Annotated in this window: 46 protein-coding genes; 24 read left to right on the forward strand and 22 right to left on the reverse strand. The window is 65.3% G+C overall.

The window, feature by feature from the left end; all coding sequences use genetic code 11:
- Positions 1-1,951: molybdopterin-dependent oxidoreductase (locus tag AC3AYF_RS00735; protein ID WP_487779296.1), on the reverse strand; the 1,951-nt coding region annotated here is incomplete at its 3' end.
- A gap of 651 nt (positions 1,952-2,602) precedes the next feature.
- Here AC3AYF_RS00735 and AC3AYF_RS00740 point away from each other — a divergent pair.
- From AC3AYF_RS00740 to AC3AYF_RS00750, 3 genes are read left to right on the forward strand one after another with little or no spacing between them, the layout of a single operon-like run.
- Complete coding sequence (locus AC3AYF_RS00740; RefSeq protein WP_295035572.1) at positions 2,603-3,922, forward strand: NAD(P)/FAD-dependent oxidoreductase; 1,320 nt, start codon at positions 2,603-2,605, stop codon at positions 3,920-3,922.
- The gene (gene nirB / locus AC3AYF_RS00745; RefSeq protein WP_295035570.1) at positions 3,919-6,537 is read left to right on the forward strand and encodes a nitrite reductase large subunit NirB; all 2,619 of its coding nucleotides are present in this window, start codon (positions 3,919-3,921) and stop codon (positions 6,535-6,537) included. The genes AC3AYF_RS00740 and nirB overlap by 4 nt, the downstream gene beginning before the upstream one ends.
- Positions 6,534-6,992 carry a nitrite reductase small subunit NirD gene (locus AC3AYF_RS00750; protein WP_295035568.1) on the forward strand — a complete coding sequence of 153 codons (459 nt, stop codon included), beginning with the start codon at positions 6,534-6,536 and terminating at the stop codon, positions 6,990-6,992. The genes nirB and AC3AYF_RS00750 overlap by 4 nt, the downstream gene beginning before the upstream one ends.
- 217 nt (positions 6,993-7,209) lie before the next feature.
- Here the strand turns inward: AC3AYF_RS00750 and AC3AYF_RS00755 are convergent, their stop codons facing one another.
- Together AC3AYF_RS00755 and AC3AYF_RS00760 are read right to left on the reverse strand one after the other, a co-directional pair.
- Positions 7,210-8,016, reverse strand: coding sequence for an ion transporter (locus AC3AYF_RS00755; protein ID WP_295035566.1), 807 nt, complete (start codon positions 8,014-8,016; stop codon positions 7,210-7,212).
- A 169-nt stretch (positions 8,017-8,185) separates the two neighbouring features.
- Positions 8,186-8,899, reverse strand: coding sequence for a DUF3581 family protein (locus AC3AYF_RS00760; protein WP_295035564.1), 714 nt, complete (start codon positions 8,897-8,899; stop codon positions 8,186-8,188).
- Positions 8,900-9,047: 148 nt separating this feature from the next.
- Here AC3AYF_RS00760 and AC3AYF_RS00765 point away from each other — a divergent pair, with 148 nt between their 5' ends.
- Both AC3AYF_RS00765 and AC3AYF_RS00770 read left to right on the forward strand, forming a co-directional pair.
- The gene (locus AC3AYF_RS00765) at positions 9,048-9,563 is read left to right on the forward strand and encodes a YchJ family protein (RefSeq protein WP_295035562.1); all 516 of its coding nucleotides are present in this window, start codon (positions 9,048-9,050) and stop codon (positions 9,561-9,563) included.
- A gap of 159 nt (positions 9,564-9,722) precedes the next feature.
- On the forward strand, positions 9,723-10,988 hold the full coding sequence (locus AC3AYF_RS00770; RefSeq protein ID WP_295035560.1) for a mechanosensitive ion channel family protein: 1,266 nt from the start codon (positions 9,723-9,725) through the stop codon (positions 10,986-10,988).
- Between the two features lie 26 nt (positions 10,989-11,014).
- Here the strand turns inward: AC3AYF_RS00770 and pdxR are convergent, their stop codons facing one another.
- A complete protein-coding gene (gene pdxR / locus AC3AYF_RS00775; RefSeq protein ID WP_295035575.1) occupies positions 11,015-12,466 on the reverse strand; it encodes a MocR-like pyridoxine biosynthesis transcription factor PdxR in 1,452 nt (483 codons plus the stop codon).
- Between the two features lie 94 nt (positions 12,467-12,560).
- Between pdxR and AC3AYF_RS00780 the strand changes: the two genes are divergently transcribed.
- From AC3AYF_RS00780 to trhO, 6 genes are all read left to right on the forward strand, one after another.
- Entirely contained in the window at positions 12,561-13,055 is a 495-nt protein-coding gene (locus AC3AYF_RS00780; RefSeq protein WP_295035558.1) for a GNAT family N-acetyltransferase, read from the forward strand.
- Between the two features lie 4 nt (positions 13,056-13,059).
- A complete protein-coding gene (locus AC3AYF_RS00785) occupies positions 13,060-13,806 on the forward strand; it encodes a GNAT family N-acetyltransferase (RefSeq protein WP_295035557.1) in 747 nt (248 codons plus the stop codon).
- Between the two features lies 1 nt (position 13,807).
- Entirely contained in the window at positions 13,808-14,443 is a 636-nt protein-coding gene (locus AC3AYF_RS00790) for an FMN-binding negative transcriptional regulator (RefSeq protein ID WP_295035556.1), read from the forward strand.
- A gap of 15 nt (positions 14,444-14,458) precedes the next feature.
- Positions 14,459-14,941 (forward strand): OsmC family protein, encoded by a 483-nt coding sequence (locus tag AC3AYF_RS00795; protein WP_295035554.1) that lies wholly within the window; start codon positions 14,459-14,461, stop codon positions 14,939-14,941.
- On the forward strand, positions 14,938-15,864 hold the full coding sequence (locus tag AC3AYF_RS00800) for an ornithine cyclodeaminase family protein (RefSeq protein WP_295035553.1): 927 nt from the start codon (positions 14,938-14,940) through the stop codon (positions 15,862-15,864). The genes AC3AYF_RS00795 and AC3AYF_RS00800 overlap by 4 nt, the downstream gene beginning before the upstream one ends.
- 181 nt (positions 15,865-16,045) lie before the next feature.
- Positions 16,046-16,993, forward strand: coding sequence for an oxygen-dependent tRNA uridine(34) hydroxylase TrhO (gene trhO, locus AC3AYF_RS00805; RefSeq protein ID WP_295035551.1), 948 nt, complete (start codon positions 16,046-16,048; stop codon positions 16,991-16,993).
- Between the two features lie 75 nt (positions 16,994-17,068).
- Here the strand turns inward: trhO and AC3AYF_RS00810 are convergent, their stop codons facing one another.
- Positions 17,069-17,686: a YrbL family protein gene (locus AC3AYF_RS00810; RefSeq protein WP_295035549.1), complete on the reverse strand. Its 618-nt coding sequence runs from the start codon at positions 17,684-17,686 to the stop codon at positions 17,069-17,071.
- Positions 17,687-17,754: 68 nt separating this feature from the next.
- The gene (glnE, locus tag AC3AYF_RS00815; RefSeq protein ID WP_487779297.1) at positions 17,755-20,715 is read right to left on the reverse strand and encodes a bifunctional [glutamate--ammonia ligase]-adenylyl-L-tyrosine phosphorylase/[glutamate--ammonia-ligase] adenylyltransferase; all 2,961 of its coding nucleotides are present in this window, start codon (positions 20,713-20,715) and stop codon (positions 17,755-17,757) included.
- A 299-nt stretch (positions 20,716-21,014) separates the two neighbouring features.
- Here glnE and AC3AYF_RS00820 point away from each other — a divergent pair, with 299 nt between their 5' ends.
- The 3 genes from AC3AYF_RS00820 (at position 21,015) to AC3AYF_RS00830 (ending at position 24,147) form a co-directional block, all read left to right on the forward strand.
- Positions 21,015-21,995, forward strand: coding sequence for a Bug family tripartite tricarboxylate transporter substrate binding protein (locus AC3AYF_RS00820; RefSeq protein ID WP_295035547.1), 981 nt, complete (start codon positions 21,015-21,017; stop codon positions 21,993-21,995).
- 80 nt (positions 21,996-22,075) lie between these two features.
- Positions 22,076-22,618 carry a tripartite tricarboxylate transporter TctB family protein gene (locus AC3AYF_RS00825; RefSeq protein ID WP_295035545.1) on the forward strand — a complete coding sequence of 181 codons (543 nt, stop codon included), beginning with the start codon at positions 22,076-22,078 and terminating at the stop codon, positions 22,616-22,618.
- A gap of 2 nt (positions 22,619-22,620) precedes the next feature.
- Complete coding sequence (locus tag AC3AYF_RS00830; RefSeq protein WP_295035543.1) at positions 22,621-24,147, forward strand: tripartite tricarboxylate transporter permease; 1,527 nt, start codon at positions 22,621-22,623, stop codon at positions 24,145-24,147.
- A gap of 141 nt (positions 24,148-24,288) precedes the next feature.
- On the opposite strand, the gene AC3AYF_RS00835 is transcribed toward AC3AYF_RS00830, so the two are convergent.
- On the reverse strand, positions 24,289-25,599 hold the full coding sequence (locus AC3AYF_RS00835) for a carbohydrate porin (RefSeq protein WP_487779298.1): 1,311 nt from the start codon (positions 25,597-25,599) through the stop codon (positions 24,289-24,291).
- A gap of 242 nt (positions 25,600-25,841) precedes the next feature.
- On the opposite strand from AC3AYF_RS00835, the gene AC3AYF_RS00840 reads away from it, so the two are divergent.
- Both AC3AYF_RS00840 and AC3AYF_RS00845 read left to right on the forward strand, forming a co-directional pair.
- Positions 25,842-26,852, forward strand: coding sequence for a GlxA family transcriptional regulator (locus AC3AYF_RS00840; protein WP_487779299.1), 1,011 nt, complete (start codon positions 25,842-25,844; stop codon positions 26,850-26,852).
- On the forward strand, positions 26,849-28,051 hold the full coding sequence (locus AC3AYF_RS00845; protein ID WP_295035538.1) for an MFS transporter: 1,203 nt from the start codon (positions 26,849-26,851) through the stop codon (positions 28,049-28,051). Before AC3AYF_RS00840 ends, AC3AYF_RS00845 begins: the two co-directional genes overlap by 4 nt.
- A gap of 18 nt (positions 28,052-28,069) precedes the next feature.
- On the opposite strand, the gene AC3AYF_RS00850 is transcribed toward AC3AYF_RS00845, so the two are convergent.
- Together AC3AYF_RS00850 and AC3AYF_RS00855 are read right to left on the reverse strand one after the other, a co-directional pair.
- On the reverse strand, positions 28,070-29,554 hold the full coding sequence (locus tag AC3AYF_RS00850; RefSeq protein WP_295035536.1) for a sodium:solute symporter family protein: 1,485 nt from the start codon (positions 29,552-29,554) through the stop codon (positions 28,070-28,072).
- Complete coding sequence (locus tag AC3AYF_RS00855) at positions 29,551-29,775, reverse strand: hypothetical protein (RefSeq protein ID WP_295035534.1); 225 nt, start codon at positions 29,773-29,775, stop codon at positions 29,551-29,553. The genes AC3AYF_RS00850 and AC3AYF_RS00855 overlap by 4 nt, the downstream gene beginning before the upstream one ends.
- 165 nt (positions 29,776-29,940) lie before the next feature.
- Between AC3AYF_RS00855 and nadC the strand changes: the two genes are divergently transcribed.
- The 4 genes from nadC (at position 29,941) to AC3AYF_RS00875 (ending at position 33,750) form a co-directional block, all read left to right on the forward strand.
- Entirely contained in the window at positions 29,941-30,870 is a 930-nt protein-coding gene (gene nadC / locus AC3AYF_RS00860; protein ID WP_295035532.1) for a carboxylating nicotinate-nucleotide diphosphorylase, read from the forward strand.
- A 4-nt stretch (positions 30,871-30,874) separates the two neighbouring features.
- Positions 30,875-32,029, forward strand: coding sequence for an SIR2 family protein (locus AC3AYF_RS00865; protein WP_295035531.1), 1,155 nt, complete (start codon positions 30,875-30,877; stop codon positions 32,027-32,029).
- Between the two features lie 148 nt (positions 32,030-32,177).
- The gene (locus AC3AYF_RS00870; RefSeq protein ID WP_487779300.1) at positions 32,178-33,149 is read left to right on the forward strand and encodes an XdhC family protein; all 972 of its coding nucleotides are present in this window, start codon (positions 32,178-32,180) and stop codon (positions 33,147-33,149) included.
- On the forward strand, positions 33,139-33,750 hold the full coding sequence (locus tag AC3AYF_RS00875) for a nucleotidyltransferase family protein (RefSeq protein ID WP_295035527.1): 612 nt from the start codon (positions 33,139-33,141) through the stop codon (positions 33,748-33,750). Before AC3AYF_RS00870 ends, AC3AYF_RS00875 begins: the two co-directional genes overlap by 11 nt.
- Positions 33,751-33,763: 13 nt before the next feature.
- On the opposite strand, the gene AC3AYF_RS00880 is transcribed toward AC3AYF_RS00875, so the two are convergent.
- Positions 33,764-34,135, reverse strand: a complete 372-nt coding sequence (locus tag AC3AYF_RS00880) for a diacylglycerol kinase (protein ID WP_295035526.1) — start codon at positions 34,133-34,135, stop codon at positions 33,764-33,766.
- A gap of 237 nt (positions 34,136-34,372) precedes the next feature.
- Between AC3AYF_RS00880 and pip the strand changes: the two genes are divergently transcribed.
- Positions 34,373-35,329: a prolyl aminopeptidase gene (pip, locus tag AC3AYF_RS00885; RefSeq protein WP_295035524.1), complete on the forward strand. Its 957-nt coding sequence runs from the start codon at positions 34,373-34,375 to the stop codon at positions 35,327-35,329.
- Positions 35,330-35,410: 81 nt separating this feature from the next.
- Here pip and AC3AYF_RS00890 read toward each other — a convergent pair whose 3' ends face one another.
- The 8 genes from AC3AYF_RS00890 to AC3AYF_RS00925 all read right to left on the reverse strand — a co-directional run bounded on the left by AC3AYF_RS00890 (position 35,411) and on the right by AC3AYF_RS00925 (position 44,246).
- Positions 35,411-35,863: a hypothetical protein gene (locus tag AC3AYF_RS00890; RefSeq protein WP_487779301.1), complete on the reverse strand. Its 453-nt coding sequence runs from the start codon at positions 35,861-35,863 to the stop codon at positions 35,411-35,413.
- Positions 35,864-36,098: 235 nt separating this feature from the next.
- Positions 36,099-37,292 carry a M20 family metallopeptidase gene (locus tag AC3AYF_RS00895; protein WP_295035520.1) on the reverse strand — a complete coding sequence of 398 codons (1,194 nt, stop codon included), beginning with the start codon at positions 37,290-37,292 and terminating at the stop codon, positions 36,099-36,101.
- The gene (locus AC3AYF_RS00900; protein ID WP_295035518.1) at positions 37,280-38,698 is read right to left on the reverse strand and encodes a M20 family metallopeptidase; all 1,419 of its coding nucleotides are present in this window, start codon (positions 38,696-38,698) and stop codon (positions 37,280-37,282) included. Before AC3AYF_RS00900 ends, AC3AYF_RS00895 begins: the two co-directional genes overlap by 13 nt.
- Positions 38,699-38,758: 60 nt before the next feature.
- The gene (locus AC3AYF_RS00905; RefSeq protein WP_295035516.1) at positions 38,759-39,790 is read right to left on the reverse strand and encodes an ABC transporter ATP-binding protein; all 1,032 of its coding nucleotides are present in this window, start codon (positions 39,788-39,790) and stop codon (positions 38,759-38,761) included.
- Positions 39,787-40,788, reverse strand: a complete 1,002-nt coding sequence (locus tag AC3AYF_RS00910; protein WP_295035514.1) for an ABC transporter ATP-binding protein — start codon at positions 40,786-40,788, stop codon at positions 39,787-39,789. Before AC3AYF_RS00910 ends, AC3AYF_RS00905 begins: the two co-directional genes overlap by 4 nt.
- Entirely contained in the window at positions 40,788-41,723 is a 936-nt protein-coding gene (locus tag AC3AYF_RS00915; RefSeq protein ID WP_487779302.1) for an ABC transporter permease, read from the reverse strand. Before AC3AYF_RS00915 ends, AC3AYF_RS00910 begins: the two co-directional genes overlap by 1 nt.
- A 10-nt stretch (positions 41,724-41,733) precedes the next feature.
- Positions 41,734-42,651, reverse strand: coding sequence for an ABC transporter permease (locus tag AC3AYF_RS00920; RefSeq protein ID WP_295035510.1), 918 nt, complete (start codon positions 42,649-42,651; stop codon positions 41,734-41,736).
- A gap of 74 nt (positions 42,652-42,725) precedes the next feature.
- Positions 42,726-44,246: an ABC transporter substrate-binding protein gene (locus AC3AYF_RS00925; protein WP_295035509.1), complete on the reverse strand. Its 1,521-nt coding sequence runs from the start codon at positions 44,244-44,246 to the stop codon at positions 42,726-42,728.
- Positions 44,247-44,528: 282 nt separating this feature from the next.
- Between AC3AYF_RS00925 and AC3AYF_RS00930 the strand changes: the two genes are divergently transcribed.
- Positions 44,529-45,449: a LysR family transcriptional regulator gene (locus tag AC3AYF_RS00930; RefSeq protein WP_295035507.1), complete on the forward strand. Its 921-nt coding sequence runs from the start codon at positions 44,529-44,531 to the stop codon at positions 45,447-45,449.
- 6 nt (positions 45,450-45,455) lie between these two features.
- Here the strand turns inward: AC3AYF_RS00930 and AC3AYF_RS00935 are convergent, their stop codons facing one another.
- The 4 genes from AC3AYF_RS00935 to AC3AYF_RS00950 all read right to left on the reverse strand — a co-directional run bounded on the left by AC3AYF_RS00935 (position 45,456) and on the right by AC3AYF_RS00950 (position 47,997).
- A complete protein-coding gene (locus AC3AYF_RS00935; protein WP_295035505.1) occupies positions 45,456-45,662 on the reverse strand; it encodes an SEC-C metal-binding domain-containing protein in 207 nt (68 codons plus the stop codon).
- An 89-nt stretch (positions 45,663-45,751) separates the two neighbouring features.
- Positions 45,752-46,042: a cupin domain-containing protein gene (locus tag AC3AYF_RS00940; protein WP_295035503.1), complete on the reverse strand. Its 291-nt coding sequence runs from the start codon at positions 46,040-46,042 to the stop codon at positions 45,752-45,754.
- 73 nt (positions 46,043-46,115) lie between these two features.
- Complete coding sequence (locus AC3AYF_RS00945; protein ID WP_295035502.1) at positions 46,116-47,267, reverse strand: glycerophosphodiester phosphodiesterase; 1,152 nt, start codon at positions 47,265-47,267, stop codon at positions 46,116-46,118.
- A gap of 52 nt (positions 47,268-47,319) precedes the next feature.
- A complete protein-coding gene (locus AC3AYF_RS00950; protein ID WP_295035500.1) occupies positions 47,320-47,997 on the reverse strand; it encodes a FadR/GntR family transcriptional regulator in 678 nt (225 codons plus the stop codon).
- A gap of 169 nt (positions 47,998-48,166) precedes the next feature.
- Between AC3AYF_RS00950 and AC3AYF_RS00955 the strand changes: the two genes are divergently transcribed.
- Both AC3AYF_RS00955 and AC3AYF_RS00960 read left to right on the forward strand, forming a co-directional pair.
- Positions 48,167-49,330, forward strand: a complete 1,164-nt coding sequence (locus AC3AYF_RS00955; protein WP_295035499.1) for a trans-sulfuration enzyme family protein — start codon at positions 48,167-48,169, stop codon at positions 49,328-49,330.
- Positions 49,331-49,358: 28 nt separating this feature from the next.
- The coding region (locus tag AC3AYF_RS00960; protein ID WP_295035497.1) for a Na+/H+ antiporter NhaC family protein at positions 49,359-49,942 on the forward strand (584 nt) is incomplete at its 3' end.

The following is a 49,942-nucleotide window of genomic DNA, read 5'->3' on the forward strand; positions in this document are numbered from 1 at the left end:
GCCCCGGGCGATGATTCATCCGCCGCGACGCGCGCCCGGTACGGGTCATGGTGTGCCATTGATCGCGGATTCGTCCGGTATTGAGCCGCAGCGGTCGCCGAGCGCTGACCTCCTGCTGCGGGGCTCGCGGACGCACCGGCAGCAGTTTCGCCAGGCCGTCCGGCGTGGCGAACTGGCCATCCTCGAACAGCCGGGCGGTGCCCCTGGGTGCGCGATCGTTGACTGGCCACTGGATCGGCGCCAGCGCCTCGTAACCGGCACGATCGAGCGCCGCGAGGCCGGATATGTCGAACAACCTGGCATCCTCGCCCGGTTTGTCGGAGGGGTTCTCGAAACCCGAAAGCCGCGCATTTTCGGCGAAAATATCGGCGGGATGCGTATAGGCAAACGCCTCGCCAAAACCCAGCCCGGCCGCGACCTGGCTCATGATCCACCAATCGTGGCGCGCTTCACCGGGCGGCCGAAGCAACCCTCGCTGGCGCGAGATCCGACGTTCGGAATTGGTCACGGTGCCATCCTTTTCCGCCCAGCTGCTGGCCGGCAGCACGATATCCGCCACTTCCAGCACTTCGGCGTTGGCCATGCAGTCGGAGACGATGACCAGCGGGCAGGCCGCCAGGATGCGCTTGATACGGTTAGCGTCGGGCATGCTGACCACCGGATTGGTCGCCATGATCCAGATGGCGCGAATCTCGCCGCGTTCGATGGCATCGAAAAGCTCGACGGCCTTGTGCCCCGGCTCGTTCGGCAACGTCGGCACGAGCGAGGCCGTCTGCCAGAAACGGGTGACCCGATCGATGGCGCCCGGGGTGTGATAGTCCATGTGCGCGGCCAGCTGGTTGGCCAGCCCGCCGACTTCACGACCGCCCATCGCATTGGGCTGTCCGGTGATCGAGAACGGCCCGGCCCCCGGCAGACCGATCTTGCCCCCGGCCAGGTGGCAGTTGATGATCGCCTGACACTTGTCGGTGCCGCTGCTCGACTGGTTGATACCCTGGGAGTAGAGCGTCACCACGTGCAGATGGGTCGCGAACCAGTAGAAGAAGGTTTCCAACCGTTCAGGATCGACATCGCAGTCGCGGGCGATGGCCGCGAGGCGGGTGTCTTCCTCGCGGGCGGCGTTCAGTGCCGCCTCGAATCCTTGGGTGTGGCGCTCCAGATAACGGTGATCGACCCGACCTTGCTCTTCCATCCACGCCAGCAGGCCATTGAACAGCCGCGCATCGCTGCCCGGCTCGAGCCCCAGGTAGAGATCGGCGATTTCGCAGCTGTCGGTTACGCGCGGATCGATCACCACCACGCGCATCAATGGATTACGCGCCTTGGCCGCCTTCAGGCGCTGATAGAGTACCGGATGGTTCCAGGCCAGATTGGAACCCGCCAGTACCACCAGTTCGGCGCACTCCAGATCCTCGTAGCAGCACGGCACGGCATCCGCTCCGAAGGCGCGCTTGTAGGCGGCCACCGCCGAGGCCATGCAGAGTCGGGAATTGGTATCCACATGCGGCGTACCCAGAAAGCCCTTGAACAGCTTGTTGGCGACGTAATAGTCCTCGGTCAGCAACTGGCCGGAGAGATACGCCGCTACCGCGCCCCGGCCGTGCTCGCGCTGCGTTGACGCCAACCGGGTGACCACGGCATTCAGCGCCGTCGTCCAATCCACCGACTTGCCGTCGACACGGGGGCGCAGCAAGCGCCCTTCGTCGCCCAGGGTCTCGTGAAGGGCGCTACCCTTGACGCAGAGCCGGCCGAAATTGGCCGGATGCGTCCGATCGCCCTCGACGCCGCTCACCCGTTCGCCGTCGTGCTCGACGACGACCCCACACCCGACGCCGCAATACGGACAGGTGGTGGTGTCCTTGAAAGGCGGACAGGTGGTGGTGTCCTTGAAAGGCGGACCGGTAGCGGTGTCTTCGGTAATCGAACGGCCCTTGGCCTGCCGATCTGACATTGCGAGCCTCCAAAAACGCAAAAGGCCTGACATCACTCAAGGTGACGTCAGGCCTCGTTGCCTGCTGGCGGCGAAACAGATGACTGCCCGTCCGCGCGTTATCGATAGTCTCATCGTCCTGGCTGGATCGATGCCGCCGTTGGCATCGATCGTGTCGACCGGGACGAGGACTCTCTGATCAACTTCGTTTGATGACCTGAAACAGGCAAGAACGGGTCCAACATCGCCAGAAAAGCCGAAGAACAAGGATTTGCCGCATTCGACCCATGGCGTCATCGGCTTCGCCCCACGCGTCGACGGGCGCTACGGCCCGCATTGGTGCAGCCATCGCCGCCTGCGCACCGATGTTGCGCAAATTCGATATCCCCGGCGCCCAAAGCATTTCCCATCTCGCTGAAATGACGATATCGGGATCGGGCTGGCACGCTTTTCGCTTCCTACGACGTGACGACGACCAACGGCGGTCGCGTCGACGCCAAACGATGCCCGCAATGCCGTCGGCATCCACCGCATGACAGCGAGACAGACACTGTTCGAATTTCAGGCAAAGGCGCCTGATGCCGCGAAGCCCCGCTTCGTGTCATCAGGCGCCTTTTTCGTTGCTGGCCAGCACCTGACGGGGCGGCCACGACGCCGGATGGGAGAGACCTCATGTCCCAGAACGATTCCCTCAACGGGTTTCTGAACGCTTCCCGGAACCCGCCCTCGGATACCTGCAGCGCCCCGGCGCATCTGGTGATCGTCGGTAACGGCATGGCCGGCCATCGCCTGCTGAGCGCGCTGCTGAAACGACCGGACCGCCCCGACCGCATCACGGTCATCGGCGAGGAAGCCTCGCCGGCCTACAACCGCATCCTGTTGTCGCCGTGGCTGGCCGGCGAGATCGAACGCAGCGCGCTCGACCTCCCCCTCGAGGACGTCGCAACGGTGGGCGTGACATGGCGGCTGGGCGAACGGGTGGTCGCCATCGACCGGCGACGACGCCGGATCCGGACCGACCGGGGCGAACCGGTGGCTTACGACCGCCTGGTACTGGCGACAGGCTCGCGCCCTGCCCTGCCGGACGTTCCCGGCATGCGGCTGGGCAATGTCGGCGGATTCCGCGATCTCGTCGATACCGCCTGGCTCACGTCGCGACCCATGGGTAGCCGTGCGGTCGTCATCGGCGGCGGGCTGCTGGGGCTGGAGGCGGCGGAAGGTCTGCGCAAGCGAGGGCTGGCCGTCAGCGTGCTGCAGCGCAGCGAGCGCTTGATGAACCGGCAACTGGATGAGACGGCGGCGAGCTGGCTGCGTACCGAACTGGAGAGCCGCGGGTTGACCATCGAGACCCACGCCCACCTGGCCGCCTGCGAAGGCGATACCGATGGCAACGTGTCCGCGGTGCAGTTGGAGGATGGCCGCCGACTGCCTGCCGACTGCGTGGTGGTCGCCGCCGGTATCAAGCCCAATACGGCACTGGCCCGACAGTCCGGACTGAGGACCGCCCGCGGTATCGTCGTCGACGCGACGCTGACGACCAGCGACCCCGCCATTCACGCCCTCGGCGAGTGCTGCGAGTTCGAGGGCAACACCTACGGTCTGGTCGACCCGATCTGGCGACAGGCGGATGTGCTCGCCGCTCGGCTCTGCGGCCAGCACAGCGCCCCCTACCGCGAGATCCCGTGTGCAACCCGTCTCAAGGTCGCGGATATCTCGATCTTTGCCTTCGGCCCGGTCGAGATTCCGCCAGGGCACGAGACGCTGACCTACGCCGATGCCGAGAACGGCGACTACCGTCGGTTGTTGCTGCACGACGATCGTCTCGTCGGCGCGGTGCTCTACGGCGACACCGCCGCCGGCCCCGGCTATTTCCACCACGCCCGTGAAGCCCACGATCTGAGCTCCTGCCGTGACGTACTGCTGTTCGGCGCCGATGACGCCACCCGACTTCTGGCCGACAACGCCACTGATAAACTGGAGGAAGCGGCATGACTCACGCTCCTGGTACGACACCTGCCCCTGTCACGACACACGCCCCGGTCACGACGACCGACAAGCCCAGCCTGCTGGTAATCGGCAACGGCATGGTCGGACACTACTGCCTGGAGCAACTGGTCGAGCGCGGAGCCCACCATCGCTACGCAATCACCGTCTTCGGCGAGGAGCGCCATCGCGCCTATGACCGCGTGCACCTGTCCGACTACTTTACCGGCAGCGACGCCGATGCACTGGCGCTGGGCGAGGCGGATTTCTGTGCGCGCCATGGTATCGACCTGCGCCTGGGCGAAGCGGTCATCGCGATCGACCGCCACGCCCGCAACGTCGCCACCGATCGCGGCCTGCACGACTTCGACCAGCTGATTCTGGCGACCGGCTCCTATCCCTTCGTGCCGCCGATACCGACGCCAGAGACCGACGATAGCGGCCATGCCCGCCTGGTCTACCGAACGCTGGACGATCTCGACCGCATCCGCGAGGCGGCGTTGTCGCTGGAAGATCGCGAAATCCTCCGCGGCGTGGTGGTCGGTGGCGGCCTGCTGGGCCTCGAGGCCGCCAACGCGCTCAAGTCGCTGGGGCTAGAGGCCCACGTGGTCGAGTTCGCCCCCCGCCTGATGCCGGTGCAGCTGGATGCCGAGGGCGGCGAGGCACTCAAGTGTCAGATCGAAGCGCTGGGCGTGCAGGTGCATCTCGCTCGTGCGACGAGCGAGATTGTCGCTGGCGACACCCACCGCTACCGCATGAACTTCGCCGACGGCGAGTGGCTGGAGACCGACATGATCGTGTTCTCGGCCGGTATTCGCCCCCAGGATCGGCTGGCCCGCGACTGTGGCCTGGAGATCGGGGAGCGAGGCGGCGTCGTGATCGACGACACCTGCCACACCTCCGATCCGGACATCTTCGCCATCGGCGAATGCGCGCTGTGGAACGGCCAGGTCTTCGGGCTGGTCGCCCCCGGCTACACCATGGCGCGCACGGTAGCCGGCTGTCTGGTCGATAGCGGCGAACCGTTCAGCGGCGCCGACATGTCGACCAAGCTCAAGCTGCTTGGCGTCGACGTAGGCTCCATCGGCGATGCGCATGCGGCGACCGAAGGCGCCGTGAGCTACCGCTTCATCGACGAAGCCGGCCAAGGCTACCGCCGGCTGGTGGTCTCCGGCGACGGCAAGCGCGCCCTGGGCGCCGTGCTGGTGGGCGACAACAGTTATTACGACACGCTGTTGCAGTACGTGCAGAACGGCATCGCGCTGCCCGCCGATCCGGCCAGCCTGATCCTGCCCCAGGGCGAGGGCGCGCCGCTGCTGGGCGCGGATGCCCTGCCGGAAAGTGCCACGATCTGCTCGTGTCACAACGTTTCCAAAGGGGCTGTCTGCCAGGCGGTCGACGCCGGCTGTACCGACCTCGGCGCGCTCAAGGGGGAAACCAAGGCCAGCACCGGTTGCGGCGGCTGCACGGCACTGCTCAAGCAGGTCTTCGAGCATGAGCTGGAAAGTCGCGGGGTCGAAGTCGACCGCAGCCTTTGCGAGCACTTCGCCTATACCCGCCAGGAGCTCTACGGCCTCATCCGGGTCGAGGGCATTCAAAGTTTCGAAGCGCTCCATGCCCGTCACGGCAAGGGAAGGCTGGGCTGCGATATCTGCAAGCCGGCCGTCGCCTCGATCCTGGCCTCGTGTTGGAACGCGCCGATCACCAATCCCTCGCTGGTACCACTGCAGGACACCAACGATACCTTCATGGCCAACATGCAGAAGAACGGTACCTATTCGGTGGTGCCGCGTATTCCCGGTGGGGAGATCACTCCGGACAAGCTGATCGCCATCGGCGCGGTGGCCAAGAAGTACGATCTCTACACCAAGATCACCGGCGGCCAGCGTATCGACCTGTTCGGCGCCCAGTTGCACGAACTTCCGGAGATCTGGGGCGAGCTGATCGCCGCCGGCTTCGAGACCGGCCACGCCTACGGCAAATCCACCCGCACCGTGAAATCCTGCGTGGGCAACACCTGGTGTCGCTACGGCGTGCAGGACAGCGTGGCCATGGCACTGAGAATCGAGAATCGCTACAAGGGGCTGCGCTCGCCGCACAAGCTGAAGTTCGCCGTCTCCGGCTGCACCCGGGAGTGCGCCGAAGCCCAGAGCAAGGACATCGGCGTGATCGCCACCGAGCACGGCTGGAATCTCTACGTGTGCGGCAATGGCGGCATGCGCCCACGCCATGGCGAGCTGTTCGCCACCGATCTCGACGATACCGAACTGCTGCGCATCATCGACCGGCTGCTGATGTTCTATATCCGCACCGCCGATCGCCTTCAGCGTACCTCGGTGTGGCGCGAGAACCTCGATGGCGGGCTCGATTATCTCAAGGCGGTCATCCTCGAGGACAGCCTGGGGCTGGGGCATGAGCTCGAGGCCCAGATGCAGCACGTGGTGGATCAGTACGAGTGTGAATGGGCCAACGCGCTCAAGGATCCGGACAAGCTCAAGCGCTTCCGCACCTTCGTCAACGACCAGCGCAGCGATCCGGACATCATCGCGGTCAGCGAGCGCGATCAACCGCGCCCGGCTAGAGAAGAAGAAATCGCCGCCCTGGCTACGGAGATTACCTCATGAGCACTGCCATTCTCGAAGTCTCTGAACTCGCCGTGGCGGGGAAAAAGCGTGTCCGCCTCTGCTCGCGGGAGGATCTGGTCGCTGGCTCTGGTGTCGTCGCCTGGCACGAGGGCCATCAGATCGCGATTTTCTATCTACCGGGTCGGCCGGAAGCGGCCGGTGAGCCGTCTAATCGACCCGAAGCCGTCGGTGAGCTGTCTACCCGACCCGAAGCCGTCGGTGAGCTTTACGCCGTGGACAACCACGATCCGTTTTCCGGCGCCAACGTGATCGGCCGCGGCATTATTGGCGACCTCGCAGGGGAGCTGGTGGTTGCCTCACCGATCTACAAGCACCATTTTCGGCTGAGAGATGGCCAGTGCCTGGAAGATCCCGGTCAGTGTCTGCGCCACTGGTCGGTCGCCTTCGACGGCGACGACGTGATGCTGCGGGAGCCACGAACGATCCGTGCCTGACAGGCTGCCCGACAAAGACTGATAGCCGCGGGCTTGCGACAACGCCGGGCCCTTGAAGCCGGCACAAAAAAAGCCCGCGCAAGAGGGGGGATGCGCGGGCGAGGCGGGGTGTTACTAGGAGACGCGACTCGAACGACTGCTGCGAAGGAATCTTGCATTCGATGGAAATATGTTAGCACCCTTATATTTCCCTGACAATGCAATATCGCAATCGCTCTCATCGCTCCGTGCTATCGCCGCCGCGCTCGCCCCCATGGCGCTCGGCCAACTCTTGGCGGTGGTCGCGCAGCTCCTGTCGCAACGACTCGATCTCCAGCTGAAGTTCGCTCACCTGCTCGATCATATGGCGCATCATCCGCCGGTTCGCCTTGTGCTGGCGCGATTCGGACTCGCCCTGGTCCTCGACGAACAGCGAGCTGACGTAAGCGGCGAAACTGCCGAACAGGCCGACACCGCAGACCATCAGCATCACGGCCACCACGCGTCCCATCGTGGTGACCGGATAGTAATCGCCGTAGCCCACCGTGGTGACGGTCACCACGGCCCACCACAGCGCCTCCTCGGCAGTATTGATCGGGCTGGCGGGATTCGGGGTCTCCACCATCAGCACCGTCATCGCGCCGAACACCACCAGCATCACGGTAGCGGTCGCGGCCGAGGCGAGCACGCCCTCGGCGCGATTGCGGAACAGCAGTTGCCAGATCAACTCCAGCGACCGTAACGCGCGCAGCACGCGAATGACCTGAACGACTCGCACCAGCCGCGCCGCCTGGAACCATCCCGCGGGTATGCAGGCCAGCAGGTCCAGCCACCCCCATCGCATGTAGCGCCATTTGCTGGGCGCCCGATAGAACCGCTGGCAGAAGTCGATGAAGAAGAACAAACAGACCAGGTAATCCAGATAGTCGAAGAGCCGGCTGATCTCGGGGGGCAAAGCGAAGAATATGTCGGCGAGCATGGCCCCCAGGACATAGAAAGAGAGCGCCAGGATAAAAAACTGAAACGGCGTAACGTGTTCTTTCACGACGAGTCCCATTCACGTGAACGACCCGCACCGGCGACCATTGGACCGCGGCAGGATCGGGGTGAATGACATTATCAGCGGTTTGGTCGGTAAAACGCGAATCGTCCGGTTCGATGCGGCGTCAAGCGCGGCCTGGAGGCGGCGTCGACGCGCTCACCGGATCCCGGTGTCAGGCCGAGCAGGGATTGGCGGCTTTCAACTGGGCGAAGTTGGTCACGAAGGTATCCATCTTCTCCGCGTCGTAGTCCTGCAGGCCGCTGATGACCAGTTTCTTGGAGCCGATACCCACGTCACGGCCATTGCAGCTCATGCGAAACTCCAGGTGCGCTTCCCCGCGCTTGCCCTTCACGTCCAGGTTGGCACCGGCAAAATCGAGATCCAGATCGCAGGGATCGTGATCCTCGAGCGAGAACCCCATGCTGTCGTAGATCACCAGCGGACGCCGGGGATTGAACATCACGCCTTTTTCCTCGAGCAGCGGCTTGAGGTAATGCGGGAAGTTGCGACCCGAAAAGGCGACGTAACGACGGGTGAAGGTCTCCACCGTGGCGGGGTCACGGATCGTCCAGCCGCTGCGCTTGACGCTCAGATAACGCTTGCCGTTTTCGTCCACGACACTGACGGTTCCCGCCTCCTCCTCGCAGAAGCTCAGCGCCACGCGATCGCCCACCATCCCGCAAAAATGGAAGGTCATGTGCTGTGACAATCCATAGCGAGACAGCACCAGTGCGAACAGCAGGTCGCCCGGGACACAGAAGCGGCGCGCGCAGGGATCGTGAATCGGGTTGTAATCGCCCGCGATCTGTCGCGCGAACCGACTGGCCTGCTCCGCCGTGATACAGATACGGTTCGCGTCGGTAGAATGGAACTCGTCGAGAAACATAGGTGGTCGACCCACATGTCGAGTGACTTGGCGTTGGTTCTGGCTTGACGATGGTTCTGACAATCGGCGCCGCTCTTGTACCACAACTTCGTTCAAAGCGCAGCGCACCATTAACATTTAGAGACAAATGATAGCGTAGTTTACCCAAATGAATGTTCCAACCACAGTCAACGAAGCGTCGGATCCCCGTTCATGTCCCTGCGGCAGTGGCTGGCACTACGATCGCTGCTGCGGGATCTACCATCGTCTGGAGCAAACCGCACCGACGCCGGAGGCGCTCATGCGCTCCCGCTATTCGGCCTTTGCGCTGGGCGGGCTGGGCAGCTACCTGGTCAGAACCTGGGATCCCGACGCGATCGAGCCGACCCTCACGAGCGCAGCGCTCGACCGGCGGGACAATCAATGGCTGGGCCTCGAGATCGTCGGCACCCGCACGACCGGTGCGAAGGCCACGGTCGAATTCAAGGCGCGCTTTCGTCCCTGGAACGCCGTCTCCGCCGAACCGGTCCAGACGCTTCACGAGCGCTCTCGTTTCCGGCGTCATCGCGGCGACTGGCTCTACATCGATGGCGTCATCGATCCACCTCCCGCCGGAAGCCCGTCGCGCAACGCTCCCTGTCCGTGTGGAAGCGGCAGCAAAGCCAAACGCTGCTGCCTGCGCTGACACCGCTTCTCCATGGCCGAGCCGCAGGCAAGTGGACCGTGCTGCGGCGCCCCGCTACGCTTTTCTCCTGTCGATGCACCATCCGCGACGCTCCGGTGTGCCCATCAATCCTTTCGAGGCGCCATGGCGCTTCGATGTGCGAACACGAAAAGCAGGTGAATGGAAATTTCCGATAGCGCCACCAACCTCCTCAGCCAAGCGCAGGAAGCCCTCGGCCAGTGGCTGCACATCCCCGGCTGGATAGTGCTCCCGGCGCTGATTCTCCTCGTCGCTTTCATCATCGATCTCGCGCTGTACTTCACCCTCAACCGGATGGAGCGCCGCCTGCGCGACTCGCCCCGCCGCTGGGACGACCCCATCCTCCACGGCCTGCGTCTGCCGTTGCGCTGGTGGGTCTGGATCACCGCCTTGATGGTCGACCTGGGCATCATCGGCGCGCACTTCGAGATCGAGCGCCTGACCACCGTGTTCTCGCGTCTCGGCGCCTTGATCACGCTGCTGCTCGTCGCCTGGGGCGGCATTCGCCTGTTCCGGCGGCTGGAGCAGCGGCTGGTATTCCCACCGGTCAACTGCCATGCCAAGCCCGTCGACCCGACCTCGGCATCGGCGCTGACCAAGATCGTCGGCGCCGTGCTGATCGTCACGCTGCTGCTGATCGGGCTGCAGATCCTGGGGGTGTCGATGTCGAGCATCCTGGCCATGGGCGGTTTCGGTGGCCTGGTCATCGGCTTTGCCGCGCGGGACGTCATCGCCAACTTCTTCGGCGGCATGGTGGTCCATCTGGACAAGCCCTTCGTGGTCGGCGACTGGATCCGCTCGCCCGAGCGCCAGATCGAGGGCATCGTCGAGGACATCGGCTGGCGCCTCACCACGGTGCGGACCTTTGCCGGGCCGCCGCTGTACGTGCCCAATGCCTGGTTCAGCCAGATTTCCGTCGAGACCCCGACGCGGATGGTCAGCCGCCGCCTGTGGGAGACCATCGGTATCCGCTATCAGGATATCGGCAAGATCGAGAACATCACCGGCGATATTCGCGACCTGCTGCAGCAACACGAGGAGATCAACCAGGACGAGCTGATCACGGTCAATTTCGTCACCTACGGTCAGTACTCGCTGGACATCATGATCTACGCCTTCACCCACGAGACGGACTGGCAGCGATTCCATGAGATCAAGCAGGCCATCCTGCTGAAGATCCGTGACATCATCGACCGGCACGGCGCCCGCCTGGCCCTTCCGGCATCTCGGCTCTATCTTCCCGAGGGCCTGGATCGCGAGGATGGCGAACGAGACGGGACCCAACTGGACCGTGAGCGGAAATCGGGTGACAGCGGCGACGACGCGCCCCGCTCTTCCCGCGGTAAACGCCAACCCTCCAGGGCCCCGGGCCCCGCCGACGATTCCCAGGAAGAGGGCGACGCCTGATCCCCGGTTGCGCGGCGATCTCGGGGCTAGGCCCCGCCACGATGACCCAGCGCGCACCAGGCATCGCTCAGCCAGCGGCCAGCCGCGGCGATCTCGGTGTCGGTGGCGCCGGCGTACCCCAGCACCAGGCCTGGCCGGGCGGGAGCGCGCAGGAAATAGCGCGATAGCGGCGACAGTAGCACCCCCGCCTGCTCTGCCCGAGAGACCAGTTCGGCCTCCAGCGCCGGGCTTTCCAATTCGGCAACCAGGTGCATGCCCGCCGTTCCCGCCGACAGCACGAGGCCATTCGCCACCGCCGGGGCCAGCGCATGGCGCAAGGCCGCCTGGCGTTGTCGATAGAGCTCCCGCATCCGCGAGACGTGGCGCGCGAAATGCCCTTCGGTAATGAACGTCGCCAGCGCGGCCTGTGCCACGTACTGCCCCTCGCGGTGGAGTCGCGCATTGGCCCGCCGAAATGGCTCGACCAGGGGATCCGGCAGTACCAGATAGCCCAAGCGCAAGCCGGGATACATCACCTTGCTGAAGGTGCCGACGTAGATGACCGGTGCGTCGTCGACGAGCCCCTGTAGCGAGGCGATCGGCGCGCTGGCATAGCGAAACTCACTATCGTAGTCGTCCTCCACGATCCAGGCGCCGTGACGCTGGGCCGCTTCGATCAGCGCCGTGCGTCGCTTGAGACTCATCGTCACGCCGCTGGGATACTGGTGCGAGGGTGTCACGTAGATCAGCCGGGGCGTCGCCACCGAGGACGGCAGGGTGGCGATTGCCATGCCCTCGTCATCCACCGGTACCGGCACGATGTCGAGCCCGGCGGCGAGGAAGCAGGCGTGCGCACCGCCGTAGCCCGGCTCCTCCATCCAGACCGTCTCCCCCGTATCGGCCAGCAACCGGGCGATCAGTTCGAAGCCCTGCTGGGCGCCCTGGGTCACCAGGATCTGATCGGGCCGGCAGCGTACCGATCGCGACAACCGCAGATAGTCGCAGAGCGCCTCGCGAAGTGCCGGCACGCCTCCCCGATGCTGATAGTCATGCCACTCCAGCGGCGCCTGCTGCTGGTGACGACGCAGCAACCGCTGCCAGCGCTCGCGCGGGAACCGGTCCAGCGCGGGCACGCCCGGCACGAAGGCGGCGTGGCGATCGCTCAACACGCCGCTGACATCGAGAATGCGCTGGCCGCGGCCGGAAAGTGCCGCCGATACGGCCACCCTCTCCGGCATCGGACGCCTTCCCGCCACCGCCGCCGCGCCCCACTCGGCGACGAACACCCCCGCGCCGGGCCGACTCTCGAGGAACCCCTCGGCGGTCAATCGATCGACCGCGCCCAGCACGGTGTTGCGACCCAGCCCGAGCTCGCGCGCCAGTTGCCGCGACGAGGGCAGCGCGCTGCCCGGCTTGAGCTTGCCCTGCTGGATCCAGTCTCGCAGCGACTGGTACAGGCGCTGGGTCAGGGTAAGCGACGACGGCGTGGCGAGGCGCATCGTCAACGCTTCGACGATCCACGGGCGATGCGCATTGGGCTGCTTCACTGGTTCCCTCGCTCCTGCGTTAACTGGCTCTTATCGAAGAACCAGCATGACGCCAGACTGCTGGCAAGTCACGCCGATCCTGCTGGAGCCCCGCATGCCCGACATCCGCATCGCCACCCCCGAAGACATCGACGACATCGCACCGCTGGTCGATGGCTACCGCCAGTTCTATCGACAGCCAAGCGATCCCGAGGGCGCCCGGGCCTTTCTGGGCGAACGCTACCGGCGCGGAGACGCTCACCTGTTGGTGGCCCATGACGCTGGCGGCACCGCCGTCGGCTTCGCCCAGCTGTTCCCGGTACCCTCGACCACCACCCTCGGTTCGCGCTGGATCCTCAACGATCTCTTCGTCGTCCCCGAGGGTCGTTGCCGCGGCATCGGCAGCGCCCTGCTGCAGGCCGCCAGGGAGCTGGCGTCCGACCACGGCGTTGCCCAACTGATGCTGCGCACCCAGGTCGACAACACCGCCGCCCAGTCCCGTTACCGCGCGCTCGGCTGGAAACGCGACGACGCCTTCCACACCTTTCTGTTGAGTGTCTGATGCCATGACGACAACCAACGAATACGGCCAGCCCGTGGGCGACGATATCCCGGACTGGCGCGAGCCACCTTTTCCGGACGCGAGCGTCCGGGAAGGTCGCTTCTGTCGTCTGGAGCCGCTCGATCCACGCCGGCATGCGCCATCGCTATGGCAAGCGTGGCAGATGCCGGATCCCGATATCGCCAACGATCGCGAGGCCAGGGCACGCTGGACCTACCTGGGCGGCCGTGCTTTCGACGATCAGGCGGGATGCGAGCACTGGCTGGAGGCGATGAGTGGCGACAGCGACCCGGTCTGCTACGCCATCATCGATCCGGCCGACGGCCAGGCCGTGGGCATGGCAACCTACCTGCGCATCGTCCCGGCCGACGCCACGCTGGAGATCGGTCATCTCAACTTCTCGGTACGCATGGCACGAACGCCGATCTCCAGCGAAGCGTTGATGTTGCTGATTCGATACGCCTTCGCGCTCGGCTACCGCCGCGTGGAGTGGAAATGCGATTCCCTCAATGTCCCGTCCCGACGCGCGGCCGAGCGGCTGGGCTTCCGTCCGGAGGGCGTCTTCCGCCAGCACCGGGTGGTCAATGGACGCAACCGCGACACGGCCTGGTTCTCGATCGTCGACGACGAGTGGCCGGCGATCCACGCCTGCCACGAGCAGTGGCTCGCAGCCGAGAACTTCGACGCCAACGGGCGCCAACGACGATCGCTGTCGAGCATGACCGAGCAACTGACGAGAAGTGAGCGCTAGCATGTACCAACCGAGCCATTTTCGACTCGACGATGCCGAAACCCTGCAGTTGACCATCGAGCAATCGCCCTTTGCCACGCTGGTCACCCACGGCGCCGAAAGCGGGCTAACCGCCGACCATCTGCCGCTTTTGTTCGAACCCGCCGAGGGCAACCTGTCGGGGGGTAGGCTTCGCGGGCATATCGCTCGGGCCAACCCGTTGGCATCGCGCGCGTTCGATCATCGGGCGCTGGCGATCTTTCACGGCCCCCAGGCGTATATCACGCCTAGTTGGTATCCGGCCAAGAAGGCGCACGGCAGGGTCGTCCCCACCTGGAACTACGAAGTGGTTCATGTCCATGGCAGACTGCATCTGATCGACGACCCCGCGTGGCTGTATGGCGTGGTAGGCGCGCTGACCGAGCGCTTCGAGCGCGAACGCGCCTTACCTTGGTCGATCGACGACGCGCCGGCGGATTTCATCACCAAGATGTGTCGGGCCATCGTCGGCGTCGAGTTGACCATCCAGCGCATCGAGGGCAAACGCAAGGCGAGCCAGAACAAGCCTATCGAGGAGCGCGAGGCCATTCTTGAGGGTCTTCAAAGCGAATACGGTCACCCTCCCGATAATGCCAAAACCCTAAGTGGAATCGAATGAGATCGGGAAAGCCCTATGTCCGAATACAACGCAATCGTGCGCTGGCAGCGTCAGCTAACGGAGACCTTCATCGATAGCCAATACAGTAGAGGCCATCACTGGCACTTCGATGGCGGCGTGACGGTCCCGGCCTCCTCTTCTCCCCATATCGTCCCGCTCCCCTACTCGGTCGATGCCAACGTCGATCCCGAGGAAGCCTTCGTCGCGGCGCTCTCCAGCTGCCATATGCTGGTGTTTCTCGGTATCGTTGCCAAACGACGCTTCGTCGTCGAGCACTACGAGGACAACGCCGTCGGCGTGCTGGAAAAGAACGACGCCGGCCGGTTGGCGATGACGCGGGTCACGCTGCGCCCGGCGGTGACGTTTTCCGGCGAGCGCCGACCGACGCCCGAACAGCTCGAGACGATGCACCACCAGGCCCACCGGGGCTGCTTCATCGCCAACTCGGTCAAGACCGCCGTCGTCACCGAGATCGTCGAACCCCGAGAGACCCCATGACCCGACTCATCACCTATACCGAAGCCCGCGACCGGCTCTCCTGGGCCGGCGCCGTGGAGGCCCTGCGCCAAGGCCATCTCGCGGCCCGACCGGAGATCGACGACACCTTCCTGGGGCCTGCCGACAGGACGCTGCTCAATCGCTCCTGTTTCATCCCCGGCATCGGCTATGGCGCCAAGGCGGTCACCGTCTTCGACGGCAATGCCGCCCGCGGCCTGGATACCGTTCAGGGCGCCATGCTCTATTTCGCCCCGGAGGATGGCCAGTTGAAGGCGATCATCGAGAGCCGACTGGTCACCGAGATCAAGACGGCCAGCGACTCCGTGCTGGGCGCGCTGCTGCTGGCCCGGCAGGAGAGTCGCCATCTGCTCATCTGTGGCGCCGGCAATGTCGCGGCCAGCCTGATCGACGCCTACACCGCCCTGTTCCCCGGCCTCGAGCGCATCAGCCTGTGGAACCGGACTCACGACAAGGCACGGGCTCTCGCCAGCGCCTGTGAAGCTCGCGGCCTGGACGTGGTGGCGGTGAGCGACCTGGAAACGGCGGCCGGATCGGCGGATATCATCGCCAGCGCCACCATGGCGCGAACCCCGTTCCTCCGGGGCGAGTGGATCCGCGCAGGCACCCATGTCGACCTGATCGGCGCGTTCAAGGCCGACATGCGTGAAGCGGACGATACGCTGCTGCAGAAGGCCCGGCTGTTCGTGGACAGCCGCGAGACCACGCTCGGCCATATCGGCGAGTTGAAGATTCCCCTCGCCGCCGGCGTCATCGCCGAGGCCGACGTCCTCGCCGATTTTCGCGACCTGCTCGCCGGCGCCCCGGGCCGCGAGGCGGAGAGCGATATCACCGTGTTCAAGAATGGTGGCGGTGCCCACCTCGACCTGATGATTGCCCGCTATATCGCCGCAACCGCGCGGTAGCCCGCACCGCCCGCTGCGACGGTCGGTCACTGGACGCCGCCGCTCAGCGGCGTAGAATGCGCGGCGTTCGGCTATCAAGGCGCCCGTGACCGCGCCAGAAAACTGTCCAAGGCGCCCGTGACCGCGCCCTTTTTATCAACCCGGTCCGCCCTTTGCGAGGGCGACTACCAGGAGTCTGAGCATGTCATCAAGCGATCCCGCGATCGTAGTCGCGGCGTTGTATCAGTTCGTCACTCTCGACGACTTCGAAGCCCTGCGCGAGCCGCTGCTCGCCCAGATGCAGCGCCTCGATATCAAGGGCACGCTGCTGCTCGCCAACGAGGGCATCAACGGTACCGTTTCCGGCACCCGCGAGAGCATCGACGCGCTGCTCGGCTGGCTCAAGCGCGATCCCCGCTTTGCCGAGCTGGGCCACAAGGAATCCTACTGCGACGCGCACCCGTTCTACCGCACCAAGGTCAAGCTCAAGCGCGAGATCGTCACCATGGGCGTACCCGACGTCGACCCGAACCGTCGGGTCGGCACCTATGTCGAGCCGGAGCAGTGGAACGCGCTGATCGAGGATCCCGAGGTGCTGGTCATCGATACCCGCAACGACTACGAAGTGGCCATCGGCAGCTTCGAGGGTGCGGTCGACCCCAGGACCAAGTCGTTCCGCGAGTTCCCCGAGTACGTCAGGCAACACTACGATCCCAGCCGCCACAAGAAGGTGGCGATGTTCTGCACCGGGGGCATCCGCTGCGAGAAGGCGTCGAGCTTCATGCTCAACGAGGGATTCGAGGAAGTCTTCCACCTCAAGGGGGGCATCCTGAGCTATCTGGAGCGGGTGCCGGAGGCACAGAGCCGCTGGCGCGGCGACTGTTTCGTGTTCGACAACCGGGTCACCGTTCGCCACGACCTGAGCGAGGGCGAGTTCGAGCAGTGCCATGCCTGTCGCATGCCGATCTCCAACGCGGACCAGTCGTCGGACAAGTACACGCCGGGGATCAGTTGCCCCCACTGCTGGGATTCGCTACCGGAAAAGACGCGGGCCAGTGCCCGCGAGCGGCAGAAGCAGATCGAGCTGGCCCGAGCCCGCAACCAGCCGCATCCGATCGGTCGCAACCCGCGCGAAACGTCGAACGCCTGACGCCGGATGCAAAACGGCCTCCCGATCGCTTCGGGAGGCCGTCGTTCGAACGCCGAGGGTGTCGCCGGGGCCGGCTCAGTGCGCGCTGCGCACCAGCTCCTTCCGGTCCGGTTCGGGCAGCAAGCCGTAGCCACTCAACTTGGCAAAGAAACGTCGCATCCGCCGATCGACTTTCTGACGCGCGAACCAGGGCCAGACGTTGGCCAGCGGCATGAAGTCCGGGTTGGAGACGCCGTCGATCAGCCATAGCCGCCGAGAGCCGTCGGCCAGGCGCTGGCAGACGATGTTGCGGTCGTTGATATCGGACGGCACGATCCAGTTGTCGCGAAGATAGTGATACAGCCCCTGAAGCTCGTCGGCGAACGCACGGGTGGCGAACCAGGCCGTCTCGCCCCGATCACGGTACTGTCGAATGGTGGAGGAGATCTGGCCATCGGCATCGGTCACCAGCCCAAACACCAGCCCCGGACCATGATCGGTCTCCATCGCTCCGAAATATTCCGGGACATGGCGCCAGTCGTCGAGGCCGCGCGCCTTCAGAACGTCGAAGTAGACCTGTTCCCGCTCGTTCTGGTGGCTGCCGCGCTCGGGAAAGCGGGGCACCTTGATGCAGCGCTCGGGCCGATCCGGATGCCGGTAGATCGCCCGATCGTTGCCGTGGGCAATTTCATTGAGATGGGAAAGTCGATACACGGTGGGCCACTCCGAACCGTAACGCAGGCGTCATGACCCGTTAATGTTATCTTAATCAAACGGTGTTTTCAGTGATCTTTCGTCTCATCGTCGGACGCCGGGCGCATCCAGCGATCCCACAGCCGGGAGACGGTGTCGCGATGATCGGCGAAGACCTCCCCCGACACCAGGCTGCGCCCCTTGGCCAGTGCCGCCCGGTGACTGGCGTCGCGATAGGCCAGATAGGCCGCCTGCAGATCGCGGGCATCCTGCTCGGGTAACCTGCCGCTCTGGGCCAGCGCATCCAGCAGCCGCATGTTGTCGGTAACCTCGAGCAGGGCCGGCGTCGTTGCCGACAGGGCCAGCACGGCGTACTGGTTCATGAACTCGATGTCCACCAGGCCACCGGCATCCTGCTTGAGGTGGAACTGCCCCGCCTCTCTTGCCTCGGCACCGCTACCCAGATGCTCGCGCATCTTGTGCCGCATCCCGACCACTTCCCGACGCAGCTCGTCGCAGTCGCGCTCTCGCCCCAGCACTTCCCGGCGGACGGCCTCGAAACGCTCGCCCAGGGCATCGTCGCCGGCCACCGCCCGTGCGCGCACCAGCGCCTGATGCTCCCAGATCCAGGCCTCCTTGCGCTGGTACTCGGCGAACGCGTCCAGCGAGGAGACCAGCAACCCGGCATTGCCCGAAGGGCGCAGGCGCATGTCGACCTCGTAGAGCGTGCCGCTTGGCGTGGTGGCGGTGAGCAGATGAATGATCCGCTGGCCCAGACGGGTGAAGAACACCAGGTTGTCGATCGACTTGGCACCGTCGGTGACGCCCTGCGGCGCGGCGTCGTATAGGAACACCAGGTCGAGATCGGAGCCGTATCCCAGCTCGATGCCACCCAGCTTGCCGTAGCCGACGATCAGGAAACCCGCCTGATCCGCCGAATCCCGGGCGCTGGGTTGGCCGTATCGTGCCGTCAGCGAGCGCCACGCCATCCGCAATACGCTATCCAGCACCACCTCGGCGATCGCGGTCAGGTAATCGCTGACCTTCATCAACACGCGCCCCCCGGCGATGTCGGAGGCGGCCACGCGCAGCACCTGGGTCTGCTTGAAGACCCGCATCGCCTCCAGCCACCCCTCCTCGTCGTCTTCGGGAATCCGCGCCAGGGTCTGGCGCAGTTCATCCGCCAGCCGCTGCTTGTCGGCCGGCGAGTAGAGCGTCGCGGGGGTCAGCAGCTCGTCGAGCAGGATGGGATGGCGGGCCAGCTGTTCGGCAATCCAGGGGCTGGCCGAGCAGAGCCGTACCAGCGACGGCAGCACCTGCGGATTCTCGCGCAGCAGCGACAGGTAGGCGGTACGCCGCAGCACCGCCTCGATCAGCGGCAGCACGCGCTCCAGGGCCACGCTCGGCGCTTCGCTCTCCGCCGCCGCTTCCAGCAGCAGCGGCATGACGGCATCGAGACGCTCGTAGCCGATCCGCTGCATCGACTTCACGCCGCGGGAGTCCCGGAAGGCGCCCAGTCGCCGCAGCGACTCGGGCAGCTCGAAGCCTGCCGCCGCCATCGTTCGCTCCGCCTCGGCGTCGTCCATCTCCCCCTGCCACAGCTGCCGCCAGGCGACGTCGTGCCGGCCGGTCTCGTCCTCCGGGGACGGCGATTCGTCATCGGGATCGGCGATCACCGCGTCGAAATGACGTCTCACCCGCTCACGACAGGCCGCGAGCGCCTCTCTCAACGCCCCCCAGTCCGGCATCCGCATGGCCATTGCCAACCTCGCCTGGTTCTCCGGGTCGCCCGGCAGCGTCTGCGTCTGGCGGTCCTGCTGCGCCTGCAGCGCATGTTCCAGATCCCGCAGGAAGACGTAGTCCTCGCGCAGCTCGTCGACCACCGCCTGCGGCAGCAGCTCCAGCGCGACCAGTTGCGACATCGCATCCCGCAGCGAGGTCACCTGAAGTTCGGTGTCCCGGCCGCCACGTATCAACTGAAACGCCTGGACCACGAACTCGACCTCCCGGATCCCCCCTCGCCCCAGCTTGATGTTGTCGTCCCGTCCCAGCCGCTTGACCTCGCGATGGATCATCGCCTTCATGTCGCGCAGCGACTCGATCGCACCGAAGTCGAGATACTTGCGGTAGATGAAAGGCTTGAGTTCACCGAGCAGCTGGTATCCGGCATCGATGTCGCCGGCGACGGGGCGCGCCTTGAGCATGGCATAGCGCTCCCACTCCCGCCCCTGGTCCTGGTAGTAGCTGGTGAAGGTGTTGAAGCTGCCGACCAGCGGCCCGCCATCGCCCAGCGGGCGCAGTCGCATGTCGACCCGGAACACGAAGCCGTCGGCGGAGATCGCGTCCAGTGCGGCGATCAGCTTCTGCCCCAGCTTGGTGAAATATTGCTGGTGCTCGTACTCTCGCGCTCCCCCCTGGGTGGTGCCCTTTTCGGGAAAGGCGAAGATCAGGTCGATGTCCGAGGAGAGGTTGAGTTCGCCGGCGCCGAGCTTGCCCATGCCCAGCACGATCAGGCGCTGGGCCGCGCCGTCGGCGCGTGGAGCCGGTGTCCCCCAGCGGGCCGCGAAATGCCCCTCGAGCCACCCCAGCGCCCCTTCGAGGCAGATTTCCGCCAGTTCGGAGACGGCGCGGGCGGTCCGCCACATGTCGCCACCGTTGAGGTCGCGCCAGACGATGCCGAGCATTCGCGCCTGGCGGAAACGACGCAAGACGCGGTGAAGCGTCTCCTCGCTGTCCGCCATCGCCAGCGCCTCGCGCAATATCTCCTCCAGCAGCGCCCGGTCCGGGGCCGCTTCAAGCTCGCCCATCTCCAGCGCGGCGGGCAGCAACGCCGGGCGCGTAGCCAGGGCATCCAGCGCGAAGTCCGACAGCAGCACCAGACGGGCGAGCTCGCCTCCCCGGGTCCCGTCCAGCGAATGCCACGCCTCGGCGACCGCCGGCTCCACGCCGGCGCCTACCGCCTCCTCCAGCCGCTGCCTGGCTTCGCGGCTGGCACTTTCCAGCTCCGCGGGGACATCCATCTCGGCAAACCAGCACTCGGGTAACGGCATCAGGGGCTCCAGACAGGCGATGGTCGGGTCAACGCGGATAGGCCCGACCAGCATAACGAAAGCCTCTAGCGAGACCCAAGCGACGAAGGTCGTTGCCTACGTGCCGATGCCTCGACCGACTGGTGCCGTCGCTCGGCCAGATGCACGGTGTCAAACCAAGGTTGTATTACATCGTACGAATAAACCGACTACAAAGGCACAAGCCAATCAGCCGGGGCCAGGTGCACTCCTCCAACCACAAGCGCTCCTCGATCTGCCGCCCCCACTCTCGAAGTCCACCCACTGCCAAGGATTACCCCATGACGTTCAAGAAAACCCTGCTGGGAATCGCCTGCCTGGCATCACTGACGGTAGGCACCGCCCAAGCCGACTTCCCGAATCGGGATATCCGCGTCATCGTGCCGGCAGCCGCCGGCGGCGGTACCGACGCCATCGTTCGCAAGGCCTCCAACATCGCCGAAGAGTCGCTGCCCGTCTCGATGTATGTCGAGAACGTGGAAGGCGGCATGACGGCAACCGGCCTGCTCCAGTTGATGAAAGCGCGCCCGGACGGACAGACCATCGCCGCGATCACCTATGACAGCATCATCACGATCCCGTGGAAGAACATGCTGCCCGGCTTCGACATGGACAAGATGCGCATGATTGCGCGCATCACCAGCGAAGCCGATGCGATCACCGTGCCGGAAAACTCTCCTTACAAGACGCTGGATGACCTGATTGCCGCGGCCAAGGAAAAGCCCGACAGTATCCGCGTCGGCATCCAGAACATGGGGGCCAGAACCCATCTGACACTGCTGCAGCTCCAGGAACAGACCGGCGCCAAGTTCAAGATCGTCTCCTACGACAACAGCGCAGCGTCGCAAAAGGAAGCCCTGCTCAACGGCGAAGCCGATGCCGTCGTCACCAGTCTCGGCGATCTGGCACCGCTGATCGAGTCCGGCCAGGCGCGCGGTCTGGTCGAATTTTCCGACACCCAGAATGAAGGCTTCCCCAATGTACCGCCGGTCACCGAGACCGATACCGGCCTCGACCTGCAGATGGGTAGCTTCATCATCATGGTGGCCCCGGCGCGTACGCCGGACGACGTGATCGAGAAGCTGGAAGCCACGTACCACAAGGCCTATGAGAGTGACGAATTCCAGCAGTGGCTGAAACAGATCGGCGTGACGCCCGCCTGGCTGGGAGCCGACGACGTGACCCAGTGGGCGAACGATACCCAGCAGCAGCTCTTCAGCACCATGGACGATCTGGTCGACCAGGGCGTGCTGGAGAAATAAGCCACCCGCGTTCGTTCCTATCCACACTGCGCCATGCCGTTCGCATGGCGCAGCGCTGCGACTTCAGGTGCCCTATGTCGTTGAAACCATCATCTCCGCACTCTTCCCGACGCGCTGGACTGGGTGGTGAATTCTTCGTGCCGGCGGCGCTCGCGCTCATCACCCTGATCTATCTGGTCTCGGCGATCCAGCTCGGGCCACCGATGAAGGCCGGCAACATGACCGCGTCCTTCTTCCCCATCGCGACCGCGATCATCATGCTGATTGCGCTCTCCTGCGCCATGGTTCATGCGCTGCGCGGCAGGGCCAGGGCATCCGCCGAATCGTCGCCAGTCGACGCGGAAAGCCACGATGAGATTCCCAGCGGCCGCCAGTACGCCGGGCTCTCACTCGGCGCGATCGGCGTCGTCGTGCTGACGGCGGGCTATCTGCTGGCGTTCGATCTGATCGGCTACTTCGTCGCGACGTTCGTCTACGTATTACTGCTTTGCTGTCTGTTCGGCGGCGGCTTCCGCGATAAATGGCCGACCAAGCTGATCGCCGCCATCGCCATCACCCTGGCGGGCTACCTGCTGTTCGAGGTCGTCTTCCAGGTCCGCCTGCCCACTCTCTGGAGTCAATGATCATGGACGCGATCTCCGGGCTGCTGGGTGGCTTCGCCGCCCTCGCCAATCCCGAAACCCTGCTCTACATGATCGGGGGATTCCTGATCGGCACCTTCTTCGGCGCGGTGCCGGGGCTGACCTCGGTACTGGCCATTGCCCTGCTGCTGCCGCTGACCTACAGCCTCGACGTGACCACGGCGCTGGTCGCCTGCGCCAGCATCTTCATGGCCGGGATGTGCAGCGGCAGCATCACCGCCACCACCATCAACATTCCCGGGGCGCCCTCGTCGATGATGACCGCCCTGGAGGGTTACCCGATGCAGCAGCGCGGCGAGGGTGCCAAGGCGCTCGGTCATGCCGCACTGGGTTCGATGATCGGCGGTTCGCTGGGCGCCCTGCTGCTGATGGTGATGGCACCGCTGGCGGCGGACGTGGCCCTGCTGATCCGCACGCCGGGCAAGTTCTCGCTGATCGCCTTTGCGCTGATCGTGATCATCATTTCCCAGCGCGGGTCGATCACCAAGGGCATGATCGCGACCCTGTTCGGCGTCATGGTCGCCACCATCGGCATCGACGTGGTCCAGCCGCTGGCCCGCTACACCTTCGGCACCGGTGTGCTGGTCCAGGGCATCGACATGATGCCGCTGATCATCGGCACCTTCGCCATCAGCGAGCTACTGGTCCAAGCCGACAGTCGCAGCACCCGCACCGTCGACCCGAGCATGATCAAGGCGGCCAGGGTGAGACGTCGCGATTTCATCCCGCCGCTCTCCGAAGTCCGCGAGATCGGCGCGCTGCGCTACCTGAAAAGCGCGGTCATCGGCTACGCGGTGGGCATTCTCCCCGGCGCCGGCGGCTCGATGGCGGCTTTCGTCTCCTACGCCGAATCGATGCGCTCCTCCAAGCATCCGGAGCGTTACGGCAAGGGCAACCCGGAAGGTATCGCGGCGGCAGAATGCGCCAACAACTCGATGTGCGGCGGCGCGTTCGTGCCGATGCTGACGTTCGGCATCCCCGGCGATCCGACCACCGCCATCGTGCTCGGCGTGCTGGTGATCAACGGCCTCCAGCCCGGCCCGCAGTTCATGACCCAGCAGCTCGACCTGATCGCGCCGATGTTCGCCTCGCTGTTCGTCAGCGCCCTGATCCTGATCCCGCTGACGCTCTACCTGCTCGGCCCCTACTTTCTCAAGATCGTGTCGATCCGCCGTGACGTGCTCTACTCGAGCATTGCCATCGTCGCACTGGTGGGCAGCTACGTGGCCACCTACTCCACGTTCCAGATGGCGCTGGCATTGGTGTTCGGCGTGCTGGCCTACTACCTGCGCAAGCAGAAGTATCCCACCGTCTGCCTGCTGCTGGGGTTCGTGCTCGGTCCGAGCCTGGAGGAGTACTGCCGTCGAGCGCTTTCCATCAACGACGGTAACCCGCTGATCTTCTTCACCAGCCCGGACAGCCTCTTCTTCATCGCGCTGACCGCGGTGTTCTTCTACTTCATGGTGATTCGCAAGCCCAAGGATAACGGGCTGGGAACACGGCCCGCATAGGAGGAGCCTGTCGCGGCCATGCGCGATTCGAAGCCAACGCTTGGCGCGGACGGTATCGAAGCACCATCACGGAAACGGCTGCCCAAGGGCAGCCGTTCTTGCGTGGAGCCGATCGCACATGAGGTTGCAAACCGGCCCTGATCAGAAACTCGCCGTGATCATGGTGCCCGCCACCCAGGCATTGTCGACCGAATCCACCGCCGACGGATTGGCCACGTACTGCAGGTTGGGCCGTAACGTCAGGTAGTTGGTCAGGTTGAAGCTGTAGTAGACCTCGGCGTCGTATTCGTGACCCTGACGCGGTAGGGGCGAGAGCGAACCGGCCGGCGTGGCATTGTAGTAGCCGACATAATCGTTGACGTCGTCGTTGACGTGAAGATACGCCAGGCCGATGCCGGCGTCATCCTGCGGACGCGCATCGAACGGCCCTGCGTAGGTCGCGCCGATCGAGACGTAGCGATCGATGCCCGCGGTGTCACCGTTGTTGGCGTTGCCCATGCTGAACAGCGTCAGGCCACGATCCGCGTTGCCGCCACGCTGGGTCACCTGCTGCTGGACCACGTAGTAGAGCCCGGTGTTGGTGTCACTGGTGCGGGTATCCGGACCATCGCCATAGGCGCGATTCTCCACGTTCTGGGTGTAGAAGCCGAGTTTGTAGGCGCCGGCCATGCCATCCAGCTTCGGCGTGTAGCCCACTTCCACGGGGAACAGGGTGCCCTCGGTGCCGCTGGTGCGCAGGTCGAAACCGTTGTCGTTATCCAGGTTGCTGTCGTTGATGTTGAAAGCACCGACCTGGGCATACCATTCTGGGGTGAAGTTGGCACGGATCACCGCCGCCCACTGGGCGATCGGCCAGTTGTAGATGTTGTTACCCCAGTTGCCGGGCTGGGCGCTACCAAAGGCAAGGTTCTGGAAATTGCTGTCGATGGTGGCGAAGTCGTCGCCGAACGGGATTCGCCCGAGCTTGACGGCGAGCGCGTCATTGAAGAACCGTTGGCGATACCAGAACTGGGTCAGTCGTGTGACCGGCCCGCGCCCCTGGACTTCCTGCACCGACGAGCCACCAACGGTGGCGCCGGGATCGCTCATCCGGGCATTGACGCTGTGACCGTTGCGATTGGTGACGGTGACCTGAAATTCAGCAGCGGGAATGCCAGCGAGCTTGTCGAGATCGAAATTGGCACCGACCGCGAACTGGTCCGAGTATTTCGCCACATGGCTGTCGTGATAGCCGCCATCGAGGATCGTGGCCGCCTCGCCCACGTAATCGAAGTCGAAGGAGATCCCGGCGCTCTCCAGTGCCGTGCGCTCGCCTCCCCAGTCCCCCAGCAGATAGGGCGAATCCGGAGAAAACGCCGAGTAGGCCTGCGCCGGGCCGATGATTCCGAGACCGCCCAACAGTAACGCCGATGCCCCACCGATTCTGATGACCCGCAACGTGACATCCATCATGACCTGAACTCCTGAAAAAATAATTAGCACGTTACTAATGCGCCAGGAATGATAGTCCCGGCGGCCCCGCTTCGATAGCCGGTCGAACCGCTTCAGGCGACAAAGACGACTAAAGGATGAAGCGCCGTGACCGGGGAGTACCGCGGCGACAGGGTCGAATGTCGTTTTCGGTGGTCATGGTGTCATTGCCGACATCCCTCCACCCGGCGCAGACTGCCTGTCGAACTCCACCGGACGATGCCATGACCCACACCGTCGACCTGTTCGTCTATCCGGACTGCCAGTTGCTGGACGCCAGCGGCCCCTGGCAGGTCTTCGCCAGCGCCAATACGCTGCTGGGCCGGCCGCATTACGAGCTCCGCCTCACTGCCATCGAACACGGCGAGGTCCGGACCAACGGCGGCATGACGCTGGTCGCCACCCATGCCTTGGGAACGCCGTCGCCGGCCACGACCATCCCGAGCGGCACGCTGCTGGTGGCCGGCGGCCATGGCGTGCATGAACTGGACGACACCGTCATCCGCAAGCTCGCCGAACGCGCCGCCTCGGCGTCCCGGGTCGGCTCGATCTGCAGCGGGGCCTTCGCGCTGGCCAGAACCGGACTGCTCGACGGCTGCTGCGTCACCACCCACTGGCGTCAGGCCGAACGCCTGGCGCGGGAGTTTCCCGGGATCGACGTCGCGGCCGATGCGCTCTACCGGCAATGCGGCAATCTCTACACCAGTGCCGGTGTCACCGCCGGCATGGATCTGGCGCTCGCCCTGGTCGCGGCGGATCACGATCATCGCCTGGCCAGCGAGGTCGCCCGCGAGCTGGTGATGTTCCTGCACCGGCCCGGCGACCAGGCGCAATTCAGCGAAGGCCTGCGCTGCCAGCTCGCCAGCCATGGCAGGCTGCGCGCGTTGGTCGATCGCGTGCTGAACGATCCGCTGGCCGACTGGAACAGCGACAGTCTGGCCGCGGCGATGGCGGTGACACCACGCCACTTTCAACGCCTGTTCCGCCAGCAACTCTCGATGACGCCGGTGGAGTTCCTGACCCGGCTGCGGCTGGAGTCGGCGCGACGGCTACTGGCCGAGAGCGATGCCCCGCTGGCACGGATTGCCGACCATTGCCGCATCGGTGGCGCCGAACAGCTGCGCCGCCAGTTCCAGCGCCGCTACGGACTCGCGCCCAGCGCCTACCGCGCCCGCTTCGGCCGCCCCCTGCCCAACCCGGCCCCGACCCATGCCAGCAACCGAGACGCCTCATGACGACCTCCGCACCTTCCCGCCTGCCGCTCACCGTCTGGGGTCTGGCGCTATGCCAGGCGCTGCTGGTCAGCGGCAATATCCTGCTCATCGCCGTCTCGCCGCTGGTGGGCAGCCAGCTCTCCGGCGATGCCGACTGGAGCACGCTGCCGGTCGCCGCCCAGTTGCTGGGATTGACCGCAGCGACACTCCCCTCCGGCTGGTTGACCGCGCGCCTGGGGCGCAAGCGCACTTTCCTGATCGGCAACGGCGCCGGACTCATCGGCATCGCCATCTGCCTGCTGGCGCTGAAGAGTGCCGCCTTCCCGCTGTTCAATCTCGGCACCTTCGCCATCGGCATGAGTATCGGCGCCGGCATGCTCTACCGCTTCGCCGCCATCGATGCGGCAAGCCCGTCGCAGCGCGATCGCGCCCTCAGCCTGGTGATGGCGGGCGGTGTCATCGCCGCCTTCGCCGGGCCCTGGCTGGCGCGCTACACGCAACACGCCTTCGCGACGCCGTTCCTGGGCTGTTTCGTCGGCCTGGCGGGACTCTACGTCCTGGCGCTGCTGCTGCTCTCGCGGCTCGAGCTGCCTTCGCCCCGGGGCGCGGTGGACGGTGAATCGCCCCGCCGCCCCGGCCAGCTACTGCGAGAGCCACGACTGCTGGCGGCGGTGGTCATCGCCACCTTGAGCTACGCCACCATGAACCTGGCCATGACCGCGACGCCGCTGGCCATGACCCATGCCGGCCACGGCTTCGGCGACGTCACCAACGTGATTCAGTGGCACATCCTGGCGATGTTCGCCCCCTCGTTCGTCACCGGCGACCTGACCCGGCGCTTCGGTCACCGGCCGATGATCGCCGTGGGTTCGGCGGCCCTGCTGGCCAGCCTGCTCTGCGCCCTGCTTCCGACCACGTTCTGGACCTTCGCGATCGGGCTTTTCCTGCTGGGCCTGGGCTGGAACTTCACCTTCCTGCCCGCCAGCGCCTGGCTCACCACGACCTATCGGCCCGGCGAGGCGCCTCGCGTCCAGGCCATCAACGACTGCGCGGTCTTCTCGCTGACCACCCTCTCCGCACTGCTGGCCGGCCCGCTCAACGCCTGGCTCGGCTGGCAGACGCTCAATGTCATGTTGATCCCGCTGGTGGCGGCGATGTGGGCCGTGCTGGTGCTGTCTCGAAACGGTGCAAGAAAAAGCCCAGCGCGAAGCTGGGCTTGATGGATGTGCGTCGACGGCTCAACGCGCCTCTCGCGGCCGAACGATTCTCGCGGCTTCCATGAACTCATCGGCCCGCTCGCGATTGGCCCGGGTCACCAGGCTGACCGCCGCGAACAGCACCAGCGCGACCGGCAGCGCCCAGATACCCGCCGGCAGCCCCAGTGGTTTGACGCCGCTCAGGTAGAGATAGATGACGACCGCGCCGCCGCCGACGATGCTCGCCAGCGCCCCCGTCGCCGTGCCGCGCTTCCAGTAGAAGGCACCGATGATCGCCGGCACGATCACCACCAGGCCCGTCGAGGCCGCCACGGAGAGCACTGCAATCAGGTTGAGTTGAAGCTCCGCGAACAGGAAGGCGAGAATCGCGATGACCGGCAGCACCCACTTGCCCACCCTGAGCTGCTTCGCCTCGCTGGCATCGGCGACGACATTGGCGTAGACGTCCCGCGACAGCATCGAGGAGAGCGTCAGCATGATCGAGTCGATGGTGGAGATCGCCGCGGCCAGAATACCCACCATGACGATCACGCCGAGCACCGGCGGCACGTGCTCGGAAGCCAGCAGCGTCGGTGTCGCCAGATCGGACTGGCGCAGATCGGGGAACGCCACCAGCGCCGAGAAGCCCCACAGCACCGAGACCACGGTGTAGATGAAACCGAAGATCAGAAAGCCGATCAGCATCTGGCGCATCGACCTGAGCGACGCCGGCATGAACAGCCGCTGGCTGACCTGGGGGTTGGAGAGGCTGAAGAAGAACCACGGGATCGTCAGCCCCAGAAACGTCGTGAAGCTGAACAGGCCCGGCCCGGGGACGCTGAGAGAGGCCGGGTGCTCTCTGGCCAGCGTGTCGAACAGTGCCAAGAAACCGCCGAGCGAATGGACCACCAGCAGCGCCACCAGCGTCGAAGCGACGATCATGAACAGCGCCTGCAGCGAATCGGTCCACATCACCGAACGAATCCCGGCGATATAGGAGAACAGGATCGCCAGCAGCGTCGACACGATCACCCCGGTGGTGAACGAGATCGCCCCGCCGCTCATGCCCGCCAGCAGGTAGCCGACGCCCGCCAGCTGCACCGCGGCATAAGGAATCAGGAACACGCAGCTGGCGACGGCGGTCGCCACCGCGACTTTCCCGTTGCCATAGCGATGGCCGAGCATTTCGCTCGGCGTGACGAAACCGAAACGCTTGCCCACCGCCCAGAACCTGGGCCCGAAGATCGCCACCAGAGACACCCCGGCGAAGTAGACGATCTCGAACCCGAACGCCCCGACGCCGCCGGCGTAGGTGAGCCCCGCCAGCCCCACCATCATGAACGCACTGTAGGTCGTGGCGCTGTAGCTCAGCGCCGAGACGAAGCCGTTCATCTGACGGTTGCCCAGGAAATAACCCGACATGTCGACGCCGGGGCCGTTGGTCACTCTGGCGCGAGAGAGAAAGGCGACCCCCAGCCCTACGATCAGGTAGATTCCGACCGCGCCCCAGATCAACTCGATCGTCATCGCGACACCTCGTCGTCGGCCGCTCGCTCGTCCGCACGCGACGCCGTGGAGGGGAAGGAGCGAGTGATCATGATATTGGCCACGATGACCAGCACGCCGACGACGCACCAGAACAGGAAGCTGCCGTACCAGGCCTGGACCTGACCGAGCAGGCCATACGGCACGACGTAACAAGAAAGGACCAGAATCCAGACGCCCCATATCCAACGCCGAGCACTCATTGGCGATTCCCCTGCTATGTTTTTAGACAGAATGTTGCTGGAAAGTGCTTTCCTGGGATGCTGCCGCGGATTCCCGACATTTCGCCATCGGCCCTGCGCGATCCGCTGCAGCGGTCATGATAACGCGATAGTCTCGGGAACGATGAAACCGCAATGGATTTTTCGATGACGACAACGCATGTTCCCGCCAGCGTGGCCCCCCTCTGGCAGATGGACCCCATGGCACTCGACGCGCGACTGCGTGACTTCCTGAGCGAGGATATCGGCCACGTGGACCTGACCGCGACGCTGATGATCGACGAAGACTCGACCGGCCGGTTCGAGATGCGGGCGCGTGAGCCGATGACCCTTGCCGGGCTCTCGGTGGCGGCCCGGGTGTTCTCGCTCTACGACCCGACCATCGACATCGAAATGTCGGCGACGGACGGCGAGACGGTGGCCGAGGGCACCACTCTGATGCGATTGCAGGGCCCTGCTCGCAGCCTGCTGACCGTGGAGCGGACGGCGCTGAACCTGATCCAGCACCTATCGGGTATCGCCACTCTCACTGCGCAGTATGCCGAGCGGATCGCCGACACCAGGGCGCAACTGGTGGATACCCGCAAGACCACCCCCGGCCTGAGAGCGCTTGAGAAACATGCCGTGGCCTGCGGCGGAGGTCGCAACCATCGGCTAGGCCTGGACAGTGGCGTGATGCTCAAGGATAACCACATCGCGGTCTGCGGGAGCATCACCGCCGCCGTGGCTCGAGCGAGATCGCGCGTGCCGGTGCTGACCCGCATCGAGGTCGAATGCGACCGGCTCGACCAGGTCGAAGAGGCGCTGGCGGCCGGTGCCGACATCATCATGCTCGACAACATGTCGACGACGACGATGAAAAGCGCCGTCGAGCTGGTGGCCGGCCGCGTGCCGCTGGAAGCCTCCGGCGGCGTGCGCCTGGAGACCATACGCGACATTGCCGAGACCGGCGTCGATTTCATCTCGGTCGGACGTCTCACCCAGTCGGCGCCGGCCGTCGACATCGGCCTGGACGATGTACCGGACGACCTTGTCCGAACGCCACTCTCATCGCCCGTGTCGCCGCGGTGCAATTGATTCGATGTCCTCCACCGACATCAACAACACGGCCACCGTGGCCGCCTTCGAGTCGCTCATGGCGGAGCTGCTGGATCAGGATTTCGGGCTGCGCAAGCCACCCGTCATCACCTTCTGGTGCGGCGCGGGGTTCTCCAAGGCCTGGGATCCCCGCTCGCCCACGGATGGCGAGCTGTTCGCCATCGATCTCGACGATATCCAGGATTTTCCCAATCTTCGACACGTGATGCATGTGATCGGCTGGGAGGACTACCGTCACCTGGATTTCGAGCGTTTCAAGAACCTGCGCTACGTGCTGGACATGCAGGTGCGCTATCCCGATATCCGCAACCGCTATTTCGACGACCAGAACCTGCGACTGAGCATCCACGAGCTGCGCACCCTGGTGATGCGTCGTTTCACGGCGGCCTGCGACATCCACAACGTGGATGACAGGACGCTGCGCTTCACCTCGCCGTACGACAGCGACGGCCAGCGGGCGATCACCCGGTTCTTCGCCGCGCTGGAAGATCGCGCCGGCCAGGCCGGCCTCGGCGAGAACTGGCCGCTCTACCACTTCCTGACCACCAACTACGACTTCACCATCGAAACCATCCTGGAGCATGTCTACCGGCAGCAGGCGCCGGTATTCGGCAGGCTCTACCGGGGCATCACCCCGCAACGCATCTGCGGCGGCTCGATCTGGGAGCACTTGCCACGCACCGTCGACCGCAACGTGATCAAGATCAACGGCGGTTTCGAGATCCTGCCCACGGCGCAGGGGTTCGATTTCGAGTATCGCCGTCGCAGCGACACCCAGATTCGGCAGGAGCCCCCGCTGCTGATCCTGCCCTCCCAGGTCCAGGACTACGACGAACCCTACTTCCACCAGGTCTTCCCCAAGGCCGTTCGCCTGCTGCGGGAGACCGACGTGCTGGTGATCGTCGGTTACAGCATGCCCCAGGAGGATTCGCTGGTACGCTTCATCCTGCGCCAACTGGCGGAGAGTCCCAATGACGCCAAGGGCAAGCACGTATTCGTCATCGACACCAAGAATCATGCAACCATCAAGTCACGGCTCGAGGAGATGTTCTTCTATCTGCCACGCACCGGCTGGCCCCGCGAGCACTACTACAGCGGCCGCTTCGAGGATTTCTGCCACAAGGTGACGAGCGCATGAGCCCAAAAGTCCGGGAGTGCTGCCGGATCCTCCGAAACGGCGGCGACGACCCGCCATCGCTCGAGGATCCGACCCCCATATCGACTACGCTAGGTGACTTCCTCATCCGTGTCTGAGGCCATCCCCATGATTCGAACGGACCCCGCCCATGCAACACCTTGATCTACAGGTACTCGACGCGGCGCTCGAATGGGCCAACGACGGCGAGACGATCTGGCTCTGCAGCGTACTGGCGACGTTCGGCTCGTCGCCGCGCGAGCCCGGCTCGATGCTGGTCGCGAAAGCGGACGGCAGCCATGTCGGCTCGCTCTCCGGCGGCTGCATCGAGGAGGATTTCCTCGGCAGGATCGCCGAAGGGCATTTCGTCGATGCGCTGTCGGTGGTTCGCTACGGCGAAGGGGCCGACGAATCGCCCCAGGTCTCGCTGCCCTGTGGCGGGATTCTGGATGTGCTCGTCGAGCGCCTGACGCCGGATGCCGAGACCCTGACGCACCTGGAGGTGCTTCACGCGACCCTGCTCGGCCAGCGCTCGCTGGTGCGCCGAATCGACCTGGAGAGCGGGCGCAAACGCTTCGTCGAGGCCGGCGAGAACGGCCCCCGTGTCGAGCGCGACGGCGAGGTCATCCACCTCCGCGTGGGGCCGGCGCTGCGCCTGATCATCGCCGGGATCTCGCCGGTTTCCCGCTTCTGCGCCGAATTCGCCCGTGCGCTGGGCTTCGAGGTGATCGTCTGCGATCCCAGGGAAGAAGCCCGGCGCGATTTCCCGATCGAGGGAATCGAGCTGCAGTCGGGGCTGCCGTCGCTGTTCATCGGCTCCGGCGCCGCGCATGCCGCCACCGCCATCGTCGCGCTGACCCACGACCCCCGGATCGACGATCTGGCCATGATCGAAGCCGTGCGCACGCCGGCGTTCTACATCGGCGTGATGGGGTCGAAACGCACTTCCGAAAAGCGGGCCGAACGCCTCAAGCGCTCCGGCGGGCTGGACGACGACGCCATCGCGCGCATCCAGATGCCGATCGGGCTGAACCTCGACAGCAAGACGCCGGCCGAGATCGCTCTCGCCGTCGTCGCCGATGTGCTCCGCGTGCGACGCGGCAAGTCACGCCATGAGCTCTGACTCCCAGACCGAGCCGCCAGCCGTCGTGGCGCTGGTCATGGCGGCCGGTGTCTCCCGGCGCTTCGGTGGCGACAAGCGCCGGGCCAGGCTGACGGACGGTCGTACCCTGCTGGCGACCACGCTGACGACGGTCGCCCGTGCCTACCCCCGCTGGTGGCTGGTCACGCGCCCGGGGGACGACCTGGAACCGGGAGAGGCGTTCGATCCCGCCCGCCACCGACGACTGATCGCCGACCATGCGCGGAACGGGCTGGGGGGGAGCCTCGGCGACGCGTTTCGTCATCTGATCGTTGAAGAGGAGACGGCGATCGCCGCCGCCGTGGTGCTGGCCGACATGCCGTGGCTGAGCGCCACCACCTGTGCGCGACTCGATATTCACGCTCGTCCCGAGCGTATCGTCATACCCTGCCATCAGGGACAACGCGGTCACCCGGTGCTGTTCGGCCGCACTTTCTGGCCGGCGCTGGCACAGCTGAAGGAAGGAGACGGCGCGAGAGCCATCGTGAAGGCGAATCGCGAAGCCGTTCATCTCGTCGATGTCGACGACGAGGGTATCTGGCGGGATATCGACACGCCCCAGGACCTGCCCGATCCGCCATGAGGCGCGCGCCGGGTCAACCGAAGAACTTGTCCCAGGCCAGCAGCCCCCAGGTCACCGCCGCCATTCCCAGCGCCAGCATCACCGCCGCCGAGCCGATATCCTTGGCACGCCCCGAGAGCTCGTGATGCTCCGGGCCGATCCGGTCGACCACCGTCTCCACCGCACTGTTGAGCAGCTCGACGATCAGCACGAAGATGCAGCTGCCGACCAGCACCAGCCACTCGACGGGATTCTTGCCGATCCACCAGGCAAAAGGCACCAGCACGATGCAGAGCGCCACTTCCTGGCGAAAGGCGGTCTCGTTGCGGAATGCTGCCACCAGCCCCTTCAGTGAGTATCCGGTGGAGTAGACCAGATGGCGAAAACCGGTATCGCGAGATTTCATGGATGTCCGTTGCAGTCGGGTTGGCGACTGCCCTCTAACGTGACCGAGTATCGGCGCGCTGCCGTGTATAGGCGACGATGGTAGCAGAGCCGCATGCCGACATCATCGCCGTTGCGCAATGCGCTCGACTCATGGAGCCCGGGACGACGCGGGACGTGGCTGGCTCCCTGGCCGCCCGGCCTTTATGCTGGCACGACACCAATACGACGCCGCGTCACGTTGCCAACAGGGTCAATCATGTCCGAAGCCAATCCGCTCTATCCTGCTCTCGAACCTCACGCCAGCGGCCACCTGGATACCGGTGACGGCCACCAGGTCTACTGGGAGCGTTGCGGCAACCCGGACGGCAAGCCGGTGGTCTTCCTCCACGGCGGCCCGGGCGGCGGCTGCAAGCCGATCCACCGTCAGCTGTTCGACCCCGCGCGCTACGACATCCTGCTGTTCGACCAGCGCGGCTGTGGCCGTTCCACGCCCCATGCCAGCCTCGACAACAACACCACCTGGCACCTGATCGAGGACATGGAGCGCCTGCGCAGGATGATCGGTGCCGAGCACTGGCAGGTGTTCGGGGGCTCGTGGGGATCGACGCTGGCGCTGGCCTACGCCGAGCGACATCCGGATCGCGTCAGTGAGCTGGTGCTGCGCGGCATCTTCACCATGCGCCAGCAGGAGCTCGACTGGTTCTACAAGCATGGGGCCCGCAACATGTTCCCCGAGAAGTGGGAGCGGCTGGTGGAGATTCTGCCCGAGGGGCAGCGCGACGATATCATTCCCGCCTTCCACGAACGGCTCATGGGCAACGATGTCGAACGCCAGCTCGAGGCCGCCCGGCGCTGGAGCGTGTGGGAAGGCGAGACCTCGAAGCTGATCCCCGTCGACGCCAGCGACTCCCATGCCGCCGATCACTTCGCCCTGGCCTTCGCCCGGATCGAGAACCACTACTTCGTCAACAAGGGCTTCTTCGAGTTCGATGATCAGCTACTGCGTCAGGCCGATCGCCTGACCGGCATTCCCGGCGTGATCGTTCACGGCCGCTACGACATGGTCTGCCCGCTCCGCAACGCCTGGGACCTGGCCAAGGTGTGGCCGGAGGCGAACCTCGAGATCATCGAGGCGGCAGGTCACGCGTTCAGCGAACCGGAGATCATGGCCGCCCTGGTACGGGCGACCGACCGGCTCGCCGATCGTCGATGATTCGAGGTCACGGACCGCGAGCGTGAAACACGACGAACGACGGGAAGCCGCCGGCTTCCCGTCGCTGCGAGCCGAGCCGACTCAGTTCTGGGGGCGTTGCTTGGTGGCGTCGAGCCCCGTCTTCTTCTCGGTGGTCAGCTTGGTGATCTCGGCGGAGCTCTTGATGGCACGGTCGAAGACATCTTTCAGGTCGGCCATCGTGCCGGTACTGCCCAGCGCGCCATTGGCCGCATCCTGAAAGTTCCAGTGACCGGACAGGCCATCCGCGTTCGGATTGTCGAGGGTCTCGATAGCGGTGTAGACATCGGGATGGCTCAGCATATAGCTGGCGGCCGCGGAGACCTCCGGCGGCGTATTGCCGCTGGTGTCGTTGGCCAGCGCCTCGAGATCGCTTTTCCATACCGCGCCACCATGGTCCTTGACGTAGTCCGCAAGGATCTTGCTGGACTGGGAGACGCAGAGTTGATCTTCGAAGGAAGAGAAGGAAGACGGCTGGTTGGCGGGGCTGTTGCCCGTCGGCGTCACACTAGACATCGGCTTTTTCCCTGGCAGAAGTTCGTTTCGATGATTGTGGCGCGGCTCCATGACATCGGCATGAACCTCGCGCGTTCTGCTGGCTCCCGTGCAACGGGGCAACTCGATTATGAAACGTCGCAAGCGCCGCGAGGGGGTCGAAACGTGTCATTGATCGACACAATGAAAACCAACCGTCATCAGGCGTAACACTAGGATACGTTACGCGACTGGCGAACTGCCCCGCTATTGCGGTTCAGGCCGGCATCCTCTCGACCGCGAGGTCGATGATCGTCGCCGCAACGGCCTGCGCCCGCGGCACCACCGTTTCCAGCCGGCAGTACTCGTCGTCGGTGTGCATCTTGGCGCCCACCGGGCCAGTGCCGCAGAGCGTGGGAATACCGAGGCTCGCCGTGGTCCCCGCATCCGAACAGCCGCCGGTGAACTCGCCGCCGACGTTGAAGCCAAGCTTCTCGGCCTGGGCCCGGTAGCGCGCGAACAGCGCCTCGCTCATGGCCGGCTCCATCGGCAGGAAGCCGGAGGTCTGACGGATCGTCGCCTGCGTTCCAGGAATCTCCTCCTCGGCAATGATCGTCTCGATCGCCGCCAGCAGATCGAGCCGCTGCTGGTTGGTGACGAAGCGCGTGTCCAGCTGTGCCGTGGCCGAGGGCGCCACGGTGTTGCGCGACACGCCCCCCTCGATCAGACCGACGTTGGTGGTCACGCCGCTGGCGTAGTCGGTCAGCGCATGGAGCTTGACGATCTTGCGCGCCAGCGCTTCGATGGCGCTGGCGCCGTCGGCATGGCTGACGCCCGAGTGGGCCGCCTTGCCGGTCACTTCGATCAGAAAGGCCGCTCCGCCCTTGCGGCCGGTGACCACGTTACCGCTGATGCGCCCCGGTTCGGCGTTGAGCACGGCCCGCGCGCCGCTGGCCGCTTCGCGAATGAAGGCAGTACCGTCGCGGGAGCCGATCTCCTCGTCCGCCGTGAACAGCGCCCGCACCGGGAACGGCAACGGCGCCAGCCGCTTGAGTGCCCGCAGCACGAAGATATTGAGCACCAGCCCCGATTTCATGTCGGCGACACCAGGACCGAAAGCGGTATCGCCCTCGCGGGTGAAGCCGCGCTCGGCGACGGTGCCGGTCGGAAACACCGTATCGCGATGCCCCATCATCAGCACGTGGCCGGCGCCTGCATCGCCGCCGTCCCCCTCCAGTCGCGCCTCGAGAATATCCCCGGCGTCCGGGCGCGGCGTGCGCGTCACGGCAATTCCGTCGGCCTCCAGCCAGCCCACGATGACATCCGCCACCGCATCGGTGCCGGCCTTGTCGTAGCTGTTGGAATCGATATCCACCAGTGTCTGCAGGCACTCGATCATCTCCGCCTGCCGCCCGGCCAGCCACTCGCAGGCCGTGGCCATCATCGTCTTCGCGTCGGTCAGCGGTGCCATCGTTCGCGCTCCTTATTGATGTCTCGACCCTGCTCGGCCAGATCCCACCATAACCCGGCCATGATACCCAGACCTTCCCTCAGGATGCTCGCCAATGCGTGCTCGTCGGGGGCGTGCTGGGAGCAGGCCGGGTAGGAGTGCGGCACCCACAGCGTCGGCAGTCCCAGCGTCTCGGCGAAGACATCGTTGGGCAGCGAGCCGCCCAGGTTGGGCAGCAGCGTCGGTGTCTTGCCGCTGGACTCATGCATCGATGCCAGCGCCCAGCGGACCCACGGGTCGGTCGGGTCGAGTCGCGTGGCATTCATCTGCGACATCCGCGCGCTGCTGACCTCCACATCCTCGAAGCCGTGAGCGTCGAGATGCCGACGCAGATGTTCGAGGAAGCGCTCGCGGTCACTGCCGACCACGAAGCGCAACTGGCAGTGCGCGTAGGCCTCGCCGGGAATGGCGTTGACGGGCGCATCCGGGTTGCCGGCCTTGATCGCCAGCAGCTCCAGGGTGTTCCAGGCGAACAGCCTTTCCGCCGGCAGCAGGCCCGGTTCGCCCCAGCTCGTATCGATCGCCGGATCCCCCGGTGTCGCCCCGACCTCGAGCGAGGCAACGGCGTCGCGAACCGGCGCAGGAATCGCCGGCGGGCGCAGGCCCTCGATCAGGATCTTGCCGTGGGCATCGACCAGCGTCGCCCAGGCGTTGGCGAGCCGGGTGGCCGGATTGGAGAGCACGCCCCCCCAATTGCCCGAATGATGCGCGCCGTCGCGGGCGCGCAGGCGCAGATCGAAGTTGAACGACCCGCGGGAACCGAGAAACAGCGTCGGCGAGTCCGCCGACAGCCGCGGCCCGTCGGAGGCGATGAACAGATCCGCTGCCAGGCGCTCGCGATTGGCTTCGCAGACCGCCTTCAAGCCCGGTGAGCCGGTCTCCTCCCCCATCTCCAGTATCAGTTTGACGTTATAGCCGAGTGTTCCGCCACGCGCGTCGATGACGCTCGCCAGCGCCGCGAAATTGAGCGTGTGCTGGCCCTTGTTGTCGGCGGTGCCGCGGCCGTACCAGCGTTCGCCCTCGACCACGATCTGCCACGGCGACAGCCCTTCCCGCCACTGCGTATCGTAGCCCCGCACCACATCGCCATGGCCGTAGGTGAGCAGCGTCAAAGCCGCATCGGCCTCGATTCGCTCGGCCAGCAGGAACGGCCCGAAACCGTCCACCGGGTTGTCGACGACCTCCCAGCTGAATCCCAGTTTCTCGATATCGGGAATCACGAACTCGGTCAGGTAACGCCGCAGCTCGCCGTCGCGCCCCACCTCCTGGCTTTCACTGCGCACCGCGACACGGGCGTCGAGCTGTCGCAGGAAGTCGCCGCTGTCGAAGGCTTGCCAGGCGTGTTGCAGCGCTGTTGCTCGCGCCATGAATCTCTCCTCATTGGATACGAATAGGATTGAACGGGCCGTCGATCGCGACGAACGGACTCAAGCCAGATGGCAAGCGACTCGGGCGTTGTCGCCACGGATATCCTCCAGTCGCGGCCGTTGTTGACAACAGACCGCCTCAGCCTTGGGGCAACGCGGGTGAAACGCGCAACCGGCGGGCGGATCGCTCGGGTCCGGCATGGCATCGCCCAGCCCGATATCCGGCACGCCCAGTCCCGGCTCCGGGGTCAGCGCCGAGTCCAGCAGTGCCCGGGTGTACGGGTGGCGCGGGGCGCCGAAGATCTGCGCCCGCGTTCCCTCCTCGACGATACGCCCCAGGTACATCACCGCGACCCGATCCACCAGATGCTCGACCACGGCCAGATCGTGGCTGATGAACAGATAGGTCAGCCCGAACTCGGCCTTGAGATCCAGCAGCAGGTTGAGGATCTGCGCCTGGACCGAGACGTCCAGCGCAGAGGTCGGCTCGTCGCAGATCACGATATCCGGACGCATGATCAACGCACGGGCAATGGCCACGCGCTGGCGCTGGCCGCCGGAGAGCTGGCCCGGGAACTGGTCGGCGGCGCGTCGGGGCAGCCCGACCACATCCAGGGTTTCGGCCACGCGTGCCGCCTGCTCACGGGACGTACCGATGCCATGCACTCGCAAAGGCAATCCGACGATCTGGGCGATCCGCTTGCGCGGGTTGAGCGAAGAGTAAGGGTCCTGGAAGATCGGCTGAACGTGCCGCGCCAGCGCTTTCTGGTTGGCGCCCTGTAGCGGCTTGCCATCGACCAGCACGTCACCCTCGCTCGGCGTCGTCAGCCCCAGCAGCATCTTGGCCAGGGTGCTCTTGCCGCAGCCCGACTCCCCCACCAGGCCCATGACCTGGCCACGGGGAATCCGCAGCGAGACATCGCTGACGGCGCCCAGCGCGCGTCCGCGCCTGAACAGCCCGCCGCCCAGCGTGAAGGTTTTCGACAGTCCGCAGAGTTCCAGCGCCGGCGGCGTTCGAGATGTCGATGCGGCGTTCGGCGTCGTCGACGACGGGCGCGGTCCGGCTATCTCGGTGGTCGAATGGACGTTCATGACATCGTCTCCGGTTGACGGGGCGCCGGTACCGGCCGGTCGGCGTAGTGACAGCGGGCCCGGTGATCGCCGGGCAGCGACATCAGCGGTGGCGTCCGTTCACAGGTCGGCTGCGCCTGCGGGCAGCGATTGCGGAAGGCGCACCCCTCGACGTCACCGACCAGACTGGGCACCACGCCGGGGATCGCCTGCAGCCGACTGCCGGGGGGTGTCTTGCCCGGTGCGGGGATACAGCTCAGCAGCCCGCGCGTGTAGGGATGGCCGGGATCGGCATAGAGTGCCGGCGTGGGTGCGGATTCGATCACCTCGCCGGCGTACATCACCGCCACCCGATCGGCGATGCGCGCTACGACACCCAGGTCGTGCGTGATGAAAATCACCGCGGTGCCGAACTCCTGTTGCAGCTCCCGCAGCAGGCGCAGGATCTGGGCCTGGATGGTCACGTCGAGGGCCGTGGTGGGCTCGTCGGCGATGATCAGGTCGGGTTCGCACATCAGCGCCATGGCGATCATCACACGCTGGCGCAGCCCGCCGGAGAGCTGATGCGGATACTGCTCGAGGCGGTCCTTGGCGGCGCTGATGCCGACCCGTTCGAGCAGATAGATCGCCCGCTCCCGCGCCTCCTGCCAGCTGACGCCGCGGTGGCGGATCAGCCCTTCGCAGAGCTGATTGCCCAGCGTGTAGGCCGGATTGAGCGCGGTCATCGGCTCCTGGAAGATCATCGCCATGCGCGCCCCGCGCAGGTCGCTGCGGCGACGTTCGGAGAGCGTGGCCAGATCGATCCCGTCGAACTCGAGACGATCGGCACTGAGCCTCGCCTTGCGCGGCAGCAGACCCATCAGGGCGAGCGAGGTCATCGACTTGCCGCAGCCGGACTCCCCCACCAGGCAGAGCATCTCGCCGCGCTCGACATGGAAGTCGATCCCGCGCACCGCGTGCAGCGTACCCGCCTCCACCGGCAGATCGACGCGCAGGTTGTTCACGTCCAGTAATGGCATCAGTTGCGCCCTCCCGGTGCGTTGAGATCCCGTAGTCCGTCGCCGAGCAGGTTGATCGCCAGCACCAGCACGAACAGCGCGATACCGGGGATCGCGATGACCCAGGGCTGGAAGAACATGTAAGCCTTGCCCTCGGCGACCATCAGCCCCCAAGACGGCAGCGGCGGCTGCACGCCCATGCCGAGGAACGACAGCGTCGCCTCGAGCAGGATCGCGTGGGCCATCTCCAGGGTCATCACCACGATCAGCGAGCCGGCGATGTTGGGCAGCACTTCCCGCAGCAGGATGTAGGGCAGCGAGCAGCCCAGCGTGCGCGCCGCATAGACGTACTCGGCATCGCGCATCTGCTGGGTGACCGAGCGCGATACCACCGCGAAGCGGTCCCACAGCAGCAGCCCCAGCAGCAGGATCACCGTGGTCAACGAGCCGCCGGTGAGCGAGGCCAGCGCCAGCGCCACCAGCACCACCGGCATCGCCAGGCGGGTGGTGATGACGTAGCTGATGACCGCATCCACGCGGCCGCCGAAATAGCCCGCCAGCACCCCCAGCGTGGTGCCGATGAGACCGGAGATCAGCGCGGCCACCAGCCCGATGGTCAACGAGATGCGCGTCCCGAACAGCAGTCGGCTCAAGGTGTCGCGGCCCAGCTTGTCGGTGCCCAGCACGTGTGCCCACGAGCCCTTGTCATGCCACACCGGCGGCACCATGCGGTTGGCGATGTCCTGATGATAGGGATCATGGGGGGCCAGCAGCGGCGCGAAGATGGCGACCAGCACCGCCAGTGCGACCAGCACCAGGCCGATGGCCAGCCCGCGATGGCCGAACAGCCTGCGGGTCACCCGCGCCCACGCCGGCGCCGGCAGCGGCATCTCGCCCAGGGAGGCAGCGGAGGTCGCGGCTGAAGAGACGCGAGGCGAAACGTTCGAAGTCGTCATGTCGCTCTCCTCAGCGGGTACGGATACGGGGGTCGAGCGCGGCGTTGGCGACATCCGCCAGCAGCGTCAACACGATGTAGAACAGCGCAATGATCAGCACCACGGCCTGCACCACGGGATAGTCGTTGCGCGAGATGGCATCCCAGGCCAGCTGTCCCAGGCCGTTGAGCGAGAACACCGATTCGATGACCACCGAACCGCCGAGCATGAAACCGAGCTCGACGGCGGCCAGCGCCACCACCGGGATGACCGCGTTGCGCAGCGCATGCTTGAAGATCACCGAGCCGGCGCGCAGCCCCTTGGCGCGGGCGGTGCGGATATAGTCGGACTCGAGCACCTCGAGCATGCCGGTCCGGGTCAGTCGCATCATCGCGGGCGTGGCGTAGTAGCCCAGCGCGATGGCCGGCAACACGAAATGCTGCCAGCCGTCGCTACCGGCGGCCGGCAGCCACTGCAGCGTCACCGCGAAGACCACGATCAACGTCAGGCCGAACCAGAAACTCGGCATCGCCTGCCCCACCACGGCGAACAGCAGCGCCAGCCGATCGATCCAGGTGTCGCGCTTGAGCGCTGCCAACACGCCCAGCGGAATCGAGATGCTCACCGCCAGCGCCAGCGCGAGGCCGCCCAGCGTCAACGTGATCGGCATGCGATCGGCGATCAGCTCCACCACCGTGCTCTGGTAGTAGTAGGAGCGGCCGAAATCGAAGGTCAGCGCACCCCCCAGCCAGTCCAGGTACTGGCTGACGATGGGCCGATCGAGCCCGTAATCGACGCGGATCTGCTCGACCTGCTCGGCGGTGGCCTCCGGCCCGGCGATCGACGTCGCCAGGTCGCCGGAAAGATGCAGCAGCATGAAGCTGACGACCGAGATGGTCAGCGCCACGCTGATCGCCACCAGAACCCGGCGGATGATGAAAGTGCCCATGGAACCTCCTCACGCCACGCAGCCTCGTCAATCCAGCACGGGGCCACGCCAGCGGGTTACGGATATCGAAAGCGTTACTTCCAGCTGGCCTCGGCAAAGCGCGGCAGCTCATCCGGATAGGGCGTGAAGTTCAGATCGGCGGTATAGGCGTAGTAGGTGGAGTAGGAGAACAGCGGCGCCCAGTAGGCCTGTTCCGAGATCCGCTGCAGCGCCTTGCGATAATTCTCCTTGCGCACCTCGGGGTCGACGGACGTATCGGCGGCGTGGAGCCACTGCTGGACCTGCTCGTCCTGCCAGTGATCGTCGGCGCCGCCGCCGAAGTAGACGCTGGTGAATGCGGAGACATCGTTGACCGAGTAGGAACCCCAGGTCTTGAACGACATGTCGGTGTTGCCGCCGCGCTGCTGCTCCAGCAGGGCCGGCGAGGTCATGAAACGCAGATTGGCGCGAATGCCGACGTTGCGCAGATCGCCGATCATCGCCTCGGCGTAGTCCCGCTCGCGATAGGCGTAGAGATTCAGCTCGAAGCCATCGCCGTAGCCGGCGTCCGCCAGCAGTTGGCGGGCCTTGTCGGGGTCGTAGTCGTACTCGACCACGTCCTGGGTCTCGCAGCCGAACTGGGCCGGAAAGCATGGCGCATAGAGGGGGCGACTGCCGCCCCGCACCAGGTTGTCGGCCATGCCCTGGCGGTTGATCGCGTGATTGATCGCCTGGCGAACCTCGAGCTGACTCAACGGTGAGTTCTCGCGCGTGGCGGCATCGAAGGAGATGTACCCGACCCGCATGGTCTCGCCGCTGTCCACGGTCAGGTTGGGCATGCCCTGCATCTGCTCGGCCTGATCCGCCGGGACGCGCCAGATCCAGTCGACCTGACCGGTCATCAGCTGCGCCACGCGGGAATCCTGATCGGGAATCACCTTGAACTCGAGCTTGCCGATGTGCGGCTTGCCGATGGGGCTATCGGCGAAGTAGTCATCGTTGCGGACCATCTTGACGCCTTCCCCCGGCGTCACTTCGGTAATCCGGTAGGGGCCGGTACCGATCGGCTGCTTGCTGAAACCTTCGAGGCCGACTTTCTGGAAGTACTGATCCGGGAAGACCGGAAGCGGACCGGAGAGATATTCCAGCGCCGCCGGGAAAGGCCCGTTGAGATGGAAGCGGACATGGGTGTCGTCGATCTTCTCGACGCTCTTGATCCAGTCGGTGTTCTGGCGGGTGACCACCTTCGAGTCCGGCGACACCACGTAGTTGAAGGTGAAGACCACATCATCGGCGTCGAACGGCTCGCCGTTCTGGAACGTCACGCCCTGACGCAGCGTCATCTCCAGGGTGGTGTCGTCGACCCAGTGCCACTCGGTGGCGAGCATCGGCTCGTAGTCGTTGGTCTCGGGGTTGCGGTAGATCAGCGTATCCCAGGCCAGGTGCGAGATGATCACCCCTTCCCGCAGATTGTTGTGATACGGACTGATGTTCTCGGGTTCGCTGTCGGAAGCGTAGACCAGCGTATCGTTGGCCTTGTTGGCCAGTGCCGGCAGCGACAGGCAGCACAGCGCCGTGCCGGCCACGATGTGGCGAAGCGTCAGGTTGGAGCGCATTTCGACCTCATTGTTGTGTTGTTGGCTGAGAGCGTGTTGTTGGCTGAGAGCGTATCGTTGGCTGAGAGCGTGTTGTTGGAGCATCCATACCGCCGGCGGTGTCGTGCCGGAGATCAGGTCTCGTGTCGAGCGATACCCCTTCGGCCGACACCGTTTTCATCGAAGCTATCGAACGCCTACCCATGCCACAAGTACAATGTTTAGAACCAACCGTTGCCATTTCGGCAAAGGTTAATAAAAACAACATCCACCACAGCCGTGGACGAAGCCGAGGAGAGCACAATGGCAATGAACAGTCGCGCCCTTCAGGAAACCGCGCTGCGCTACTTCCTGGCAGTGGTGAAAAACGGCTCGATCAGCGAGGCGTCGCTCAAGCTCAACGTCGCGGCCTCGGCGATCAGCCGCCAGATCGCCCGGCTCGAAACCGAGCTCGACACCCAGCTGTTCGAGCGCCGTGCCAGGGGGATGGTGCCAAGCGCCGCCGGGGAGCTGCTCGCCGCCCATGCCAGACGCATGCAACTGGAAACCGACCGGATTGCCAGCGAGATCCAGGCACTGCAGGGGCTCGAGCGCGGCACGGTGCGCCTGGCCAGCTCGGAAGGGTTCGCGGTGGATTTCATTCCCCTGGCGATCGCCCGGTTTCGGCGCCGCTATCAGGGTATCCAGTTTCGGCTCAGCGTCAGTTCGCCCGCCGAAGTGACGCGCCGGATACGCGAGGGTGAGGTGGACATCGGACTCACGTTCAGCCTGGCGCCGGAGCGCGACATCCAGGTGGAATCGCGTCAGCGATCGCGCATTCAGGCACTGATGGCCCACGACCACCCGCTGGCCGGTCGACGCGAAGTGAAGCTGTCACAGTTGCAGCCCCACCCTATCGCCCTGCCACCCCCGGAGACCACGCTGCGCCAGCTGTTCGACATCTGCTGCAGCCAGCAGAACCTGATCTTCGAGTCCGTCTTCACCAGCAACTACACCGAGGCGCTGGTCAACTTCGCCATGCTGGGCGGCGGGATCGCCCTGGCCGGCGAGATATCGATTCGCCATCGGCTTCTCCACGATCGGCTGGTCGCGGTACCGATCCGCGATACCGGCATGGATGCACGACACGTGGAATTGCAGACCCTCGCCAATCGCACCCTGCCGGCGGCTACCGGGGCATTCGTCGAGCATCTCAAGGGGATGATGGAAGCCGGCAGGCCGTAACGCGTCTCAGCCGGCGTGGCACTTCTTGAACTTCTTGCCGCTGCCGCAGGGGCAAGGGTCGTTACGCCCGATGTCCTTCATGGCGTTACGTACCGGTGCCTGCGCTTCATGGTGGTGATGCTGGCAATGCGGGCCATGGACGTGACCTGGGCTGTCGTGGCCATGGTCGTGATCGTGCTGGCAGTCTGGGCCGTGGACGTGTGGCTGGGTCATGGGGCGATACCGTGTCGAAGGGAGGATAACCGAGGCGCGATTATCCTCCACCGTTCGCAACGGCGCCATCGTCTCGCGGATCGATAGCGCTACTTGAGCTCGATCTCGACGAACACGAATTCGAAATCGTTGGCATTGACCACGTTGTGCTCGGCGCCCTTGTCCCGGTAGTAGGAGACGCCAGCTTCCAGCGTCGAGAACGTATGACCATCCAGCGTCTCGAGCTCGAGCTTGCCGGTGGACTGCGGCACCACGACATAGTCGCGATCATGCGCGTGCCAGCCCGTCTCGGCGCCAGGAGGGAAGCGCCACTCGGTCACCACGACACGCTCATTGTCGATCTGTACGGTTGGCTGGGCCTGGGGGCGCGAAGCGCTCATGCAACTCCTCCTCTGTCGAAATCGTGGGGTACGCCGGGCATCGACGCGATCTTGCCGATGCCCGACCGGGTCGTCAGTAGCCGTGGCGCTCGAGGATCGCCTCCTGGTCCTGCGCCGGATGGCCATAGAACCTCAGCAGCTGTTCCGCCCGGTTGGTGAAGAAGCCGTCGACGCCGCGCTGCCGGTAGCGTTCGAAGTCGGCCGGCTCATCGACCGTGTAGAGATGCACCAGCATGCCGTCGTCGTGAGCCATGCCGATCATCCATGGCTCGGCCAGCTCCATGTAGCTGAACTGGCTGCTGAAAGGTCCGTCATGCTCGGTCTGGACCGCCGACGGGCCGATGCCGAGCGCGCCATGATCCCTGGCGAAGTCGAGCCAGGACCGGAAGGCTTCCGGCGAGGCCACCTGCTGGCGCGCGTAGTAGTCGGCCTTGCTCTCGTCCTCGCCCTGCGGCTCGCTCGGCGCGGCCTCGATGCCGCCCTCGCCCAGCCACAGCAGCAACACCCGCGGCACCTCCGGCATGGTCTGTTCCAGGGCTTCGAGGCTGGCCCTGGAGAAGGTCTGCATGACCAGGCGTCCCGGACCGTCGCCGACCTTCACCGCCCCACCCTCCGCGGCCGGCCGGGTCTCGGCGGCATCGCCCAGCCAGCCACGCGCCTCGAGCTTCTCGCGCAGGTCCTGTTCGATCTCCGGGAACTGCTCGGGCACCTTGGTCTCGATATAGAGTCCCGGATGGTTGTCGCCGTTTTCGGCGATGTCGATCACCTCGTCGAGCGTCAATATCTCGAGACCCGAGTAACTGTCGCGGGCACGCTCCGGATAGCTCGCATTGAACCAGCTGCCGGCGTCGAGCTGCTTGAGCTCGTCCAGGGTAAAACTCGATACCGGCGCGTCGGCGCGGTCGGGAAACACCTCGGCCACATCGGTATTGCGGCCCAGGGTATTGTCATGCACGGCTACCAGTACGCCGTCACTGGTGCGCTGCAGGTCCAGCTCCAGGTAGTCGACTCCCAGGTCCCGCGCCAGCAGATAGGCGGGCCGGGTCGATTCCGGCGCCTGGTAGGACGCTCCCCGGTGGGCGATCACCGCATCGCAGGGTATCGGAATCTTGGTGCAAAGCGTCGAACCTTGGGGGCTCGCCCCGTCGTCGGCCTGGGCAGCCGCGAACGGCAGCATCAGGCTCAAGCCGCAGATCCGCAGCCAGTGTCGCTTCGCCTTGATCATCGTCGTCTCCTCGGGGGTTGTCGGGGTGCTGCAGGGAACGTTCCGACCACGGCTAACGCATGATCTCCACGCTATGTCGCGTGGCGGCCATCAACTCGCCGAAAGCGGCCACGGCCGCTTCCACATCGCGCTGGCGCATCGCCGCCAACAGCGTCAGATGGTGCGGAAAACTGGCATCGAAGACCTGGTTTCTGTCCTGCGGCGTCTGCCATGACACATAGAGCTCGGAGTGAATCGAGCGTATCAGTTCCACCAGCACCTGATTGTGACTGGCGCGATAGATGGCGAGATGGAACGCCGAGTCCGCCTCGTGGACGCGCAGGAAATCGTCGGCCGCGCGGGCGACCCGGTAATCCGACAGGTACTGTTCCATCTCGTCGAACTGGGCCTCGCTGGCGTGCCGGGTAGCCAGTGCGATGGCCTTTTCCTCCAGCACCAGGCGCACATCCAGCATTTCCAGCAGGTGGCGCCGCGCATCCGTCACGTGCAGGCGCGAGAACAGGCGGAAGGTCTGCTGGTCGCTGACATAGATCCCCTTGCCGTTGACGACCTGGATCACGCCCTCGGCCTCGAGCCGCTTCAGCCCCTCCCGCAGCGTGGAGCGCCCCACCTGCAGACGCTGCATCCATTCGGCCACCGACGGCAGTCGATCCCCGGCCGCCAGCCGCTGCTCGGCAATATAGCTGCCGATCTCGCCGGCTACCGTGTCGGATAAGTAGAGTCTTTTCATCACTGTCCCGCTGATGCCGCTGGGCGGCCGTAGGCAAAAACGGTAACCACAAACCCGCTTAGGTTCAATTGAAGCGCCTGTCGCGCTGTGATAATTCTACCTATCAGACAGGCTGACACCTGAATTCTCCACGACCCGAACTCTCTGCTCACCGACCCTGGCGATTTTCATGACGCTCAACGACAACGCCTCCGAGGCCGCTCGGGACTCCGAGATCTGCACCCACGCCTTCGAGGAGCACGAACGCTATGAGGGGGCGATCGCGCCCCCCATCTACCAGACCAGCCTGTTCACGTTCCCGACGCTGGAACGCTTCACCGAGGTGATGCGCGACGAGCGCAGCCATTTCGTCTACAGCCGCGGCCTCAACCCGACCGTCAAGCTGCTCGAGGACAAGCTCGCCGCCCTGGAGCGGGGGGAGATGGCCAAGGCCTTCGCCTCGGGCATGGGCGCGATCAGCGCGATGATGATGACGCTGCTCGACCAGGGCGACCATGTGCTGCTGGTCAACCAGGCCTACGGCCCGACGCGCCAGCTGCTGGAGCAGATGGCACGATTCGGCGTGAGCTTCAGCGAGACCGGCGGGAGTCGCGGCGAGGTCGAGACGGCTCTGCGGGACGATACCCGGTTGATCTACATCGAGAGCCCCTCGTCGATGCGCATGGCGCTGGCCGATCTCGACGGCATCGCCGAACTGGCCCGAAGCCGGGGCGTGCTCACCGCCATCGACAACACCTGGGCGACCCCGCTATACCAGAAGCCGCTGACTCACGGCATCGACCTGACCCTGCACACGCTCTCCAAGTACATCGGCGGCCACAGCGACCTGGTCGGCGGGGTCGTCGTCGGCCGGCGGGAGCTGGTGGCACCGATCTTCGAGCACGGCCACCAGTTGCTGGGAGCGGCGCTCTCGCCCCACAGCGCCTTCCTGGCCCTGCGCGGCCTGCGCACGCTGCCGATCAGGATGCGCCAGCACCAGGCCAACGTGCTGGAAGTCATCCGCTACCTGGCGACCCAACCCTCGGTGGCGGGACTCCACCACCCGTGCCTCGCCACCGGCGAGCAGGCGGCGTGGGCCGAGAGACAGCTGAGCGGCCACGCCGGACTGCTCAGTTTCGAGATCGTCGATCCGTCCTATGTCCGCATCGCCGGTTTCATCGACACCCTGCGCGTCTTCCGCATCGGCGTGAGCTGGGGCGGCTACGAGTCGCTGGCCATCTCCCAGCGCCAGCCCGACGACACCGGCCCCGCCCTGATCCGCCTGGCGATCGGCCTGGAGGACGTGCAATCCCTGCTCAACGATCTGGAGCGCGCCTTCCGCACGCTGCAATAATCCCGCCACGTCAACCGGAGACGCCACGATGGCCACCACCCGACAACAACAACCCGGGTTTATCGCCTCGCTCGGACTACTGCTCGTCATTGCCGCCACCATCATCTACGGCATCGTCATCGCGGCGTATGAAACGGAGATGGTCCTGATCACCGTCGGCGTCCTGTCGACGCTGTTCGCCGTCGCCCACGGCCGCCGCTGGGACGACATCATGACCATCCTCGCGGACAAGATCCGCACCGCGACCATCGCCATCCTGGTGCTCTACAGCATCGGGTTGATCATCGGGACCTGGCTGGTAGCCGGCGCCATCCCCTACTTCATCTACTACGGCCTGGAACTGATCGACCCCGGCTATCTCTACGTCATGGCGTTCTTCGCCACCGCCATCGTCTCGACCTGCACCGGCACCTCATGGGGGTCGGCAGGCACCATCGGCGTGGCGATCATGGGTATCGCGGGGGCCATGGAGATCAACCTGGCGATCACCGCCGGCGCCGTCATCTCGGGGGCCTACTTCGGCGACAAGCTATCGCCGCTGTCCGATACCACGATCATGGCCTCGATGGTGGTCAAGGTGGATCTCTACCGCCACATCCGCTACCTGATGTT

The sequence above is a fragment of the Salinicola sp. genome, assembly GCF_982684285.1.

Excerpts from the sequence above, each read along its gene's own strand:
- AC3AYF_RS00740 (WP_295035572.1), top strand. The coding sequence starts at position 2,603 with ATGTCCCAGAACGATTCCCTCAACGGGTTTCTGAACGCTTCCCGGAAC.
- nirB (WP_295035570.1), top strand. The coding sequence starts at position 3,919 with ATGACTCACGCTCCTGGTACGACACCTGCCCCTGTCACGACACACGCC.
- AC3AYF_RS00750 (WP_295035568.1), top strand. The coding sequence starts at position 6,534 with ATGAGCACTGCCATTCTCGAAGTCTCTGAACTCGCCGTGGCGGGGAAA.
- AC3AYF_RS00760 (WP_295035564.1), bottom strand. The coding sequence starts at position 8,899 with ATGTTTCTCGACGAGTTCCATTCTACCGACGCGAACCGTATCTGTATC.
- AC3AYF_RS00765 (WP_295035562.1), top strand. The coding sequence starts at position 9,048 with ATGAATGTTCCAACCACAGTCAACGAAGCGTCGGATCCCCGTTCATGT.
- AC3AYF_RS00770 (WP_295035560.1), top strand. The coding sequence starts at position 9,723 with ATGGAAATTTCCGATAGCGCCACCAACCTCCTCAGCCAAGCGCAGGAA.
- pdxR (WP_295035575.1), bottom strand. The coding sequence starts at position 12,466 with ATGCGCCTCGCCACGCCGTCGTCGCTTACCCTGACCCAGCGCCTGTAC.
- AC3AYF_RS00780 (WP_295035558.1), top strand. The coding sequence starts at position 12,561 with ATGACGCCAGACTGCTGGCAAGTCACGCCGATCCTGCTGGAGCCCCGC.
- AC3AYF_RS00785 (WP_295035557.1), top strand. The coding sequence starts at position 13,060 with ATGACGACAACCAACGAATACGGCCAGCCCGTGGGCGACGATATCCCG.
- AC3AYF_RS00790 (WP_295035556.1), top strand. The coding sequence starts at position 13,808 with ATGTACCAACCGAGCCATTTTCGACTCGACGATGCCGAAACCCTGCAG.
- AC3AYF_RS00795 (WP_295035554.1), top strand. The coding sequence starts at position 14,459 with ATGTCCGAATACAACGCAATCGTGCGCTGGCAGCGTCAGCTAACGGAG.
- AC3AYF_RS00800 (WP_295035553.1), top strand. The coding sequence starts at position 14,938 with ATGACCCGACTCATCACCTATACCGAAGCCCGCGACCGGCTCTCCTGG.
- trhO (WP_295035551.1), top strand. The coding sequence starts at position 16,046 with ATGTCATCAAGCGATCCCGCGATCGTAGTCGCGGCGTTGTATCAGTTC.
- glnE (WP_487779297.1), bottom strand. The coding sequence starts at position 20,715 with ATGCCGTTACCCGAGTGCTGGTTTGCCGAGATGGATGTCCCCGCGGAG.
- AC3AYF_RS00820 (WP_295035547.1), top strand. The coding sequence starts at position 21,015 with ATGACGTTCAAGAAAACCCTGCTGGGAATCGCCTGCCTGGCATCACTG.
- AC3AYF_RS00830 (WP_295035543.1), top strand. The coding sequence starts at position 22,621 with ATGGACGCGATCTCCGGGCTGCTGGGTGGCTTCGCCGCCCTCGCCAAT.
- AC3AYF_RS00835 (WP_487779298.1), bottom strand. The coding sequence starts at position 25,599 with ATGATGGATGTCACGTTGCGGGTCATCAGAATCGGTGGGGCATCGGCG.
- AC3AYF_RS00840 (WP_487779299.1), top strand. The coding sequence starts at position 25,842 with ATGACCCACACCGTCGACCTGTTCGTCTATCCGGACTGCCAGTTGCTG.
- AC3AYF_RS00845 (WP_295035538.1), top strand. The coding sequence starts at position 26,849 with ATGACGACCTCCGCACCTTCCCGCCTGCCGCTCACCGTCTGGGGTCTG.
- AC3AYF_RS00850 (WP_295035536.1), bottom strand. The coding sequence starts at position 29,554 with ATGACGATCGAGTTGATCTGGGGCGCGGTCGGAATCTACCTGATCGTA.
- AC3AYF_RS00855 (WP_295035534.1), bottom strand. The coding sequence starts at position 29,775 with ATGAGTGCTCGGCGTTGGATATGGGGCGTCTGGATTCTGGTCCTTTCT.
- nadC (WP_295035532.1), top strand. The coding sequence starts at position 29,941 with ATGACGACAACGCATGTTCCCGCCAGCGTGGCCCCCCTCTGGCAGATG.
- AC3AYF_RS00865 (WP_295035531.1), top strand. The coding sequence starts at position 30,875 with ATGTCCTCCACCGACATCAACAACACGGCCACCGTGGCCGCCTTCGAG.
- AC3AYF_RS00870 (WP_487779300.1), top strand. The coding sequence starts at position 32,178 with ATGCAACACCTTGATCTACAGGTACTCGACGCGGCGCTCGAATGGGCC.
- AC3AYF_RS00875 (WP_295035527.1), top strand. The coding sequence starts at position 33,139 with ATGAGCTCTGACTCCCAGACCGAGCCGCCAGCCGTCGTGGCGCTGGTC.
- AC3AYF_RS00880 (WP_295035526.1), bottom strand. The coding sequence starts at position 34,135 with ATGAAATCTCGCGATACCGGTTTTCGCCATCTGGTCTACTCCACCGGA.
- pip (WP_295035524.1), top strand. The coding sequence starts at position 34,373 with ATGTCCGAAGCCAATCCGCTCTATCCTGCTCTCGAACCTCACGCCAGC.
- AC3AYF_RS00890 (WP_487779301.1), bottom strand. The coding sequence starts at position 35,863 with ATGTCTAGTGTGACGCCGACGGGCAACAGCCCCGCCAACCAGCCGTCT.
- AC3AYF_RS00895 (WP_295035520.1), bottom strand. The coding sequence starts at position 37,292 with ATGGCACCGCTGACCGACGCGAAGACGATGATGGCCACGGCCTGCGAG.
- AC3AYF_RS00900 (WP_295035518.1), bottom strand. The coding sequence starts at position 38,698 with ATGGCGCGAGCAACAGCGCTGCAACACGCCTGGCAAGCCTTCGACAGC.
- AC3AYF_RS00905 (WP_295035516.1), bottom strand. The coding sequence starts at position 39,790 with ATGAACGTCCATTCGACCACCGAGATAGCCGGACCGCGCCCGTCGTCG.
- AC3AYF_RS00910 (WP_295035514.1), bottom strand. The coding sequence starts at position 40,788 with ATGCCATTACTGGACGTGAACAACCTGCGCGTCGATCTGCCGGTGGAG.
- AC3AYF_RS00915 (WP_487779302.1), bottom strand. The coding sequence starts at position 41,723 with ATGACGACTTCGAACGTTTCGCCTCGCGTCTCTTCAGCCGCGACCTCC.
- AC3AYF_RS00920 (WP_295035510.1), bottom strand. The coding sequence starts at position 42,651 with ATGGGCACTTTCATCATCCGCCGGGTTCTGGTGGCGATCAGCGTGGCG.
- AC3AYF_RS00925 (WP_295035509.1), bottom strand. The coding sequence starts at position 44,246 with ATGCGCTCCAACCTGACGCTTCGCCACATCGTGGCCGGCACGGCGCTG.
- AC3AYF_RS00930 (WP_295035507.1), top strand. The coding sequence starts at position 44,529 with ATGGCAATGAACAGTCGCGCCCTTCAGGAAACCGCGCTGCGCTACTTC.
- AC3AYF_RS00935 (WP_295035505.1), bottom strand. The coding sequence starts at position 45,662 with ATGACCCAGCCACACGTCCACGGCCCAGACTGCCAGCACGATCACGAC.
- AC3AYF_RS00940 (WP_295035503.1), bottom strand. The coding sequence starts at position 46,042 with ATGAGCGCTTCGCGCCCCCAGGCCCAGCCAACCGTACAGATCGACAAT.
- AC3AYF_RS00945 (WP_295035502.1), bottom strand. The coding sequence starts at position 47,267 with ATGATCAAGGCGAAGCGACACTGGCTGCGGATCTGCGGCTTGAGCCTG.
- AC3AYF_RS00950 (WP_295035500.1), bottom strand. The coding sequence starts at position 47,997 with ATGAAAAGACTCTACTTATCCGACACGGTAGCCGGCGAGATCGGCAGC.
- AC3AYF_RS00955 (WP_295035499.1), top strand. The coding sequence starts at position 48,167 with ATGACGCTCAACGACAACGCCTCCGAGGCCGCTCGGGACTCCGAGATC.